At 69.0% G+C, this 55,509-nt stretch carries 59 protein-coding genes and 1 tRNA gene (2 of these 60 cut by a window edge); 30 read left to right on the forward strand and 30 right to left on the reverse strand.

Annotated features, from left to right (window positions below; translation table 11 throughout):
• Both FFS72_RS11195 and kstD read left to right on the forward strand, forming a co-directional pair.
• Positions 1–206: the final stretch of a TetR/AcrR family transcriptional regulator gene (locus FFS72_RS11195; protein WP_137874010.1), read on the forward strand. 388 nt of this gene lie to the left of the window's left edge; only the last 206 of its 594 coding nucleotides appear in the window; its start codon lies off the left edge, out of view; it ends in the stop codon at positions 204–206.
• A 64-nt stretch (positions 207–270) separates the two neighbouring features.
• On the forward strand, positions 271–1,959 hold the full coding sequence (kstD, locus tag FFS72_RS11200) for a 3-oxosteroid 1-dehydrogenase (RefSeq protein ID WP_137874011.1): 1,689 nt from the start codon (positions 271–273) through the stop codon (positions 1,957–1,959).
• Here kstD and FFS72_RS11205 read toward each other — a convergent pair.
• The 6 genes from FFS72_RS11205 to FFS72_RS27115 form a co-directional block, all read right to left on the reverse strand.
• Positions 1,956–2,705, reverse strand: a complete 750-nt coding sequence (locus tag FFS72_RS11205) for a sirohydrochlorin chelatase (protein ID WP_137874012.1) — start codon at positions 2,703–2,705, stop codon at positions 1,956–1,958. The genes kstD and FFS72_RS11205 overlap by 4 nt on opposite strands.
• Positions 2,706–2,709: 4 nt before the next feature.
• Positions 2,710–3,996, reverse strand: coding sequence for a sulfate adenylyltransferase subunit 1 (locus tag FFS72_RS11210; RefSeq protein WP_137874013.1), 1,287 nt, complete (start codon positions 3,994–3,996; stop codon positions 2,710–2,712).
• On the reverse strand, positions 3,996–4,931 hold the full coding sequence (gene cysD, locus FFS72_RS11215) for a sulfate adenylyltransferase subunit CysD (RefSeq protein ID WP_137874014.1): 936 nt from the start codon (positions 4,929–4,931) through the stop codon (positions 3,996–3,998). Before cysD ends, FFS72_RS11210 begins: the two co-directional genes overlap by 1 nt.
• Positions 4,928–5,647 carry a phosphoadenylyl-sulfate reductase gene (locus tag FFS72_RS11220; protein ID WP_137874015.1) on the reverse strand — a complete coding sequence of 240 codons (720 nt, stop codon included), beginning with the start codon at positions 5,645–5,647 and terminating at the stop codon, positions 4,928–4,930. The genes cysD and FFS72_RS11220 overlap by 4 nt, the downstream gene beginning before the upstream one ends.
• A complete protein-coding gene (locus FFS72_RS11225; protein WP_137874016.1) occupies positions 5,644–7,362 on the reverse strand; it encodes a nitrite/sulfite reductase in 1,719 nt (572 codons plus the stop codon). The genes FFS72_RS11220 and FFS72_RS11225 overlap by 4 nt, the downstream gene beginning before the upstream one ends.
• Positions 7,363–7,500: 138 nt before the next feature.
• Entirely contained in the window at positions 7,501–7,590 is a 90-nt protein-coding gene (locus tag FFS72_RS27115; RefSeq protein WP_502704100.1) for an Ms4527A family Cys-rich leader peptide, read from the reverse strand.
• Positions 7,591–7,722: 132 nt separating this feature from the next.
• Here FFS72_RS27115 and hemW point away from each other — a divergent pair, with 132 nt between their 5' ends.
• Positions 7,723–8,934, forward strand: a complete 1,212-nt coding sequence (hemW, locus tag FFS72_RS11230) for a radical SAM family heme chaperone HemW (protein WP_249353243.1) — start codon at positions 7,723–7,725, stop codon at positions 8,932–8,934.
• 70 nt (positions 8,935–9,004) lie between these two features.
• Here the strand turns inward: hemW and FFS72_RS11235 are convergent, their stop codons facing one another.
• Entirely contained in the window at positions 9,005–9,307 is a 303-nt protein-coding gene (locus FFS72_RS11235; protein WP_137874017.1) for a type II toxin-antitoxin system VapB family antitoxin, read from the reverse strand.
• A 175-nt stretch (positions 9,308–9,482) separates the two neighbouring features.
• Here FFS72_RS11235 and hrcA point away from each other — a divergent pair, with 175 nt between their 5' ends.
• The 3 genes from hrcA to FFS72_RS11250 all read left to right on the forward strand — a co-directional run bounded on the left by hrcA (position 9,483) and on the right by FFS72_RS11250 (position 12,536).
• Positions 9,483–10,508: a heat-inducible transcriptional repressor HrcA gene (gene hrcA, locus FFS72_RS11240; RefSeq protein WP_050065237.1), complete on the forward strand. Its 1,026-nt coding sequence runs from the start codon at positions 9,483–9,485 to the stop codon at positions 10,506–10,508.
• A gap of 99 nt (positions 10,509–10,607) precedes the next feature.
• Positions 10,608–11,762, forward strand: a complete 1,155-nt coding sequence (gene dnaJ / locus FFS72_RS11245) for a molecular chaperone DnaJ (RefSeq protein ID WP_137874018.1) — start codon at positions 10,608–10,610, stop codon at positions 11,760–11,762.
• Positions 11,763–11,774: 12 nt separating this feature from the next.
• Positions 11,775–12,536 carry a 16S rRNA (uracil(1498)-N(3))-methyltransferase gene (locus FFS72_RS11250; protein ID WP_050064862.1) on the forward strand — a complete coding sequence of 254 codons (762 nt, stop codon included), beginning with the start codon at positions 11,775–11,777 and terminating at the stop codon, positions 12,534–12,536.
• Here FFS72_RS11250 and puuE read toward each other — a convergent pair.
• The 9 genes from puuE to FFS72_RS11295 all read right to left on the reverse strand — a co-directional run bounded on the left by puuE (position 12,502) and on the right by FFS72_RS11295 (position 21,053).
• Positions 12,502–13,452 (reverse strand): allantoinase PuuE, encoded by a 951-nt coding sequence (puuE, locus tag FFS72_RS11255; RefSeq protein ID WP_171018634.1) that lies wholly within the window; start codon positions 13,450–13,452, stop codon positions 12,502–12,504. The genes FFS72_RS11250 and puuE overlap by 35 nt on opposite strands.
• Entirely contained in the window at positions 13,449–14,402 is a 954-nt protein-coding gene (gene alc, locus FFS72_RS11260) for an allantoicase (RefSeq protein ID WP_137874019.1), read from the reverse strand. Before alc ends, puuE begins: the two co-directional genes overlap by 4 nt.
• Before the next feature lie 7 nt (positions 14,403–14,409).
• Positions 14,410–15,639 (reverse strand): DUF6986 family protein, encoded by a 1,230-nt coding sequence (locus FFS72_RS11265; RefSeq protein ID WP_502704101.1) that lies wholly within the window; start codon positions 15,637–15,639, stop codon positions 14,410–14,412.
• 10 nt (positions 15,640–15,649) lie between these two features.
• Entirely contained in the window at positions 15,650–15,973 is a 324-nt protein-coding gene (uraH, locus tag FFS72_RS11270; protein ID WP_137874021.1) for a hydroxyisourate hydrolase, read from the reverse strand.
• Complete coding sequence (gene pucL / locus FFS72_RS11275) at positions 15,970–16,893, reverse strand: factor-independent urate hydroxylase (protein WP_137874022.1); 924 nt, start codon at positions 16,891–16,893, stop codon at positions 15,970–15,972. The genes uraH and pucL overlap by 4 nt, the downstream gene beginning before the upstream one ends.
• A complete protein-coding gene (gene uraD, locus FFS72_RS11280; RefSeq protein ID WP_137874023.1) occupies positions 16,890–17,408 on the reverse strand; it encodes a 2-oxo-4-hydroxy-4-carboxy-5-ureidoimidazoline decarboxylase in 519 nt (172 codons plus the stop codon). The genes pucL and uraD overlap by 4 nt, the downstream gene beginning before the upstream one ends.
• Positions 17,405–18,736, reverse strand: coding sequence for an amidohydrolase family protein (locus FFS72_RS11285; protein ID WP_137874024.1), 1,332 nt, complete (start codon positions 18,734–18,736; stop codon positions 17,405–17,407). Before FFS72_RS11285 ends, uraD begins: the two co-directional genes overlap by 4 nt.
• A 116-nt stretch (positions 18,737–18,852) precedes the next feature.
• The gene (locus tag FFS72_RS11290; RefSeq protein WP_137874025.1) at positions 18,853–19,872 is read right to left on the reverse strand and encodes an isopenicillin N synthase family dioxygenase; all 1,020 of its coding nucleotides are present in this window, start codon (positions 19,870–19,872) and stop codon (positions 18,853–18,855) included.
• Positions 19,873–19,904: 32 nt separating this feature from the next.
• Entirely contained in the window at positions 19,905–21,053 is a 1,149-nt protein-coding gene (locus FFS72_RS11295; RefSeq protein WP_137874080.1) for an ABC transporter substrate-binding protein, read from the reverse strand.
• 331 nt (positions 21,054–21,384) lie between these two features.
• Between FFS72_RS11295 and FFS72_RS11300 the strand changes: the two genes are divergently transcribed.
• The 8 genes from FFS72_RS11300 to FFS72_RS11335 all read left to right on the forward strand — a co-directional run bounded on the left by FFS72_RS11300 (position 21,385) and on the right by FFS72_RS11335 (position 28,016).
• Positions 21,385–22,167, forward strand: a complete 783-nt coding sequence (locus FFS72_RS11300) for an ABC transporter ATP-binding protein (protein ID WP_050064870.1) — start codon at positions 21,385–21,387, stop codon at positions 22,165–22,167.
• Positions 22,164–23,042, forward strand: a complete 879-nt coding sequence (locus FFS72_RS11305) for an ABC transporter permease (RefSeq protein ID WP_137874026.1) — start codon at positions 22,164–22,166, stop codon at positions 23,040–23,042. Before FFS72_RS11300 ends, FFS72_RS11305 begins: the two co-directional genes overlap by 4 nt.
• A 10-nt stretch (positions 23,043–23,052) precedes the next feature.
• The gene (locus FFS72_RS11310; RefSeq protein WP_137874027.1) at positions 23,053–24,099 is read left to right on the forward strand and encodes an isopenicillin N synthase family dioxygenase; all 1,047 of its coding nucleotides are present in this window, start codon (positions 23,053–23,055) and stop codon (positions 24,097–24,099) included.
• A 73-nt stretch (positions 24,100–24,172) separates the two neighbouring features.
• Entirely contained in the window at positions 24,173–24,817 is a 645-nt protein-coding gene (locus FFS72_RS11315; protein ID WP_137874028.1) for a GntR family transcriptional regulator, read from the forward strand.
• A gap of 34 nt (positions 24,818–24,851) precedes the next feature.
• Positions 24,852–25,628, forward strand: coding sequence for an alpha/beta hydrolase family protein (locus FFS72_RS11320; RefSeq protein WP_137874029.1), 777 nt, complete (start codon positions 24,852–24,854; stop codon positions 25,626–25,628).
• A 338-nt stretch (positions 25,629–25,966) separates the two neighbouring features.
• The gene (locus FFS72_RS11325) at positions 25,967–26,770 is read left to right on the forward strand and encodes a CPBP family intramembrane glutamic endopeptidase (RefSeq protein ID WP_137874030.1); all 804 of its coding nucleotides are present in this window, start codon (positions 25,967–25,969) and stop codon (positions 26,768–26,770) included.
• A gap of 369 nt (positions 26,771–27,139) precedes the next feature.
• Entirely contained in the window at positions 27,140–27,352 is a 213-nt protein-coding gene (locus tag FFS72_RS11330; RefSeq protein ID WP_137874031.1) for a hypothetical protein, read from the forward strand.
• A gap of 22 nt (positions 27,353–27,374) precedes the next feature.
• On the forward strand, positions 27,375–28,016 hold the full coding sequence (locus tag FFS72_RS11335; RefSeq protein WP_137874032.1) for an NAD(P)-dependent oxidoreductase: 642 nt from the start codon (positions 27,375–27,377) through the stop codon (positions 28,014–28,016).
• A 222-nt stretch (positions 28,017–28,238) separates the two neighbouring features.
• Here FFS72_RS11335 and FFS72_RS11340 read toward each other — a convergent pair whose 3' ends face one another.
• Positions 28,239–28,781 carry an AAA family ATPase gene (locus FFS72_RS11340; RefSeq protein WP_171018635.1) on the reverse strand — a complete coding sequence of 181 codons (543 nt, stop codon included), beginning with the start codon at positions 28,779–28,781 and terminating at the stop codon, positions 28,239–28,241.
• An 80-nt stretch (positions 28,782–28,861) separates the two neighbouring features.
• Between FFS72_RS11340 and FFS72_RS11345 the strand changes: the two genes are divergently transcribed.
• Complete coding sequence (locus tag FFS72_RS11345; RefSeq protein WP_050064892.1) at positions 28,862–29,230, forward strand: SpoIIAA family protein; 369 nt, start codon at positions 28,862–28,864, stop codon at positions 29,228–29,230.
• A gap of 10 nt (positions 29,231–29,240) precedes the next feature.
• Here FFS72_RS11345 and FFS72_RS11350 read toward each other — a convergent pair whose 3' ends face one another.
• On the reverse strand, positions 29,241–30,821 hold the full coding sequence (locus FFS72_RS11350) for an MFS transporter (RefSeq protein ID WP_050064893.1): 1,581 nt from the start codon (positions 30,819–30,821) through the stop codon (positions 29,241–29,243).
• Between the two features lie 167 nt (positions 30,822–30,988).
• On the opposite strand from FFS72_RS11350, the gene FFS72_RS11355 reads away from it, so the two are divergent.
• From FFS72_RS11355 to FFS72_RS11380, 6 genes are all read left to right on the forward strand, one after another.
• A complete protein-coding gene (locus FFS72_RS11355; protein WP_249353244.1) occupies positions 30,989–31,642 on the forward strand; it encodes a TetR/AcrR family transcriptional regulator in 654 nt (217 codons plus the stop codon).
• 148 nt (positions 31,643–31,790) lie between these two features.
• The gene (locus FFS72_RS11360; RefSeq protein WP_137874082.1) at positions 31,791–32,840 is read left to right on the forward strand and encodes a PhoH family protein; all 1,050 of its coding nucleotides are present in this window, start codon (positions 31,791–31,793) and stop codon (positions 32,838–32,840) included.
• Positions 32,841–32,943: 103 nt separating this feature from the next.
• Entirely contained in the window at positions 32,944–33,486 is a 543-nt protein-coding gene (gene ybeY / locus FFS72_RS11365) for an rRNA maturation RNase YbeY (protein ID WP_050064895.1), read from the forward strand.
• Positions 33,487–33,520: 34 nt separating this feature from the next.
• Complete coding sequence (locus tag FFS72_RS11370; protein WP_137874034.1) at positions 33,521–34,864, forward strand: hemolysin family protein; 1,344 nt, start codon at positions 33,521–33,523, stop codon at positions 34,862–34,864.
• Positions 34,861–35,778: a GTPase Era gene (gene era, locus FFS72_RS11375; protein ID WP_137874035.1), complete on the forward strand. Its 918-nt coding sequence runs from the start codon at positions 34,861–34,863 to the stop codon at positions 35,776–35,778. Before FFS72_RS11370 ends, era begins: the two co-directional genes overlap by 4 nt.
• Before the next feature lie 4 nt (positions 35,779–35,782).
• Positions 35,783–36,166 (forward strand): hypothetical protein, encoded by a 384-nt coding sequence (locus tag FFS72_RS11380; RefSeq protein ID WP_137874036.1) that lies wholly within the window; start codon positions 35,783–35,785, stop codon positions 36,164–36,166.
• A gap of 3 nt (positions 36,167–36,169) precedes the next feature.
• On the opposite strand, the gene FFS72_RS11385 is transcribed toward FFS72_RS11380, so the two are convergent.
• Together FFS72_RS11385 and FFS72_RS11390 are read right to left on the reverse strand one after the other, a co-directional pair.
• Entirely contained in the window at positions 36,170–36,730 is a 561-nt protein-coding gene (locus FFS72_RS11385) for a TetR/AcrR family transcriptional regulator (RefSeq protein WP_137874037.1), read from the reverse strand.
• 1 nt (position 36,731) lies between these two features.
• Entirely contained in the window at positions 36,732–38,207 is a 1,476-nt protein-coding gene (locus FFS72_RS11390; protein WP_137874038.1) for an amidase, read from the reverse strand.
• 152 nt (positions 38,208–38,359) lie between these two features.
• Between FFS72_RS11390 and recO the strand changes: the two genes are divergently transcribed.
• From recO to FFS72_RS11410, 4 genes are all read left to right on the forward strand, one after another.
• On the forward strand, positions 38,360–39,184 hold the full coding sequence (gene recO / locus FFS72_RS11395) for a DNA repair protein RecO (protein ID WP_137874039.1): 825 nt from the start codon (positions 38,360–38,362) through the stop codon (positions 39,182–39,184).
• Positions 39,141–39,947, forward strand: coding sequence for an isoprenyl transferase (locus FFS72_RS11400; RefSeq protein ID WP_050064902.1), 807 nt, complete (start codon positions 39,141–39,143; stop codon positions 39,945–39,947). Before recO ends, FFS72_RS11400 begins: the two co-directional genes overlap by 44 nt.
• Complete coding sequence (locus FFS72_RS11405; protein WP_137874040.1) at positions 39,944–40,345, forward strand: hypothetical protein; 402 nt, start codon at positions 39,944–39,946, stop codon at positions 40,343–40,345. Before FFS72_RS11400 ends, FFS72_RS11405 begins: the two co-directional genes overlap by 4 nt.
• Positions 40,346–40,561: 216 nt before the next feature.
• The gene (locus FFS72_RS11410) at positions 40,562–41,965 is read left to right on the forward strand and encodes an aldehyde dehydrogenase family protein (protein ID WP_137874041.1); all 1,404 of its coding nucleotides are present in this window, start codon (positions 40,562–40,564) and stop codon (positions 41,963–41,965) included.
• Here FFS72_RS11410 and FFS72_RS11415 read toward each other — a convergent pair.
• From FFS72_RS11415 to FFS72_RS11425, 3 genes are read right to left on the reverse strand one after another with little or no spacing between them, the layout of a single operon-like run.
• Positions 41,962–42,696, reverse strand: coding sequence for a Clp protease N-terminal domain-containing protein (locus FFS72_RS11415; RefSeq protein ID WP_137874042.1), 735 nt, complete (start codon positions 42,694–42,696; stop codon positions 41,962–41,964). The genes FFS72_RS11410 and FFS72_RS11415 overlap by 4 nt on opposite strands.
• A gap of 54 nt (positions 42,697–42,750) precedes the next feature.
• Positions 42,751–43,194 carry a Fur family transcriptional regulator gene (locus tag FFS72_RS11420; RefSeq protein WP_050064906.1) on the reverse strand — a complete coding sequence of 148 codons (444 nt, stop codon included), beginning with the start codon at positions 43,192–43,194 and terminating at the stop codon, positions 42,751–42,753.
• Positions 43,195–43,560, reverse strand: coding sequence for an ArsR/SmtB family transcription factor (locus FFS72_RS11425; protein WP_502704102.1), 366 nt, complete (start codon positions 43,558–43,560; stop codon positions 43,195–43,197).
• A 204-nt stretch (positions 43,561–43,764) separates the two neighbouring features.
• Between FFS72_RS11425 and FFS72_RS11430 the strand changes: the two genes are divergently transcribed.
• Positions 43,765–45,156, forward strand: a complete 1,392-nt coding sequence (locus FFS72_RS11430) for a glycine--tRNA ligase (protein WP_050064907.1) — start codon at positions 43,765–43,767, stop codon at positions 45,154–45,156.
• A gap of 53 nt (positions 45,157–45,209) precedes the next feature.
• Here FFS72_RS11430 and FFS72_RS11435 read toward each other — a convergent pair whose 3' ends face one another.
• The gene (locus FFS72_RS11435; protein WP_137874043.1) at positions 45,210–45,950 is read right to left on the reverse strand and encodes an ABC transporter permease; all 741 of its coding nucleotides are present in this window, start codon (positions 45,948–45,950) and stop codon (positions 45,210–45,212) included.
• Positions 45,951–45,953: 3 nt separating this feature from the next.
• A complete protein-coding gene (locus FFS72_RS11440; RefSeq protein WP_137874044.1) occupies positions 45,954–47,975 on the reverse strand; it encodes a TPM domain-containing protein in 2,022 nt (673 codons plus the stop codon).
• Between the two features lie 93 nt (positions 47,976–48,068).
• Here FFS72_RS11440 and FFS72_RS11445 point away from each other — a divergent pair, with 93 nt between their 5' ends.
• Together FFS72_RS11445 and FFS72_RS11450 are read left to right on the forward strand one after the other, a co-directional pair.
• On the forward strand, positions 48,069–48,746 hold the full coding sequence (locus tag FFS72_RS11445; RefSeq protein WP_137874045.1) for a YdcF family protein: 678 nt from the start codon (positions 48,069–48,071) through the stop codon (positions 48,744–48,746).
• Complete coding sequence (locus tag FFS72_RS11450; RefSeq protein WP_137874046.1) at positions 48,743–50,011, forward strand: deoxyguanosinetriphosphate triphosphohydrolase; 1,269 nt, start codon at positions 48,743–48,745, stop codon at positions 50,009–50,011. The genes FFS72_RS11445 and FFS72_RS11450 overlap by 4 nt, the downstream gene beginning before the upstream one ends.
• Positions 50,012–50,044: 33 nt before the next feature.
• Here FFS72_RS11450 and FFS72_RS11455 read toward each other — a convergent pair whose 3' ends face one another.
• On the reverse strand, positions 50,045–51,232 hold the full coding sequence (locus FFS72_RS11455; RefSeq protein ID WP_171018637.1) for a dipeptidase: 1,188 nt from the start codon (positions 51,230–51,232) through the stop codon (positions 50,045–50,047).
• Positions 51,233–51,292: 60 nt separating this feature from the next.
• On the opposite strand from FFS72_RS11455, the gene dnaG reads away from it, so the two are divergent.
• Positions 51,293–53,197 carry a DNA primase gene (dnaG, locus tag FFS72_RS11460; protein ID WP_137874047.1) on the forward strand — a complete coding sequence of 635 codons (1,905 nt, stop codon included), beginning with the start codon at positions 51,293–51,295 and terminating at the stop codon, positions 53,195–53,197.
• 15 nt (positions 53,198–53,212) lie between these two features.
• Here the strand turns inward: dnaG and FFS72_RS11465 are convergent, their stop codons facing one another.
• Positions 53,213–53,452: a hypothetical protein gene (locus tag FFS72_RS11465; protein WP_050064913.1), complete on the reverse strand. Its 240-nt coding sequence runs from the start codon at positions 53,450–53,452 to the stop codon at positions 53,213–53,215.
• 137 nt (positions 53,453–53,589) lie between these two features.
• Here FFS72_RS11465 and FFS72_RS11470 point away from each other — a divergent pair.
• Positions 53,590–53,662 (forward strand) — tRNA-Asn (locus tag FFS72_RS11470).
• A 597-nt stretch (positions 53,663–54,259) separates the two neighbouring features.
• On the opposite strand, the gene FFS72_RS26425 is transcribed toward FFS72_RS11470, so the two are convergent.
• From FFS72_RS26425 to FFS72_RS11485, 3 genes are all read right to left on the reverse strand, one after another.
• Positions 54,260–54,421 carry a hypothetical protein gene (locus tag FFS72_RS26425; RefSeq protein ID WP_171018638.1) on the reverse strand — a complete coding sequence of 54 codons (162 nt, stop codon included), beginning with the start codon at positions 54,419–54,421 and terminating at the stop codon, positions 54,260–54,262.
• Between the two features lie 66 nt (positions 54,422–54,487).
• Entirely contained in the window at positions 54,488–54,943 is a 456-nt protein-coding gene (locus FFS72_RS11480; protein WP_137874048.1) for a hypothetical protein, read from the reverse strand.
• 205 nt (positions 54,944–55,148) lie between these two features.
• Positions 55,149–55,509, reverse strand: partial view of a DUF4822 domain-containing protein gene (locus tag FFS72_RS11485; RefSeq protein WP_137874049.1) — the 3' portion only. Its footprint extends 233 nt past the window's final position; only the last 361 of its 594 coding nucleotides appear in the window; its start codon lies beyond the right edge, outside the window; the stop codon is at positions 55,149–55,151.

Genomic DNA, 55,509 nt, shown 5'->3' on the forward strand with positions numbered 1-55,509 from the left:
TGATCGAGCTCGTGGCGCAGCGCATGTCACGTGATCCCGAGACCGACAGCAATCCGGGACTGCTGGTGCACCTGATGCTGGCGGCCGCCGAGTTCGGCTACCTGCAATGGCTGCGCGCCGGCGACGACCACGGCGCCTCCCTGCCCGTGTGCGTCGAAGGCGCGGTCGGGGCGGTCCTGAGCGATCGGTGGAGCATCACCTCCTGACCGATCCACACATTCGAAATATCGCTTTCACCAATCTGATTCACCAACGACAGGAGTCAGTGCGATGACGCACGCCCATGAGCAGGTTCACGAGACGGTCGACCTCGTCGTCGTCGGTTCCGGTGCCGCCGGGATGGCCGCTGCCATCACGGCCGCCCGTAGCGGCCTCGACACCGTCATCGTGGAGAAGTCGGAGTACTGGGGTGGGTCGTCGGCCCGCTCCGGCGGCGGGGTGTGGATCCCCGGAAACTCCGTTCTCGCACGCCAGGCGCCGGCGGACGACCTCACGGATGCGCGAACCTACCTGACGAGCATCGTCGGGGAGGGCGCCGACAGCGCTCGGATCGACGCCTACATCGACCGGGGCGCGGAAGCGCTCGACTTCCTCATCGAGCATTCGGCGCTGGATCTCGAATGGGTGAAAGGCTATTCGGACTACTTCCCCGAGGCACCCGGTGGACGGGCGACCGGGCGGTCGTGTGAACCCGTGCCGTTCGACGCGCGCAGACTCGGTGACGACCTGCGTACGCTGCACCCGTCCTACACGAAGGCGCCGCTCGGTGTCGTGGTCAAACAGTCCGACTACCGGTGGCTCAGTACGGGTCTGCGTCACTGGCGCGGCCCGGTACGCATGGTCGGTGTCGGAGCCCGGACCTTCATGGGTCGCGTCCGGGGGAAGAAGCTGATCGGGCTCGGCTCCGCGCTCATGGGCCAGATGATGCTCGGTGTGCGCGCCGCGGGGGTTCCGGTTCGGCTGGGTACCGCGATGGCGGGGCTGGTCACCGAGGGCGGCCGCGTCGTCGGCATCGAGGTCGAGCGTGACGGCGTCCGGACCGTGCTGCGCGCCCGCCGCGGAGTCGTGTTGGCGTGCGGCGGTTTCGACAACAACGCCGAGATGCGGCAGCTCTACCAGCGGGCGCCGGTGAACACGTCGTGGTCGCTCGGCGCGCCGACCAACACCGGGGACGGCATCACCGCAGGCCTGGATGCCGGTGCGACGGTGTCGTACATGGACGACGCGTGGTGGGCGCCGTCCATCCCTCTGCCGAAGGGGCCGTGGTTCGCGCTCGCCGAGCGGTCCTTGCCGCGCAGCCTGATCGTCAACGACCGCGGGGTGCGGTTCATGAACGAGTCGTTGCCGTACGTGGAGGCGACGCACCGGATGTTCGGTGGCCCGTTCGGCCAGGGTGAGGGCCCGGCCGAGAACTTCCCGGCCTGGCTGGTGTTCGATCAGACGTACCGGGATCGGTACATGTTCGCCGGCCTGCCCGCGCGACAGCCGATGCCTCGCTCGTGGCAGCGGGACGGGGCGATCGTCGCCGCCGAGTCGATCTCGGAACTGGCCGACCGGATCGGGGTGCCCGCCGACGCGCTCACCGCCACGGTCGATCGGTTCAACGGCCATGCGCGGGCAGGTTCCGATCCCGACTTCGGTCGCGGCGAAAGCTCATACGACCACTACTACGGCGACATCACCAACAAACCCAACCCCAGCCTCGGTGAGCTCACCAAGGCGCCGTTCTATGCAGCGCAGATGGTGCCGGGGGACCTCGGCACGAAGGGGGGAATCGACACCGACGCGGTCGGCCGAGCCCTGCGCGGCGACGGAACGGTCATCGACGGTCTGTATGCCGCCGGAAACACGAGTGCGCCGGTGATGGGCCACACCTACGCCGGTCCCGGGGCGACGATCGGACCCGCGATCGTCTTCGGCTACCTCGCGGCACTCGACGCAGCGGCAGCAGCAGGCTAGGCGGCGCGCGCGATCGTGGCGCTACCGATGCCGGCGCGGTAGCGGTCCAGCACGACCTCGACGAGCAGGGCGTGGTCGCCGATCACGTCGGCGCGCAGGGCCCCGGGCGCGACCTCGTCGGCCGCGGCGTCGATGCGGTCGGTGAGCAGGCCGGGTGCGAGGAACCAGGGTGCGATGACGATCTGCCTCGCCCCATCGGCCCGCAATCGGGAGACGGCCTGCGACACAGTCGGTTCGGTGGTGGCGAAGCACACCTCGACACCGGACCACGCGGTGCCCGCGAGCAGGCGCGGAGCGATCGCGGTGGTGCGCGCGTTGGCATCGGCGCGGGACGACCCGACGGCGGCGAGAACGACTCCGACACCGGGATCGTCCATCGTCACGCCTGCCGCAGCGACCCGGTCCCGCACCGCCGAGATGAGTCGGTCGTCGTCGCCGAGGACATCGGTCTGCACCAGGTCGAGTCCCGGATGACGCGACCGGGCGGCGGCGAGCAGCCCGGGCAGGTCGACGCGGGCGTGGAACGCACTGCCCAGCAGCAGTGGCACCACGACCGCGGACGAGTGGCCCTCCGCGGCAACGGTGTCGATGACCTGATCCACCGATGGAGCGGACAGGTCGAGGAAGCACAGTCGGACGTCGAGGTCCGGACGTGCGCCCCTGATCGCCGCCGCGGCGGCCGCCATCGCCCGCGCGGAGCGGGGATCGCGGCTGCCGTGCGCGACGAGAATCAGGGGCGGCGTCATGGACCTAGACCGGCTGGCCGAGCTCGATCGCGGCGATCGCGTCACCGACGAGACCGGCGGCGAGGGTGTTGCCGCCGGCCGGGTCGATCAGCAGGAAGCTGCCGGTGTGCCGGTTGACGCGGTAGTCGTCCGCGACGATCGGGTCCGCGACACGCACCGAGATCTTGCCGATCTCGTTGAGCTGCAGCGCTGCCGGGCTCTGCTCGGTGGTCAGGCTCTGCTCGTCGAATCGCTCGACGAGTGCGCCGACGATGGCCTGCGTGGTGCGGGTGCCGTGCTTGAGCAGCAGTCGGGCGCCGGGGTGCAGGGGCTTCTCGGCCAGCCAGCACACGGTCGCCTCGAACTCGCCGAGCGGTTCCGGCGCGTCCTGCGGGGAGGCGATGGTGTCGCCGCGCGAGATGTCGACGTCGTCCTCGAGTACGAGGGTGACGCTGCGACCGGCATGCGCGAAGTCGAGTTCGCCGTCCGCCGTGTCGACCCGTGTGACCGTGGTGCGGATGCCGGACGGCAGCACCACGACCTCGTCGCCGGGCCGGACCTCGCCCGCCGCGACCTGGCCCGCGTATCCGCGGTAGTCGGGGAAGTCGGCGGTGCGCGGCCGGATCACGTACTGGACGGGGAAACGCAGGCCCACCCGGTGCGGCTCGGCGTCGACGGGCACCGACTCGAGGTGCTCGATCAGAGTCGGGCCGTTGTAGTACGGCGTGTTCTCCGACCGGACGGCCACGTTGTCGCCGTGCAGCGCGGACACCGGGATCTCCACGACGTCCTCGTCGGCCCAGCCGAGCGAGGAGGTGAGGGCGTTGAACTCGCGGGAGATGTCCGCGAACACCGTCTCGGGGTCCTCGACGAGGTCGATCTTGTTGACCGCGAGCACCAGTCGCGGCACACCGAGCAGCGCGAGAACAGCAGCGTGCTTGCGGGTCTGCGAGATGACACCCTTGCGGGCGTCGACCAGCAGGATCACCAGCTGTGCGGTGGATGCACCGGAGACGGTGTTGCGGGTGTACTGCACGTGCCCCGGGGTGTCCGCGAGGACGAAGGTGCGGTTCGGGGTCGCGAAGTAGCGGTACGCGACGTCGATCGTGATGCCCTGCTCGCGTTCGGCGCGCAGGCCGTCCACGAGGAGCGAGAGGTCCGGAGTGTCGAGCCCACGGTCCACCGATGCACGGGTGACGGCGTCGATCTGGTCGGCGAGAACGGATTTCGTGTCGTACAACAGCCGGCCCACGAGGGTGGACTTGCCGTCGTCGACGCTGCCGGCCGTGGCCAGGCGCAGCAGATCACTCATCAGAAGTAGCCCTCTCGCTTGCGGTCTTCCATGGCCGCTTCGGAAACTCGGTCGTCGCCACGCGTCGCGCCGCGCTCGGTGAGGCGGGACGCCGCGACCTCGGCCAGGATGGCCTCGTTGTCGGCGGCGTCGGACAGCACGGCGCCGGTGGTGGAGCCGTCGCCGACGGTGCGGTAGCGGACCGAGAGGTTCTGCACCTGCTCGCCGTCGCGGGGTCCGCCCCAGACACCGGACGTCATCCACATGCCGTCGCGCTGGTACACCTCACGCTCGTGGGCGTAGTAGATGCTCGCCAACTCGACGTTGTCGCGGGCGATGTAGCGCCAGATGTCGAGCTCGGTGAAGTTGCTGAGCGGGAACACCCGCACCTGCTCGCCCGGGGAGTGCTTGCCGTTGTACAGGTTCCACAGCTCCGGGCGCTGCCGCTTCGGATCCCAGCGACCGAACGCGTCACGCAGCGAGAAGATGCGCTCCTTCGCCCGGGCCCGTTCCTCGTCGCGGCGAGCACCGCCGAAGACCGCGTCGAAGCGGTTCTCGGCGATGGCGTCGAGCAGCGGAACGGTCTGCAGCGGGTTTCGGATCCCGTCGGGACGCTCGGTGAGCCGTCCGTCGGCGATGTACTCCTCGACGCTCGCGACATGCAGGCGCAGGTTGTACTTCTCGACGACGTGGTCGCGGAACGCGAGGACCTCGGGCAGGTTGTGCCCGGTGTCGACGTGCAGCAGTGCGAACGGCAGCGGCGCGGGCCAGAAGGCCTTGATCGCCAGGTGCAGCAGCACCGTGGAGTCCTTGCCCCCGGAGAACAGGATCACCGGACGCTCGAACTCGCCCGCGACCTCGCGGAAGATGTGGATCGCTTCGGACTCGAGCGCCGCGAGGGTGTCGAAGTCGGAGCCGGAGAGCGTCGGCCGGATGTCGGTCAGTTCAGCAGTCATGAGGCGTGCAACCCGCATTCTGTCTTGGAGTTGCCGGCCCACCGTCCGCTGCGCGGATCGGAGCCGGGAGCTGGCTTGGCGGTGCAGGGTGCGCACCCGATGGACGGATATCCCTCGTCGACAAGCGGATTGACGAGGATGCCGTGCTTGTCGATGTAGTTCTGCATGTCCTCGTCGGACCACGCGGCGATCGGGTTGATCTTCACCAGCCCGAACGCGTCGTCGAACGAGATCAGCGGCGCGTTGGCGCGGGTGGGGGCCTCGACGCGGCGGATGCCGGTCACCCATGCCTTGTAGCCGGCGAGCGACTTCTTCAGCGGGGCCACCTTGCGCAGTGCGCAGCAGCGTCCGGGGTCGCGGGCGAACAGGTCCTTGCCCTCGGCGGCGTCCTGCTCCGCGACGGTGGCCTCGGCCTGAACGTTGATGACGTTCACCCCGTACACGGCCTCGACGGCGTCTCGGGTGCCGATGGTCTCCGCGAAGTGGTAGCCGGTGTCGAGGAACAGCACGTCGACACCGGGATGCACCTGCGCCGCCAGGTGCACGAGCACCCCGTCCTGCATGTTCGACGCGACGATGTAGTCGGAGCCGAAGGTGTCCTCGGTCCAGCGCAGCAGTTCCTCGGCGGACGCACCTTCGAGACTCGCCGCCCCCTGCGCGGCAAGGTCGCGGAGGTCTGCCTCGGTTGCGTCGCTCAGATCCAATCCGGTGGTCATCGCAGATCCTCCTCGTCGGCGCGGACGGTCCATTCGGCGAACCGCTCGCCCTCGTTGCGGTGCTTGACGAACTGCCGCACCACGCGCTCGATGTAGTCGCCCAGCTCCTCGCTGGTGACCTTGTGCTGACGCAGCTTGCGACCGAATCCGGCGTCGAGGCCGAGGCTGCCGCCCAGGTGCACCTGGAAGCCCTCGATCTGGTTGCCTTCACCGTCGTCGACGAGCTGGCCCTTGAACCCGATGTCGGCGATCTGCGACCGGCCGCAGGAGTTGGGGCAGCCGTTGATGTTCACCGTGATCGGCACGTCCAGCGACGCGTTGATGTCGGCGAGCCGGTCCTCGAGCTCCGGTGCGAGCACCTGGGACCGCTTGCGGGTCTCGGTGAACGACAGCTTGCAGAACTCGATTCCGCTGCAGGCGAGGAGGTTTCGACGCCAGTGCGACGGCCGGCCGTGCAGGCCGAGCGGCTTGAGCTCGTCGATCAGCCATTCGACCTTGTCGTCGGGCACGTCGAGCACGATCAGCTTCTGGTACGGCGTGAAGCGGACGCGGTCGGAGCCGACGGCCGCGACCGCCTCGGCGACCTTGCTCAGGATGGTGCCCGACACGCGACCGGCGATGGGGGAGAAGCCGATCGCGTTGAGCCCGTTGCGCAGCTTCTGCACGCCGATGTGGTCGATCGGGCGCTCCGGCTTCTCCGGCGCGGGGCCGTCGATCAGCTTCCGCTTGAGGTACTCCGTCTCGAGCACCTCACGGAACTTCTCGATGCCCCAGTCCTTGATGAGGAACTTCAGGCGCGCCTTGGTGCGCAGGCGCCGGTAGCCGTAGTCGCGGAAGATCGACACGACCGCTTCCCAGACGTCGGGAACCTCGTCGAGCGGAACCCACACGCCGACTCGCTGCGCGAGCATCGGGTTGGTGGAGAGGCCGCCGCCGACCCACAGGTCGAGGCCCGGTCCGTGCTCGGGATGGTTGACGCCGACGAACGCGACGTCGTTGATCTCGTGGACCACGTCCTGCTGGCCGGAGATGGCGGTCTTGAACTTGCGGGGCAGGTTCGAGTACGCCGGGTCGCCGATGTAGCGGCGGACGATCTCGTCGATCGCAGGGGTGGGGTCGAGGACCTCGTCGAACGATTCGCCTGCGAGCGGCGAGCCGAGGACGACGCGGGGGCAGTCGCCGCACGCCTCGGTGGTCTTCAGGCCGACGGACTCGAGACGGCGCCAGATCTCGGGGACGTTCTCGATCTCGATCCAGTGGTACTGGACGTTCTCGCGGTCCGAGAGGTCGGCGGTGTCGCGGCCGAACTCGGTGGAGATCTCACCGAGGGTCCGAAGCTGCGCGACGTTGAGTGCGCCGGCGTCGCACCGCACCCGCATCATGAAGTAGCGGGCCTCGAGCAGGTCGATGTTCTCGTCACCGGTGAAGGTGCCGTCGTAGCCCTGCTCACGCTGGGTGTAGAGACCCCACCAGCGCATGCGGCCACGCAGGTCGGCCTTGTCGATGCTGTCGAAACCCTGCTTCGAGTAGATGTCCTCGATGCGGGCGCGAACGTTGAGCGGGTTGTCGTCCTTCTTGGACTGCTCGTTCGCGTTGAGCGGTTCGCGGTAGCCGAGGGCCCACTGGCCTTCGGAACGGCGCTTGACCGGGCGAGGTGTGCGCGCACGCGGCGCGGCGTCCGCCGCGGGAGGTGAAGAGTCGACTGTCTGCGACATCAGGAGGCGCTCCAAGATCTGCTTCAGGTGGATCTTTACGGGCGCCGGTCTACCGGGGGCATGGCTGTCGAGGGGAGGGCTGTCCCCGCGTGCCCACATTCGAGACCGGCCGGGACTGGCGGGTTGCTGAGAATGCGTCTACGCAGAATGGGAAAGACAGCAACAGCTACAGACACGCTTGAGATCCACATGGCGTCGAGCCACGAGCACAATCCCAAGTCCGGTCACGCCGACGATTGTGCCAGATCACACCGCCGATGCCGACACCTGATCCGGTATTTCCCCCGAATTGGGGGGAAATGCGCAGACCAGTGGCCGGTGTGGGATGGGTCACTCTCGGCCCGGTGGGACACTGGAGCGGTGAGTACCCGCCTGACCGAGCCGACCACGACCGCCTTCGCACTGCCCGAGACGGCGCTGGAAGGGCTCGGCTCACGGCCGTTCGGCATCTACGTCCATGTCCCGTTCTGCGCCACCCGCTGCGGCTACTGCGACTTCAACACCTACACCGCGGGTGAACTCGGCACCTCGGCGTCGCCGCAGTCGTGGCTCGAGGGGCTGCGCCGCGAACTCGACGCCGGTGCGGCGATGCTGGGGCGCGGGGACGCGGCCGTGCCCGCGGCGCAGACGGTCTTCGTCGGCGGCGGTACACCGTCCCTCCTCGGCGGCGACGGGCTGGCGGACGTGCTGGCGGCCGTCCGGTCGAGTTTCGGTCTCGCTCCCGGCGCCGAGGTGACCACCGAGTCGAACCCGGAGTCGACGTCGCCGGAGTTCTTCGACACCATCCGCGGCGCCGGCTACACCCGGGTCTCGCTCGGCATGCAGTCCGCAGCGCAGCACGTGCTGCGCGTCCTCGACCGCACCCACACTCCGGGCCGTGCTGTCGCCGCGGCGAAGGAGGCCCGGGCGGCCGGGTTCGCGCACGTGAACCTCGACATGATCTACGGGACGCCGGGCGAGCGCGACGAGGACCTCGACGCGACCCTCGACGCGGTGCTCTCCGCCGACGTCGATCACGTCTCCGCGTACTCGCTGATCGTCGAGGACGGCACGGCGCTGGCCCGCAAGGTCCGGCGAGGCGAACTGCCTGCTCCCGACGACGACGTCCTCGCCGCCCGCTACGAACGCATCGACGCCCGCCTCGCGGACGCGGGCCTGGGCTGGTACGAGGTGTCGAACTGGTCGAAGCCCGGCGCGGAGTGCAGGCACAACATCGGGTACTGGGACGGCGGCGACTGGTGGGGCGCCGGACCGGGCGCGCACAGCCACGTCGGCGGGGTGCGCTGGTGGAACGTCAAGCACCCCGCCCGCTACGCCGACGAGCTGGCGTCCGGGGTCCTGCCCGTCGCGGACAGTGAAACCCTCACCGCGGAGGACCAGCACCTGGAACGGGTGATGCTGGTCCTCCGACTGAGGTCCGGAATGCCGCTCTCGGATCTGCGGCGGGAAGAGGTCGCGGCCGCCGAACGTGCCGTCGACACGGGGCTGTTGCGACGAGCGGATGACCGGGTCGTCCTCACCGACCGCGGTCGCCTGCTCGCCGACGGTGTCATCCGCGACATCCTCAGCTGATCGCCGAACGGGTGGTTGTCGTCGGCGGCACTCGGCCGATGGCCCGGTAACCGCCCGCTCGGCGGAGCCGTCAGGTGAGGGCGTCGTAGTCGAACAGGCGCGCGTGCAGCACGACGCGGTTGCGCAGCGCCGACCGGACCGCGTGGTGCACGCCGTCCTCGAGGTAGATCACGCCGTGCCAGAGCACCGCGTGGGGGAACAGGTCCCCGTAGAACGTGGAGTCCTCGGACAGCAGTCGGTCCAATTCGAGGACCTTCGTCGTCGTGACGATCTCGTCGAGGCGGACCTGGCGAGGAGGAATCTTCGACCAGTCGCGCATCGACAGGCCGTGGTCCGGATAGGGCTTGCCGTCCCGGACACCCTTGAAAATCATGTTGCACCCCGTCGGATGGTTTCGGTCGGTGCGGTGGGCACCGACGCTCGGTCGAGCGCCACCACAGTAAGGGCTGCACGGGCGGTGGTCACGGGACGACTAGAATGCGGGGGCACCCGGCGGCACGGCGGGGGACCCGGCGGCGCGGGGCGAGACGAGCATGGAGGTGGCCGGCATGTCGAGTACCGACGAACGACGCTTCGAGGTGCTGCGCGCGATCGTCGCCGACTACGTCTCCACGCAGGAGCCGATCGGGTCGAAGGCGCTCGTCGAGCGGCACAATCTCGGGGTCTCCAGCGCCACGATCCGCAACGACATGGCGGTCCTCGAGGCCGAGGGTTACATCACCCAACCGCACACCAGTTCGGGACGTGTTCCGACCGACAAGGGTTACCGCGAGTTCGTCGACCGGATCTCCGAGGTCAAGCCGATGTCGGGGCCGGAGCGCCGCGCCATCCTCGAGTTCCTGGAAACCGGCGTCGACCTCGACGACGTCCTGCGTCGCGGAGTGCGGCTGCTGGCGCAGCTGACCAGGCAGGTGGCGGTCGTGCAGTACCCGACGCTGTCGGCGTCGTCGGTGCGGCACCTCGAGGTCGTGGCACTGACACCGGCACGGTTGCTGCTGGTCCTCATCACCGACTCCGGGCGAGTCGACCAGCGGATCGTCGAGCTCGGGGACGTCATCGACGACGAGGCGCTGTCGCAACTGCGGGCGCTGCTCGGCGGAGCGCTCGAGGGCAAGCGCCTCGCGGACGCGTCGGTGGCGGTGTCCGAACTGGCGATGGCGGCGCCGGAGTCGTTGCGGGACGCGGTGGTTCGCACGTCGACGGTGCTGATCGAGACGCTCGTCGAGCATCCGGAGGAACGCCTCGTCCTCGGCGGAACAGCGAACCTGACGCGCAACGCCGCGGACTTCCCGGGATCGTTGCGGTCGGTGCTCGAGGCGCTCGAGGAGCAGGTGGTGGTTCTCAAGCTGCTGGCAGCGACGGGGACGCCGGGGTCGGTGACGGTGCGGATCGGCGAGGAAACCCAGGTCGAGCAGATCCGCGGGACGTCGGTGATCACCACCGGCTACGGCGCGGGTGGCGCCGTGTTCGGCGGAATGGGTGTGCTGGGCCCCACCCGAATGGACTATCCGGGAACAATCGCGTCGGTCGCCGCCGTTGCCCGGTACATCGGCGAGGTGCTGGCCGAGCGGTGAGACGCGCCCACGTCGGGGCGCTGCAGGGGTCGAACGGCCCCGAATTTCGACGTAGTGACCTTTTTCGAGTGGACAGACAACGAGGACGAGAGACGTAACGTGGCACGGGACTATTACGGACTGCTGGGTGTTTCGCCCAAGGCGACCGATCAGGAGATCAAGCGGGCCTACCGCAAACTCGCCAGGGAACTGCACCCCGACGTGAACCCGGACGAGGCGGCGCAGGCGCGGTTCAAGGACATCTCGACCGCGTACGAGGTGCTGTCGGACCCCGAGAAGCGCCGCATCGTGGACCTGGGCGGCGATCCGCTGCAGCAGGGTGGCGGCGGAGCGGGCGGCTTCGGTGGCGCCGGGTTCGGCGGTGGCGGTCTCGGTGACGTGTTCGAGGCGTTCTTCGGCAGCGCAGGCGGAACCCGCCGCGGTCCGCGTGGTCGCGTGCAGGCCGGTGCGGACTCGCTGCTGCGCACGAAGCTGACGCTCGAGGAATGCGCGACCGGCGTCACCAAGCACATCACCGTCGACACGGCGATCCTCTGCGACCTGTGCACCGGTTCCGGAACCAACGGCGACTCGAAGCCCGTCACCTGTGAAACCTGTGGTGGCGCCGGCGAGGTGCAGTCCGTGCAGCGGTCCTTCCTCGGTCAGGTCATGACGTCGCGGCCCTGCCCCACCTGCCGCGGCGCGGGCGAGACCATCCCCGACCCCTGCCACAAGTGCAGCGGCGACGGCCGCGTGCGGGCCCGCCGCGACATCGCGGTGAAGGTGCCGGTCGGCGTCGGCAACGGCATGCGGATCCGGTTGTCCGCGCAGGGCGAGGTCGGCCCCGGTGGCGGCCCGGCCGGTGACCTGTACGTCGAGGTCATCGAGCAGCAGCACGACGTGTTCGTGCGCGACGGCGACGACCTGCACTGCACGATCCGCGTTCCCATGGTCGACGCAGCGCTCGGCACGACCGTCACGGTCGACACCATCATCGACGGACCCACCGAGATCACCGTCGATCCCGGCACCCAGCCGGGATCGGTCGCGACGCTGCGCGGGCACGGCATGCCGAAGCTCCGCTCGGGTGTCCGTGGCGACGTGCACGCGCATCTCGAGGTGGTCGTTCCGACGAAGCTCGACTCGAAGCAGGCCGCCGTCCTCCGCGATCTCAAGGCACTGCGCGACCGCGACCTCGCCGAGGTCGTCAGCAGCGGCTCGCAGCAGAGCGGTGGGTTGTTCTCCCGGCTGCGCGACGCGTTCAGCGGACGCTGACGAGCGACGCCGATGGCAGCGACGCTGTTCTACCTCGACCCGCTCCCCGACGTCGGAGCGGTCGCGGTCCTCGACGGCAAGGAAGGCAGGCACGCCGCGACGGTGCGCCGCATCCGCGTCGGTGAGCACCTGGTGCTCGCCGACGGCCGCGGCGGCATCGCCCGCGCCGAGGTCGTCGAGGTCGGGAAGGATCGCCTCGACCTGACGGTCACCGCCCGCGACGAGCTGCCCGCCGCGAGCCCGACCGTCACCGTGGTTCAGGCCCTGCCGAAGGCGGAACGATCCGAGCTCGCGGTCGAGCTGGCGACCGAGGCTGGGATCGACGAGATCGTGCCGTGGCAGTCGTCCCGCTGCGTCGCCAAGTGGGAAGGCCCGAAGGCCGTCAAGGGTGTCGCGCGCTGGCAGGCGGTGGCGGTCGCGGCGGCGAAACAGTCACGGCGACCGTACATTCCGCAGGTCGCCGATCTGCACAGGACCGGACAGGTCCTCGCGCGGGTGCGGGAGGTCGTCGCGGCTGGTGGCGTCGTACTGGTGCTGCACGAGGCCGCGACCGCCGAACTCGCCGCACTGGAACTGCGGACCGTGCCGGAGATCGTGCTCGTCGTCGGCCCCGAGGGTGGACTGGCCGACGACGAGGTCGCCGCGCTCACCGAGGCGGGCGCACACGCGGTCCGGCTCGGCCCGACCGTGCTGCGCACCTCGACGGCCGCGGCGGTTGCCCTCGGCGCGCTCGGGGTCCTCACCGACCGCTGGTCAGCAGCACCGCTCGCGTAGCACCCGCGGGCGCGGGATGTGTGGCGCGCCAGTGGTCGGCGATGTCGATGCGCCGGGTGATCCAGACGTCGTCGCGGCGCTGGATGTGGTCGAGGAACCGTTCGAGCGCCGCCGTTCGACCCGGTCGTCCCGCGAGGCGGCAGTGCAGTCCGACGGACATCATCTTCGCGCTGCCCTGCATTCCTTCCGCGTACAGGACGTCGAAGGTGTCGCGGAGATGTGTGAAGAACTGTTCGCCGCTGGGGAATCCGGCGGGGGACGCGAACCGCATGTCGTTGGTGTCGAGCGAGTACGGGACCACCAGGTGCTGCGTGTCGCCGACCGGAACCCAGTAGGGCAGGTCGTCGGCGTACGAGTCGGAGTCGTAGGCGAATCCGCCGTGCTCTGCGACGAGTTCGCGGGTGCTGGGGGAGTCGCGGCCGGTGTACCAGCCGCGCGGAGACTCGCCCGTCAGGTCGTGGAGGATGCGAACCGCTTCGGCGATGTGGGCGCGTTCGACGTCACGGTCGACACCCTGGTAGGAGATCCACCGCAGCCCGTGGCAGGCGATCTCGTGCCCCAGTTCACCGAACGCCGCCACCGCCTCCGGATTGCGCTGCAATGCCCGGGCGACGCCGAACACGGTGAGCGGCAACCCACGTCGCTCGAATACGCGCAGCAGGCGCCAGAGGCCGGCTCGGGAGCCGTACTCGTAGAGCGACTCCATGCTCATGTGCCGGTCGGGGAACGCCTGTGCGGGAACCATGTCGGACAGGAACGTCTCGGAGGCGGGATCGCCGTCCAGGACACAGTTTTCGGCGCCCTCCTCGTAGTTCAGGACGAACTGCACCGCGATCCGGGCGCCGCCGGGCCACTGCGGATCGGGCGGGTGCGGGCCGTACCCGACGAGGTCGCGGGGGTAGATGCCGGCGCTCACAGCAGTGCACCGTGCACGCGCAGTCGCGCCATGCCGCCGTCGGGGAAGATGTCGAGCCGGACGTCGGTGACGGGCTCCGGTGTGTCGACGAGGAACCGGTGCCGGGTGTCCGGCTGCAGGACGGTGCGGGGCAGCAGGTCGTGCCACTCGCCGTCGGGTCGGCGTCCGCGCAGGCTCGCGGCGCCGGGCGCGTTGCCGAGGAAGCAGGCCGTGTCGAGTTCGACCATCCGCACGACGCCGGTGCCGGCGAGCCGCACCTGCACCCAGTCGTTGCCGTCGTCGCGGCGTCTGCTGGTCTCCCAGCCCTCGCCCATCGTCCGGACCGGTCCGGGGAACAACAGGCCCTGGGGCGCGCCGTAGTAGCCGTTGGAGCAGGCCGTCACGAGCGCGCCGTTCTCCAGCGCGGCGAGGTCGAGTGACGTGCGGTCGAGGAGCTCCAGGTCGGGTCGGCCCTCGCCGTGCACCCGGAGTCGCGCGACGCCGCCGTCGGGGTGGATCGTGAGTTTGACGTGTGTCCAACGGGTTTCGGAGTCGACGGCGAACGGGGTGCGGGTGTCGCCGCCGACCGGGCTGCGGGCGACGAGCGTGTGCCACTCCGCCTTGCGCACGTCGTCGGGGGACGGGTGACCGTCGACGGCCGCGGCCTCGACGGTGACCTCGGTGGGGTGGTTGCCGGTGAACCAGGCGGTGTCGACGACGACGCCCCGCACGACACCGGGCACACCGAGGCGGACGATCGCCTCGTCGCAGCCGGGTTCGCGTCGGCGCCGGGTCTCCCAGCCGTCGTAGATCTGGCCGCGCGGCCCGAACGTCGCCGGGCGATGGCCGGGATCGGCCGGAAGGATCAGGTTCTCCTTCTCGGCGAAGGATTCGTCGTTCGCCCACACGACGGCGCCGCCGAGGCTGCGCAGCGCGAGATCGGGGAGGACACGGAAATCGGTTGTGGTCATGGGGGCCTCACTCGGGACTGGGAAGGGGCAGGGTGCGGTCGGCGAGGCCGTGCAGGACGTCGGCGGTGCAGTCCGGTGCGAGCGCGAGGAGCTCGGTCCCGTCGTAGGCGCCGCAGCCGAGGCCGCGCAGGACCACCGCCGCGAGTGCCTGCGCGGTGGCCGGTTCGTCGACGACGGAGCCGCCGCGCCGCTGCAGGTAGGCCTGGAGACGGGGCGCCGCGGCGGTGAGGGCGGCCCGATGGAAGTGCAGTACCGCGGCCCACCGGGTCACCAGGTGACCCGGATGGATGTCCCAGCCCTGGTGGTAGCCGCGTTCGAGGGCGCGAGTGACGAGCCGGAAATGCCGGGCCAGGGCGTCCCGAACCTCCAGGTCGGTGCCCTCGGGGACGACCTGGGTCGACCCGTCGGACACCCGGACCCCGGTCTGTGCGGCGGCGGCGAGCATCACCGCTTTCGCGTGGTCGGCAACCGGATGGTCCGCGGATTGCTGGCGCGGCGCGATGCCGCAGGCGGCGCTGTAGTCGTAGGTGCCGTAGTGCAGGCCGGTGCACCGCCCGTCGGCGAGATGCACCGCCCGGGCAAGGGGTATCGTCCCGTCCGCGCCGATCAGCGCCTGGGGGCTCTCGATCTGCAACTCGAACCGCAGAGCGCGCTCCGGAAGTCCGTGCACGCGTTCGATTTCCTCGCAGAGTGCGACCACGGCGGGAACCTGCTCGGCGGCTCGCAACTTCGGCACGGTGAACACGAATCCCGGTGGCACGCCGCCCGCGGCGTCGAGAACCAGTTCGAGGGTGCGGATCGAACGTCGTCGCTCGGTGGGGGCCAGGCCCTTGGGGCGGATCCCGCACCACCGGGGTGCCGCCTCGTTGCCGTCGGTCACCGCGCGCAGCGTTCGTCCGGCGCGCCGGGCGTGCTCGTCCTCCACCGTGTCGGCTCGCCATCCGTAGCCGTCCTCGAAGTCGATACGCAGGTCGGCGATCGGGCGCCGGGACAGGATTCCGTCGACGCGGGCGACCGTCGCCGCGTCCGTGAGTTCGGCGATCAGTTCGGAGCGTGCGGCGAGGAGGGTGCGGGCCGCATTTCCCCACTCGGTCGGCGTGGCGGAGTCCGCGTGGGCGGCACCGACGTACACGGTGTGCACCGGCTGGTCGTCTGTGCGGGTGTCCGGATACCGGGCGGCGAGTTGCGCGTCGACGGGAGCAAGGATCGCGTCGACGCGGTCCAGATCGACGGTCACGGCGTTCACCTCAGCTGCCCCGATAGGTCGAGTACGCGAACGGGGACAGCAGCAGCGGGACGTGAGTGTGCCCGCCCGAGGCGTCGAACGCGATCACCACCTCCGGGTAGAAGGTGTCCCGTCCCCGGCCGCGGAACCATTCGCCGGTGTCGAACGAGAGTCGGTAGCGTCCCGGCGGAATCGGCGCGGCGGTGATCGCGCCGATCCGGCCGTCCGCATCGGTTCTGCCCGAACCGATCTCGGACCCGCCGGAGTCCGTGAGGCGGACGACGACCGCGGCGGCGGGCGTCCCGGTGACGGCGTCGAGTACGTGCGTGCTGACGGTGACGCTCACGCCGCACCCCGGGTCCACGCCGGCCCGGCGTCGGGGGCGTCGGTGCGCTGGACTGTGGCCTGGATCAGCCCGTACGGGCGGTCGTCGGCGTGGAACACCTCGTTGGGGTTGTCCAGCCCGAACGGGCTCAGGTCGTAGTCGAAGTGGTGCTTGTTGGGGGCGGCGAGGCGGACCTCCGCGATCACCGGATACGTCTCCAGGACAGCCTTGCCCATCTCGAACAGCGTCTGCTGCAGCGCAAGTGAGTGGACCTCGGCGAAGCGCTCCACGAACAGGGCACGCACCCCGAGATAGGTGGCCTCCCAGTCCACGTCGGTGGTGGTGTACCGCCATTCGGCGATCAGGGTGGTCGCCAGGACGCGGTCCTCGGTCGGTGTGAGGGTGGTGTACTCGTCGACCAGGAACCCGGAGAACGCGGATCCGGTGGACTTGAGGAGTGTGAAGTCCTTGAGGCCCGCGGTCACCCACGTGCGCTGCTCGTCTCCGGTGCCCTCCACCGTGATCGCGGCGGTCCGCACCTCCTGGCCCTGACGCACCCAGGTGTGGTCGTGTCCGGCGCCCCGGACCTGGGCGCGGGCCCATGCGTACTCCTCGATGTCGATGCGGGCGCAGCGCACCGGTTCGACGTCGTCGACGAAGTGTCGCGCCAGGTCGAGCCCGTACGTTTCGATCGACTCCAGGCCGCGCTGCTTGGCGAAGGCGTACACCGTCTGCTTCTGGGTGTCGGTGGGCAGCACGGAGGACTGGTCGCCTGCGAGGTGGGCGGCGGCGAAGTCGCCGCGCAGCGACGTCGAGACGCTGACGTCGCGGATCTCGTGCCGGTCGGTGTCCCGCTGGATGCGGACCACGCGGTTCTCGGACTTGCCGTACTGGTGCGGTCCGAGGACGATCTCTCCGGTCAGTGTCGTCGGGGCGGTCATGGTGCGTCTCCCTCGTGTGTGGCGACTCGCCCGTCGGGCGCAAACATCTGCCGCAGTCGGTTTCGGTTGATCGTGGCGAGTTCTTCTCTGGCGGTGCGACGTTCGGTCGCGGTGTCGTTGTCGACGCGACCACGGAGCAGGTCGAGCAGGTCGGTGCCGGAGCGGCCGGACGCGTGGACGAGGTAGACCATCCCGTGCCTGCGTTCGTACTCGGCGCCGAGCGCGGCCAGCTCCGTGAGGGTGGCGGTGTCGGCCTCGTCGACCCCGGCCTGCTCCAGTCGGGACTGGGCGCGCTCGGTGCGTTCGCCGATCCGGGGGTGTCCGGCCAGTGCCGCGTCGAACTCGGAGTCGGGCAGCGCGTCCAGCGCCGCGTCGGCAGCATCGAGCAGGTCGGTCAACGTGCCGTACGGACGGCCGGCGACGACGCCGGCCGCCCACCCGCCGGACTCGCAGACGCGCAGCAGCACGGGCTCGGCGTCGGTCGCCCCGAGCGCGTCGAACTCCGCGACCCTCACAGCGCCGCCAGGGTTCGGATCAGCCCCGCCTCGTCGACGCGGGTGCTGCGGCCGTCCCGGATCACGACGTCGCCGCCGACGACGACGGTGTCCACGATCCGGCTGGTGCCGGTGGTGAGAATCGCGGCGCCCGGGTCGCGGACGGGCAGGGTCGCGAAGTCCCGGTCGAATCGGATCAGCGTCAGGTCCGCCACGTCCCCGACCGCGACGCCACCGGCGCGCGCGGGCAGGCCGAGCGCGGAATTGGCACCGCCCGAGGCGATGTCGAGCATCTCCTCGAACCCGAACAGGTCCGCCTTGCGGCGCGCCGCCCGCTGCACGTACGCGCCGGTGCGCAGCGACTCGAGCATGTCCTGGGTGTCGTTGCTGGCGGCGCCGTCCACGCCGAGCCCGACCGCGACCCCGTCGGCGATCATGTCGGGGACCGCGGCGATTCCACTGCCGAGGCGCATGTTCGACACCGGGTTGTACGACACCGCGACGCCGCGGTCGGCGAGGGTGCGGCGTCCGGCCGCGGAGAGTTCGACGCAGTGCACCGCGATCATCCGATCCCACAGGAAGTCGTGCGTGGCAAGGTACTCCACCGCACCCATGCCCGCATGCTCGCGGCACATCGCGTCGTCCGTGGTGGTTTCGAGTAGGTGGATCGAGACCGTCATGTCGCGTGCCGTCGCGAACTCCCGGATCGCGGCCATGCCGTCGGGGGTGACGGACCGCGGGTTGGGAACCGCGAGCCCGACCGTGACGGCGGAACCCGCCGCATCTTTCGCGAGCAGGTCAGTGTGGTCCAGGACGTCGCCGAGCGGTTGCATGAGGCGGGGCTCGAAACCCCATTTGCGGGTGGCGTCGCCCCGATCGGCGACGCCGCGGCCGAGCACCGCGCGAATCCCGGTGTCGCGCAGCCCCCTCAGCACAGCGTCGTGCACCTCGGTGGACGGGTGCGGCCACATGTGCTCGACGAGTGCGGTGGTGCCGCTGCGCAGCGCTTCGAGGGAGGCGGCGACCGTCGCGGTGTACGCCCGCTCCGGGGTGATCGCGACCGATTCCTCGCCCACCTGCAGCAGCCATTCGAGGAGCGGAACGCCTTCGGCGATGCCGCGCATCAGCGACTGCTGCAGGTGGGTGTGGGTGTTGACGAATCCCGGGATCAGGTGGGCACCGGAACCGTCGATCCGGCTCGAGCCGGTCAGATCGACCTCACCGCGGACTCCGATGGCGGTGACGTGGCCGTCGGAGATCAGGACGTCCCGTCCGGGGAGCCACCGACCCCCCGTGAACACCGACACGTCGGTGATCGCGGTCGTGGGCTGGGGGGTGGTGTCGGTCATGGTCGTTCCTCCGGGGTGGTGTCAGCAGCTGGGGTTGTAGGGCAGCACGGTGTGGACGGCTCGGGCGTCGGCAGCAAACGCGCCGATCTGGCGACGCGCCCACCGCAGCAGCGAGGTCATCGGGCGGCAGCGCTGTTCGGCTGTGACTCCGTCACAGCGGGTGCGTAGTTGGCCTCGACCCGCTGACGCAGGTAGTCCTCCGCGGTGATCGGCGGGTACTTGCCCTGCGGGCTCTCGATCAGCACGTCGCGATTGGCCTGAGCGAAGAACGCGAGGCTGTAGCGGGCGCCGCGATGGTCGTCCGGTCCGGGGGAGCGGACGCGGTGGAAGTTGGAGGGCAGCAGGTCGTCACTCCAGCGCATCAGCATGTCGCCGATGTTGCAGGTGATTGCGTCATCGGACGGTTCGATCGGCGTCCACGCCTCGCCGTCCATCTCGCGGCCGGGGCACACCTGAAGCCCGCCCTGCCCGTCGCGCTGGAACAGCAGTGTCAGGCAGTCGAAGTCGGTGTGGGCGCCTGCCCGCCACGCCGTCGGATCGACCGGGGCATCGTCCGCCAGTGCGAAGTAGTGCAGGAGGCGAAGGGTGCTCTGGTAGCTGACGGTCGCGGGATCGTGTGCGCGGGTGAAGAAGTCGCGGTCGAAGCCGAGCCGGTCCGCGAAGCAGGACAGCAGCCGCATCGCCAGCTCCCAGCACTGCCGTTCGAAACCCAGGACGGTGTCGCGGAACCCGGGAAGTTCCGACTCGCTCGGCCACAGCCCATCCATGTGCGGCCGGGTGAGCTGGAACGACTCCTTCTGGTCGGGGGTGCCGATGGACGGACGCACCTGGGTCATCGACTCCCAGCCCGAGTTCAGACCCTTCTTCAGCGGCGCCGCACCCTTCACGGAATCGGGCAGTGCGAAGTACGCCTCCGCGGCGGCGAAGGCGTCACGGACCTCGGCGAGGTCGATACCGTGGCCGACCACCTGGAAGAAGCCGATGTCGGTGGCTGCGGCCCACAGTTCGTCGGTGATCTGCGCGCGCCGGTTCTCGAAGTCGGAGAGGTCGATGCGGCGCACCTCGCGTTCGGTGGTGACGGTACCGAGCGCGCCCATGCGGGACTCGCGCTGCAGTTCGGTCATGGTGTGGTTCATCGAGAGTCCTTCTCGGTCGGATCGTGTCGCGGTCACTTGATGCCGATAGCGGCGTCGGTGAACCGGTTGGTGAAGAGCTGCTCGGCGGTCAGGCCGGCGGGCAGGTTCGCTCCGCCCGCGTTCAGCACGGGGACGAGTTCGTCGAGGTTGTGCTGGGTGCGCGCCATGTCGTACGTGCCCACCGATCCGTCGGCCTCGTTGGCGATCAGGCCGTCCGCGGCCAGCAGTTCGGCACCGGCCGCCGCCTCGCCTGCGCTGTAGGGCGTGTAGGCGACGTCCTGGGCGATCACGTCGACGATCGTCGCGTTGGCCGCGTCGGGCGCGGTGATGTAGTCGGCGCTCGCCTGCTGGATGATCGGGACCAGCTTGTCCAGGCAGGACGACATCGCGTCGACCTTGTCCGCGCGCACCACGATGTTCGAGGCGTAGATGTCGAAGCCGACGTCCTTGACGAGCTGGTACTCGATCGGCTTGTTCCAGGCGGGGGTGTCCTCCTCGTAGGAGTACGGCTCGGAGTTGGCGAAGCCCTGCTGCGCGATCGTCGGGTCGCCGACGAACCGGGACGGGGCGCCGTCGTACGTGGTGTCGAGCTGGGATGCCTTGAGCAGGTTCTTCGCGACGAGCCACTGCGGGAAGATCTGTTCCTTCGAGACCACGACCGTCGCGTCGGTCTTGCCGATGTCGCCGATGGACGTCCAGTCCGGGTGGCTCGCCGGATCCCACATCAGGATCGCCGGGCTGTACTTGAGCAGGGGCGTGACGCCGGTGACGGGCTGGCTGCCCGCGGCGGCGATCAGCTGGTCGCCGTGCACGATGCCGAGGTGGATCGCGTCGTCCACGTACAGCTGCGAGGACACGGACTGGAAGCCGATGGCCGGCCCGCCCGCCCGGAGGGTGAGGTCGACGCCGGTGTCCTTGCCGCCCGCGACGAGCGGACCGGTCACGGACCGGTTCTCGGTGTCGACCGCGTAGCCGGGGCCCAGCATCTCGAACAGTGCGCCCATGTCGGACTGCGGCTGCCACTGCAGCTGCACTGTCACGTTCTCGGGGCAGGCGCCGGCGAGTGTCTGCTCCTGCGCGGCGGGTTCGAGGGCGACGTCCTCGGCTGCCGCGGCGTCGCTGCCGCCGCACGCCGTGAGGGTCAGCGAGGCGAGGGCGAGAGCCGAGAGGCCCGCCCGCATGCGGATGGTGCGTGAAGTGGTCACTGTGCTCCTCGTGGATCTGCGCGTCACCGCGCCGGGAAGGTCATGGGGGAGAGGCGATGTGGGGACCCGGGGACGTCACCGGTCCGACGAGAACCACTATCCACGGCGCATGATTACATGCAATATCTCGGATGTTTCTTCTGGGTTACAAAGCGTCTCTGTGTCGATTGCTTCGGAAGTGTGCTGGTGAAGCACGGATTGGTGATCGGGTCGTAACATGCGGTCATTCCGTCGTCATACATGTAATCAATGATCTGACTCATCAATTCACGGGGTTCTGCATGTAAGAACTGATCCGGAGGTCGGTATGGCTCTAGCGAACACGATGCGCGACGCGGACGCGCGCACCCTGACCAAGTCGACGGAGATGACCTTCGACGGCGTGGTCAAGCGATTCTCCACGGGGACAACGGCACTCGACGGCATCGACCTGCAGGTCGGGCGGGGTGACTTCGTCGCGGTGGTGGGCCCGTCCGGCTGCGGAAAGTCGACGTTGCTGCGGATGGCCGCCGGCCTCGACGTCCCGACCGAGGGCAACGTCGCCGTCGGAACCGAGTCCGTCGGCTTCATCTTCCAGGAACCCACCCTGCTGCCGTGGCGGACGGTCCGCCGGAACGTCGAGCTCACCGCCGAACTCGGGCACCTGCCCAAGGCGGAACGACGCGAGCGGGCGGACGCCGCGATCGCCGCGGTCGGGCTCGGCGACTTCGCCGACCAGCTTCCCCGGGCACTGTCCGGTGGCATGAAGATGCGTGCCTCCCTTGCCCGTTCGCTCGCCCTCGCGCCCGACGTGCTGCTCCTCGACGAGCCGTTCGGTGCCCTTGACGAGATGACCAGATTGGACATGCAGGTCGAGCTCCAGAAGCTGTACGCGGAGAAGCGCTTCACGGCGATGTTCATCACCCACTCGGTGTCCGAGGCGGTCTTCCTCGCCAATCGCGTCGTCGTCATGACCGCCCGGCCCGGGCGGATCGCCGAGGTGATCGACGTGGATTTCCCCTACCCCCGCGGCCCCGAACTGCGCTACGACCCCCGCTTCACCGACCACGTCTCGCGGATCTCCGCCTCGCTGCACGGAGGTGCACGATGACCGTCCTCGCCCGTCCCGCCCCCGTGGCCCGCGCGTCCGAGGTCCGCGTCGCGGCCGGATCACGGCACCTGGGTCGATCCGCGCGAACCCTGTTCGGCGGCATCGTGGTTCCCCTCGCCTCGTTCGGCGCCGCGATCGCGGCCTGGTACGCCGTGACCTACCTCGTCCTCAGCCCCGAACGGCGGTTCCTGCTGCCGCCGCCGCATCAGGTGCTGACCAACTCGATGCTCGATTGGACGCACCTGAAGCCGATGCTGGAGGCGCTCGTCGTCACCACCCAGGTCGCCGCCGTCGGATTCGCCGTCGCGGCCGCGATCGGTGTCGGTGTCGGTGTCCTGATGAGCCGCGCACGCTGGCTCGAACGAGCGATCTATCCCTACGCCGTCGTCCTCCAGGTCATCCCGATCCTCGCGATCGTTCCGCTCATCGGACTGTGGTTCGGGTACGGCATGTTCGCCCGCGTACTCGTCTGCGTCATCATCGCCGCGTTCCCCATCATCACCAACACGCATTTCGGCCTCCAGTCCGTCGACCGCGGGCAGCATGAACTGTTCACCCTCGCCCGCGCATCCGCCTGGGATCGACTCCGCAAACTCGAACTCCCGTCCGCACTGCCGTCCATCCTCACCGGAATCCGCACTGCAGCGGGGCTCGTCGTGGTCGGCGCGATCATCGGTGACATGTTCTTCGCCAAGGGCGAGCCCGGCATCGGCACCCTTCTCGACGTGTACCGCAGCCGGCTGCAGTCCGAGGACCTGTTCGCCGCCATCGTCCTCGCGTCACTTCTCGGCGTCGCCGTGTTCATGCTCTTCGGCGCCCTGTCCAAAGTCCTGATCGGCAGCTGGCATTCCTCCGCCGACACCGCGAAGAAGTAGGAGAACTTCCATGCACGAGACCGACACCGAATTCCACGTTCCGACCGTCGACATCAGCGCCTACCTCGCCGACGTGCCCGACCCGTCCGCACGCGCCGACGTCGCAGCGCAACTCGACCGCGCCTGCCGCGAGGTCGGTTTCGTGCAGATCGTCGGGCACGGCATTCCCGACGACGTGCAGGCGGACCTCGCCGCCGCGCTCGACGAGTTCTTCGCGCTCCCACTCGAAACCAAGAAGTGCTACCGCAGGCCCGGGGAGAACCGCGGCTACGCGCCGCCGAAGTCCGAGTCGCTGAGCATGAGCCTCGGAGTGGCGTCGGCGTCCGCGATGAACGACTTCTACGAGGCGATCACCGTCGGCACCGAGGCCGCGGACTTCCCGGAACTGGACCTGCCCGAGGTGAGCTATCCGCACAACACCTGGCCCGAGGCGGCGCCGTCGTTCCGGGCGCCCGTCGAGGAGTACTTCCGTCGCGCGCAGGACCTCTCACGAATCCTGATGTCCGCCTTGACCGATGCCCTCGGGCTGGGTGTCGACTACTTCGACACGCTCGTCGACCATTCGATCGAGGTCCTGAAGATGAACAATTACGCCCTCCCCGAATCGGAGATCGCGGTCGCCGACGACCTCACCGGAATGGGGGCACATACCGATTTCGGGATCCTGACCGTGCTGTGGGCGGATCGCGTGCCCGGGCTCCAGGTGCTCGGCGGTGACGGCCTCTGGCACGACGTTCAGCCCGCGGAAGGCGCGTTGCTCGTGAACCTCGGTGACGCCCTGGCGAGGTGGACCAACGACCGCTGGCGATCCACCGTTCACCGCGTCGACCCGCCCGTCGTGGACGGCCGGATCCTGCGCAGACGATCGGCGGCGTTCTTCTTCGACGGCAACCACGACGCGGTGATCGAAACACTGCCCGGATGCCTCGGCGAGGGCGAGACCGGCTACCCGCCGATCACGATCGCCGACAACATCGCCGCCAAGCTCGCGGGCATGAAGGACGGTGTCGCGCCCGTCGGGCTCCGCGAAGCCGAACGGGTTCTCGCGGCCCGCTAGATCGCACGCGCACGAGTAGGACGCCGCATCCGCGTTACCGTGGGTCGTGGCCAACAGCAGCGGAGAATCAGAGATGACGACCACCGAACGCGAGCTGCTCGCCGAGTCGGTCCACGCCACACTCAGAGAACAGATCTTCGCCGGGGAGCTGCCGCCCGGAACCGCACTGTCGGTGCCCGCGCTGGCCGCCAAACTCAACGTCAGTCGCACCCCCGTCCGTGAGGCCGTGCAGCAGCTCATCAACGACGGCATCGCCGTGTACACGCGAAACGCGGGTGCCAAGGTGGACACCGTCGACGACCAGACGATCCGAGAAGTGTTCGCCGTCCGCGAGGTCCTCGACGGCCTCGCCGGCTACCAGGCGACACTGCGGGCCACCCACCGAAACGTCGACGATCTGGTGGCGATGCTCGACTCGCAGCGGAAGTTGCTGGACGAACCTGCCGACCAACGCAGGGACGCCCGCCTGGACCTCGAGTTCCACACCGCGATCCGCGACGTCGCCGCGAACAAACCCCTGCGCGAGGCGCTGTTCCGCCTCGACGCCCAGGCCCACCTGTACCGCTCGGACATGTGGGCGCTGGAGGCGAATCGGCGCATCGCCGTCGACGAACACGAACGGATCGTTGCGGCGATCCGCTCCGGTGACGCGGAGGGAGCCCGCGCTGCGTCGTGCGCGCACGTCGCGGGACTGGCGGTGCGCATCAGGAGGCGGTAGCCGTCACCCTGTGCCGGAGCGGGACAATGGCGACATGCCGCGTATCCGCATCGACTACGGCCAGCACCCCGCACAGTTCGGGCACCTGTACACCCCGATCGGGGTCGACGGTCCCGTGCCGGTGGTGATGCTGATCCACGGTGGCTACTGGAGCGCCGACTTCCACCTCAACCTCGCGACGACCCTGGCCTCCGAGCTGGCCAGGCGCGGGGTCGCGGCGTGGAACGTCGAGTACCGCCGTGTCGGAGCGGGTGGCGGCTGGGCGGAGACCAGTGCCGACATCGAGGCCGCGCTCGTGGCAACGTCGACGCTGCTGCCAGAGGCGTCGCCGGTGGCACTCGACACCAGCGACGTCCGCATCGTCGGACACTCGGCCGGGGCCCAGCTCGCGGTATGGGTTGCGGGACAGAAGGACTGCGCGGTGCGTCCCACCCGCGTGGTGTCACAGGCCGGTGCGCTCGACCTGGCGTCGCGGGCCGCGACCCGCAGCGGCGGCGCGGCGTTGAGGGCACTGTTCGGTGTGTCCTATGCCGATGATCCGCAACTGTACCGGGACGCTTCGCCGCTGCACCGCGTCCCCACCGGTGTCCCGACGGTGTGCATCCACGGCGTCGAGGACGTGCAGGTGCCGGTGGCCGCGAGCCGTGTCTACGTCGACGCGGCCCGGTGCGCGGGCGACCGGGCGGCGTTCTGGGAGGTGCCCGGCGAGGGGCACAACGCTTTCCTCGACCGCACCACCCGCAGTTGGGAACTCACCATGGATGCCGTCCTCGGCGACGAGCCGTGGGTGAGCAAGGTGGCAGGAAGATGATCGCGCTCGCGATGGTGGCGAGATCCGTCGGCGCGGCTAGTAGGGTCCCGGCGTACCGGAACGCCACTTCGGCGGGTTACCGCAGAGGCCAGGCGAAGGGCGGGTGTGCGAGGGACTGGACCTCGTCGTGTGGGAGGTGCGGATGCTGCGGAAATGACAGCGGGCAGAAGCTTCCGACTTGTATGTCGGCGCGGTGTCGTGTTCGAACCGACGGGTCGTAGCGTGCCGCAGGAGACGGTGGGGGTGGCCCGGAGCTGTTGAAGGGCGGAGGGCCCGGGTTCATGCAAGGATTTACCAAACCTGCAGCACGCCACGGGACCAAGCCCGAGGAGGTCGACATGAGCGACATACACGAAACCCGAGAACACCCTCGGCGCGAGTCCACGGCGTCGACCGAACGCTTCGGTCACCTGATCGAACGCGACGACAACGCCGACTTCCCCTTCTACAACGGCAAGCCGACAACACTGTCGGTCGGCCAATGGATCACCCTGTGGGCCTCAGTCGCGGTCGGCTTCGCGGCTCTCGTTCTGATCCCTGCGCAGAACGACGTCGTCGACCTGATTCCGCGAATCCTGTTCGTGGCGATCCCCCTGACCGTCCTCGCCCTGGTCACCAGGGAACACTGGACTTCGCTGTTTCGCCGGGTCACCGGCCGGGACGTGCTTCTCATGTTCGGGTTCGCCGCCCTCAACATCGCCGTGTCGCTGATCCTGGGTCTGATCGTCAAGGCGCTGTTCGGCGCATCGGTGAACGAGGCGACAGACGGTATCCAGGGTGCGCTCGACATCACCGCGTTCTACGTCGGCACCGCCATCCAACTGCTCGGCGAAGAAATCTTCACGATGCTGCCCTTCCTTGCGCTGCTGTACTTCCTCTACGCCAAGGCAAGACTGTCCCGCAAGACCGCGATCATCCTCGCCTGGCTGATCAGCGCGGTCTGGTTCGGGGCGGCGCACCTTCCGACCTACGACTGGAACTTCGCGCAGGCATTGATCGTCATCGGCGGCGCCCGCATCGTCCTGACGCTGGCTTATATCCGCACGAAGAACCTGTGGGTCTCCACCGGCGCCCACATCATCAATGACTGGGTGATGTTCACCCCATCCATCATCGGCGGCGCGGCCTTGATTGCCCTCTGATCGCCAACCGCGCCATTGAGGGCCCGTGGGCGTACCCCGGCTCTCGTTGCGTTCCTGAGCCACGATCCGTTGCGTGGACTAGCTGCTGTGCCGCGCACAGGGCGGAGCGCAGGCACTCTGGCGAATGGCAACTGACTACTCCGGGGTGGCAGTACGAAAATCCTTGGTCGGGTTAGCGTCCGGCGAATCCGTCCGTTCCGCCGGATCCGACGCCGGCCACCCCGAGACTGCACTGGCTGTCGGCGTCACCAGCCACACGTACGTCGGACAAACCACGTCCAGGCACTCGACGGAATCTTTCCCTACTACCAGCGCTACCTGTCCCCGAACACCAGCGGTGGCTGAGGATTCCACGTCGACCGCGGGACGATGGAGGCACTCGCGGCGCGACGCGGCGCCCTCATGGTGGGTGGACCGGCGCAGGTAGCCGAGAAGATCCTCGACCTGCACACCGAACTCGGCGTCGACCGGTTCCTCGGCCAAATCGACTTCGGTGGCATGCCCCGGCAGATGGTGCGGGACTCCATCAGCCGATTCGGCGACATCGTCGCACCCGCCGTCCGCCACGTCCTCACCCAATAGCACACCACCCAGGAAGAAGCTCATGAACGTCACCGTCTTCGGCGCCACCGGCGCCATCGGCTCCCTGACCGTCGACGAACTCCTCGACCGCGGTTACACCGTCACCGCCTACGCCCGCAACCGAGCGAAGGTCCCCACCAGATGGGGCGAGAAGGTTCGCGTGGTGATCGGGGAGATGTCCGACGCTGCAGCCATCGACAACGCCATCGCAGGCGCCGACGTTGTCGTCAGCGCCCTCGGTCCGAGCATGGACCGCAAAGCAACGGGCCTGCCGCTTGTCGAGGGCACCCGGCACATCCTCGACGCGATGAAGCGCCACGGCGTGGCCCGCTACATCGGCCACGGCACCCCCAGCATCCTTGACCCCCGCGAAAAGCCCACCTGGCAAACCCGGCTCATCGGGTTCATGGGACGCCACGGCCTGCCACGCGCCTACAAGGAACTACTCGGCATGAGCGAGTTGATCATGAACAGCGGCGCGAACTGGACCATCATTCGCTTCACCGCCCCGATGAACACCCCCAAGACCGGGAAGCTGCGCGTCGGCTTCTACGGAACCGACCGGATCGGATTCGCCGTCAGCCGCGCTGACATCGCCGCCTTCACCGCAGTGCAGGTCGACGACGACACCTACATCAATGCAGCTCCTGCCATCAGCCATTGACCGCTGCGGTCGGGCACAGATTCGATCACATCTGGGAAACGCTCTCGGGGAGAGCTCATCTCGTGCACGGAAGTCAGTAGTCCGCCTCGCGGAGCATCGGCGGGCCGAGTGCGGTGGTCCGATCGGGCAGACGATCTGCCTCGTCGCGCCTACTGCGAAGGAAAGCGAGAGTCAGGTCGGCGCCTTCGATCCCGCACTTCCCGGTGGTGCAATCACGGGACGTCAGCCGGCGATCTGGTCGAACCCGATCAGCGGCGCCGCCGGATGCTCACGCAGTGCGGCTTCGAGGCGCGCCGCGACGTTCGCCGGGTCCGTGCCCTCGGTGCTCAGTACCAGGTCCACGCCCGGGAGTCCGCGCATGGTGGTGGCGAGTCGGAACGCGGCGTCGGCCAGTTCCGCTCGTCCCGAACAGGTTTCGGGCTCCCGGTCGAGCACTCGGCGTCGCACGGTCTCGGGTTCGGCGTCCAGGCGCACGGTCAGGTGGTGGTCGGCGCCGAGCGCCGCCGACACCGCCCGGCCGTAGGCGTCGTCCTCGACCGTCGCGGTGACGAGCAGGAGAGTGTGGCCCGCCTCGCGGTAGGAGCCGGCCAGCATTGCCGCGTGCCGGAGCACGCGCCGGGTGTCGAGCGGCGGGTAGCAGCGCTCGAGTTCGTCGAGTTCGATCAGTGCGTTGGCGATGCCGGCGTCGCCGAGGCCGTCGTGCAGTTCGGTGAGGACCGAGGTCTTTCCCGCCCCGGGTGGTCCTGTCAGCAGCAGTGCGAACATGTCGGCCAGTGTGTCAGCTCGCGCAGCGGTCGTCGGCGTGCCTCCGGGCACGCTCGCCGGATGTGTACGAGAGTCGGGCCATGACCATCGAGAAGATCGACGGACTCCCGGCAGGCACCCTCGGCTACCGCGGTCTCGGGGTGGTGACCTCCGAGGACTACCGCACCGTGCTCGACCCCGCGATCGAGGAGGCCGTCTCCACGCACGATCGTGTCAACCTCGTCTACGTCCTCGGCGACGGATTCGACCGGTACTCACTCGGGGCGATGTGGCAGGACACCCAGCTGATCGGTGTCCCGCGCAACATCTGGGGGCGCCTTGCCCTGGTCACCGATCACACCGGGCTCGGTGAAGCCGTGCACCTTTTCGCGTTCCTGTTCCCCGGTGAACTGCGGGTGTTCTCGACCGCCCGCGAGGCCGATGCGATCGAGTGGGCCGCGGGCGGCTGACCTGCGCCCGTCAGGTCCGGGCCCGGCCGGGGAGGATCACCGCGACCACGAACGCCCCGACCACCAGTGCCAGTCCGCCGACGAGGCTGGCCTGCCCGATGGCGTCGGCGAACGCGCTGCCCGCTGCCTCGCGCAGGGGCTCCGCGTACGACGACGCGAACGGATTCGTAGCCATCTCCTGCGCGACGAGGGTTGCGCCGCCGACGGATTCGCGGGAGACCTCCATCGCGTAATCCGCCTGCGCCGCCATGTCGCCGGTCAGCTTCGGTAGCGGTGCGGCGTCGAGGAATCCGGCGATCGACTCCTGGTATCGCGAGGCGAGGACCGATCCGAGGATGGCGATGCCGAGGGAGCCACCGAGCTCGATGGCGGTGTCGTTCAGTCCGCCCGCGGCGCCGAGGTCGTCCTCGGGGAACCTGTCCATGATCGCGTCGGTGGCGGGCGGTTCGGCGAGACCGATACCCAGACCCAGCAGTGCGAGCGCGGCGGCGAAGATCGGGTATCCGGAGTCGGAATCGGCCGCCGTCATCAGGAGGATGCCTGTCGCGGCGAGGAGCATGCCGGCGACCACGGTGCCGCGCACGCCGAGACGGGGCGCGATCCGTCCACTGGTCAGGGCACCGAGGGAGACGGCGCCGGCCAGTGGTAGCAGTCGGACACCGGTTTCGAGCGGGCCGTAGCCGAGGACGAACTGGAACTGCTGGGCGATGAAGTAGATCGCGGCGAACGCGGCGAGGAACAGCAGCAGCACCGCCACCGCCGCGCCACCGATGGTCCGGTCGGAGAGACGCCGGATGTCGAGCAGGGGATGCGGGTGCCGCAGTTCCCACACGACGAACGCCGCGGTGGCGACGGTCGCGAGGGCAGCCGCGGCGATCGGACCCGTGCTCCACCCGAAGTGGAAGCCGTTGATGATCGAGTAGACCAGGGCGCCGATCGCGACCACGGACAGCAGGCCGCCGATCCAGTCGATGCGGCGGGACTCGGCGGCCCGCGACGGGGGTACCAGGATCAGGGCGCCGACGGCCGCGGCGGCGGCGATCGGGACGTTGATGAGGAAAGTGGCGTTCCACGAATGGGATTCGAGGATCCAGCCGGCGAGCAGAGGCCCGAACGCGATCGCGAGACCAGCGGTGGCCGCCCACGCCGCGATCGCGCGGGAACGCTCGGCGCGCGGGAATGTCGCGACCAGGAGCGACAGGGTCGCGGGCATGATGACCGCCGCGCCGACGCCCATGACCATCCGGGCGGCCACGACAGCGGTCGTGGTGTCCGCGAGGCTGCCGAACACCGCGCCCGCTCCGAACACGAACAGGCCTGCGAGGAGCGCGCCGCGGCGGCTGTAGCGGTCGCCGACGACGCCGAACAGCAACATCAATGCGGCGTAGGGGACGGTGTAGCCGTCGATCACCCACTGCAACTGCGAACTGGTGAGCGCGAGATCCCGGGTCATGTCGGGTGCCGCGACGATCAGCGCCGTGTTGGCCATGACGACGATAAGCAGGGCCAGGCACAGCACGCCGAGCGCCGCCCACCGCAGGCGGTACGGCGACCGGTCGTCGGTGACCGGTCTGGTGGAGAGAAGGGTCATGTCGGGCTCCGTTCCTCGGGTTCTCGACGCTGATTGCACACTGATGTGCAAGTTACTTTCCTTGCACACGAGTGTGCAATATGGCTGTGTTGCGAATCACGGGCGCGTGGAAGGTCGGTTCGGTTCGGCACGCGTGGAACACTGCGGAGGTGGAAGGCGGTGCAGGCGTGGACAACGAACCGGTCAGGCCGCGGCGCAGCCAGGCGCGCGCGAACCGGTCCCGGATCATCGAGGCCGCGATCACCGAGTTCGCAGGCAATCCCGACGCGAGCATGGACGACGTCGCGCGTGCCGCAGGAGTGGTCCGGCGCACCGTCTACGGGCACTTCCCCAGCCGGGACGCGCTGATCGAGGGCCTCGTCGACGAGGCGTCGTCCGCGCTGCTCTCGGTGCTCGAAGCGCTGCCGACCCTGCCCGACCGTCCCGACGTCTCGACCGCGATGCTCGCCCTGCTGAGCTGGCCCATCGGTGACCGGTTCCGGGTGCTGCTCACCTTCGCGCGTGCAGAACTGGGGGAGAAGCGCATCCGCGATCTCATCGAGCCGGCTCGTGCACCCAGCGTCGCCCTCGTCGAACGCGGGCAGGCCGACGGCGTGTTCTCCACCTACCTGCCCGCGCCGGTGCTCGTCGCGATGACCGAGGCGATCACCCTCGCGCTGTTCGAGGAGGCGAACAACGGAGCGATCGCCGACGACGGCGACTCGTTCGCGCTCGCATCGCTCGTCCTGCTCGGGGTTCCGCCCGACCGGGCCTCCGAGGTGGTCGCCGAGGCGCGGGACGTGCTGCGGACGAGGGCCGAGGCGCCGGCCGGGCAGCGCTGATTACTCGGTGGGAAGCCGTCGTCGTGCGAGATAGACTGCATTACGTCACCGTCGTCGGATCAGGAAAGCAGGCCATAGCTACCACGTGAGTGCAGACAACATGGGTGGGACGTCGTCCCCCGTCTCCCGGTCCGGTTCCTCGGCGCGGATGGTCGACGCGCAGCAGCGCCCCGCGCAGCGCTCCGTCCGATCGAGCATGGAGATCTCGCCCGAAGCGATGTTGCCTCTGCTCGGCTCCACCGACGAGAACCTCAAGGCACTCGAACGTGCCCTCGACGCCGACATCCACGTGCGTGGCAACACCGTCACCTTCACCGGCGTCGCCTCTGACGTCGCACTCGCGGAGCGAGTCGTGAGTGAACTCGTCGCGTTGGTCGGCAAGAGTCAGGCGCTCACACCCGACGCGGTGCGCCGCAGCATCTCGATGATGACCGACGGTGCAGGCGAATCGCCCGCCGAGGTGCTCAGCCTCGACATCCTGTCCAGGCGCGGCAAGACGATTCGCCCGAAGACCGTGAACCAGAAGCGGTATGTCGACGCGATCGACGCCAACACCATCGTGTTCGGCATCGGTCCCGCAGGTACCGGCAAGACGTATCTGGCGATGGCGAAGGCCGTGCAGGCGTTGCAGTCGAAGAATGTCAGCCGGATCATCCTCACGCGACCGGCCGTCGAGGCGGGCGAGCGGCTCGGCTTCCTGCCGGGCACCCTGCACGAGAAGATCGACCCGTACCTTCGGCCGTTGCACGACGCGCTGCACGACATGATGGATCCCGAGGCGATTCCGAAGCTCATGCAGGCGGGCGTCATCGAGGTCGCGCCCCTGGCGTACATGCGTGGCCGGACGTTGAACGATGCGTTCATCATCCTGGACGAGGCGCAGAACACCACGGCCGAGCAGATGAAGATGTTCCTCACCCGCCTCGGGTTCGGGTCGAAGATCGTCGTCACCGGCGACGTCACCCAGGTGGACCTGCCCGGCGGGCAGCGCTCCGGGTTGCGCGCCGCGGCCGAGATCCTCACCGACATCGACGACATCCACTTCGCGGAACTGACCAGCGCCGACGTCGTCCGGCACCGGCTCGTCTCCGACATCGTCGACGCCTACGACCGGTTCGAGACCGAGCGGGTCGAGGACGTGGCACTGGGCAACCGGGCGCAGCGCCGCGCTGCGGGCGGTCGCCCGGGGCGTCGGTGACCGGGATTCGGCACCGCCCCGCACTACAGTTGAATCCCCGCGCAGTCGCCGGTCACCCAGCGGACGCGACCCGCGCAGAACGGCCCCGAGGAGAACGGCACAGATGAGCATCGAGGTTTCCAACGAGTCCGGGATGGACGTCTCCGAGGCGGAGCTCGTCAGCGTCGCCCGGTTCGCGATCTCCCAGATGGACGTGCACCCGGCGGCCGAGCTGTCGATGGTGCTCGTCGACCTGGACACCATGGCGGACCTCCACATGCGGTGGATGGACCTCCCCGGACCCACCGACGTGATGTCGTTCCCGATGGACGAGCTGGAACCGGGCGGCAGGCCCGACGCACCCGAACCCGGCCCGGCGATGCTCGGCGACATCGTGCTCTGCCCGGCGTTCGCCGCCGACCAGGCCGCGAAGGCGGGCCATTCCACGGCCCACGAGCTCGCGTTGCTGACCGTCCACGGCGTCCTGCACCTGCTCGGCTACGACCACGCGGAGCCCGAGGAGGAGAAGGAGATGTTCGCCCTCCAGAACAGCCTCCTCGCCGAGTGGTACGACGACGTGGCGCGTCAGGAACGCGACGCCGAGCTTGCCGCCCGCGACAGCAGGCTGCTCGGCAAGACCGGGTTCGTCGACCGGCCCGAGCCGTGAACCCCGCCCCGGCCCGAGCGGTGAGCGGTCGCCAGTGAGCGGTGCCGTCCTGCTCATCCCGTCCGCTGTCCTGCTCGCGTTGCTCGGTGGCGTGTTCGCCGCACTCGACTCGGCGCTGAACACGGTCTCGCCCGCTCGTGTCGAGGAGATGGCGAAGGACGAACGTCCCGGTGCGCAGCGGTTGCTCGCCATCGTCGAGGACCGGCCGCGGTACGTGAATCTGACGGTCCTGCTTCGCATCGCGTCGGAGATCAGCGCGACTGTGCTCCTCGCCGCTGGGCTGCTGACGATGCTCTCGACCGGCTGGGCGCTCGGGATCACCGCCGTCGTGATGGTGCTGGTCAACTACGTCGCCATCGGCGTCGGACCGCGCACCATCGGCAGGCAGCACGCCTACTCGATCGCCCTCGCCGGGGCGCTGCCCGTCCAGGCGCTCGGTGTCCTGCTCAGCCCGATCAGCCGCCTGCTGATCCTGATCGGCAATGCGCTGACGCCCGGCAAGGGTTTCCGGAACGGTCCGTTCGCGTCCGAGATCGAGCTTCGGGAACTGGTCGACCTCGCGCAGGAACGTGGCGTCGTCGCGGACGAGGAGCGGCGAATGATCCAGTCCGTCTTCGAACTCGGCGACACCCCCGCGCGTGAGGTGATGGTCCCGCGGCCGGAGATGGTGTGGATCGAGGCCGACAAGTCCGCAGGCCAGGCCACGTCGCTCGCGGTGCGCAGCGGGCACTCCCGCATCCCGGTGATCGGGGAGAACGTCGACGACGTTCTCGGCGTCGTCTACCTCAAGGACCTGGTGGAGAAGACGTACCACGCGACGGACGGCGGCCACGGTGTCTCCGTCGCCGAGGTCATGCGTCCCGCTGTGTTCGTGCCCGACTCCAAGCCCCTCGACAGTCTGCTCGCGGAGATGCAGCGCGACCGGAACCACATGGCGCTGCTCGTCGACGAATACGGCGGCATCGCCGGGCTCGTCACCATCGAGGACGTGATCGAGGAGATCGTCGGCGAGATCGCCGACGAATACGACACCGACGAGATCCCGCCCGTCGAGGACCTCGAGGACGGGCGCTACCGGCTCTCCGCGCGGCTGCCGCTCGAGGACCTCGCCGAACTGTTCGACATCGAGATCGACAGCGACGAGGTCGACACCGTCGGCGGACTCGTCGGCTACGAACTCGGCCGCGTCCCACTGCCCGGGTCCGAGGTGGTGGTCGCCGTCCGCGACGCCTCCGCCTCCGGCCGCGACGCCGTGACCGACGGCATCGTGCTGCGCGCCGAGGGCGGCAGCGACATGCGCGGACGTGTCCGCATCACCACGGTGCTCGCCTGGCGCGCACCACAGACCGACGAGAACGAGACCCAGGAGTCCGCATGACCACCACCGAATTTCGTTCCGGCTTCGTCTGTTTCGTCGGCCGGCCGAACACCGGCAAGTCGACGCTGACCAACGCGCTCGTCGGCAGCAAGATCGCCATCACGTCGTCGCGGCCGCAGACGACGCGGCACACGATCCGCGGCATCGTCCACCGCGAACACACGCAGCTGATCCTCGTCGACACCCCCGGCCTGCACCGGCCGCGCACCCTTCTCGGTCAGCGCCTCAACGACCTGGTGCGTGACACGTACTCCGAGGTCGACGCGATCTGCCTGTGCATTCCCGCGGACGAGAAGGTCGGACCCGGCGACCGCTGGATCCTCGAGCAGGTACGGCAGGTCGCGCCGCGCACGAAGCTGATCGGCATCGTCACCAAGATCGACAAGGTCGGCAAGCAGCAGCTCGCCGCCCAACTCCTCGCCGTCTCGAAGCTCCTCGGCCCGGAGACCGACGTGGTCCCGGTGTCGGCGTCGTCGGGAGAGCAGGTCGAGGTCCTCGTCGACGTCCTCGCCTCGCACATGGAGGAGGGGCCCGCATTCTACCCGGACGGCGAGCTCACCGACGAGCCCGAGGAAACCCTCATGGCCGAGCTGATCCGCGAGGCCGCACTCGAGGGGCTCGGCGACGAGCTGCCGCACTCGCTGGCCGTCGTCATCGAGGAGATCGTCGAACGTGAGGGTCGCACCGAGAAGCAGGGCGAACTGCTCGACGTGCACGCCCTGCTCTACGTCGAGCGGCCCAGCCAGAAGGGCATCGTGATCGGCAAGGGTGGTGCCCGACTCCGCGAGGTCGGCACCAAGGCGCGCCTGCAGATCGAGAAGCTGCTCGGCACTCGAATCTTCCTGGAGCTGCACGTCAAGGTCGCCAAGGACTGGCAGCGGGATCCGAAGCAGCTGGGGCGGCTGGGGTTCTGACGCGATGGTCTCGCGTCGTCATCCCGGTGCCGCGCTCGCGGTGACCGTGGCTGCGGTGCTGGGTGCGGCAGGCTGCGCGTCCGACACCGCGCTGCGCCGCGTCCCGCCCCCGAGCGACCTTCACATGATGTCGAGCATCGATGACGCGCCCCTCGACTGGTCCCGCACCTTCCGCCCGGCATCCGAGATCTGTACCGGCATGGCGCGGTATCTCGACGTCCTCGAGGCGGGCCTGGCGCGGAGCGGACTCCCGGACCGCGGGCGCGAATACGAGGCGACGTGGATGCTCGACCTGCGCCGGTCGACCGCTGCGTGGGCGCTGGCGAGCGACGAAGAACGCAGCGAAGTCGAGCGCGGGTACCACGACGCCGTGCGCGGTGACTGCTGACGGTCAGGCGCTGAGCAGCCGCAGTATCGCGGCCGAGACGTCCTGCGGGACACCCGTTGCGACGCGACGCAGCTGCAGGCCCGCGATCGTGGCGACGAGCGTCGAGGCGACGTCGCGGGCGCCAGGGACGCCGAGCGCCTCGAGGATCGTCACCGTCAAGGTGTCGTACGCGGCGAAGCACTTGTTCGCCGCGTCCTGGAGCGACGGGTCGCGGCCGGCCTGGATGAACAACTCGAACGGAGCGAGGCGCTCGGCCGTCCACCCGAGGTCGCGGACCACCTGCTGCGTGAGCGACGCGGCGTCGACGATGCTCAGCCCGTGGTCGCGGTAGCTCTCGGCGAGCTCGGTCAGCCGGGTGGTCTCGTCCGTGACGAACCCGAGAAGCGCGTCGCGGAGCATGTCGTTGCGGGTGGGGAAGTGATACGTGATCGAGCCGAGGGACACCTCGGCTTGCGCGGCGATGCGACGATTCGTCACCGCCGCCACCCCGTCGCTTCCGATGACGTGCAGGACCGCCTGCAGGATGCGTTCCCGTGCGGGCGTGGCGACGGTGGGCTCGTTCACGTCACCACCACCGCTCGGGAGTTGCGGTGTCCCACCGTAGCTCGCGCTCCAACTGCGCTGCCAGGGAGACGAGGAGGGGTTCGCTCGACTCGTGGCCCATCAACTGGACGCCGCGCGGCAGCCCGTCGTCGGTGAACCCGGCGGGCACGCCGACACTTGGCCACCCGAGCACGTTCCAGGGCCAGGCGTACGGGCATGCCGCGGTGATGACCTTGTCGGTCTCGTAGTGGCCGGTCCGGTCGATCGCGTCGACCCTCGGCGGCGGCGTCGCGGTCGTCGGCGCGAGGATGACGTCGAATTCGTTGAAGATCGCCCCGATCCGGCGCCGGATCCGCGGTTCGGCGGCCCGGGCGACGCGCAGGGGCAGTCCGCCGAGCAGTCGTCCCGTGCGGGCGTTGGCGAGGGTGCGGGGGTCGAGTTGCGTGGGATCCGGCACTCGCTGCCGCCACTCCTCCAATCCGGCCATCGAGCGCGGAAGGAAATTGGCGCCCAACAGGATTCCGTACGCAGGATCGGCGACGACCACCTCGTGACCGAGTCGGCGCAGTGTGTGGGCGATACCGCCGACGGCATCGCGAATCTCCGGATGCAGCGCCGTCGGGGTCGCCGTGAACGGCAGTTTCAACGAGAGCGCGATCCGCAGTCGTCCGGGCTCGCGGTCCACGGCGTCGCGGACGGTGAGCGGACGGGGGGTGTGCAGGTCGCCTTCGTGGGGTCCGGCGACGAGGTCGAGCAGGAGCGCGGCGTCCTCGACGGTGCGGGCCAGGGGGCCGAAGACGGTGACGCCGTTGAACGCCTCGGGGTCTGGCCAGGTGGAGATCCGTCCGCGCTGCGGTTTGATGCCGACGAGGTTGGTCCACGACGCCGGGATACGAACCGATCCGGCGCCATCGGACCCGAGCGCGGCAGGCACGAGTCCGGCCGCGACCGCAGCGGCGCTGCCGCCCGAGGAGCCGCCGGGGGTGCGGTCCCGCGCCCACGGGTTGCGGGTGTGCCCGAAGGTGCCGCCGGTGAAGGGCCACTGTCCGAGTTCGGGGCTGTGCGTCTTGCCGACGATCACGGCGCCCGCCGCACGGAGTCGACGTACGGCTTCGGAGTCGGCGGTCTTCGTGGGGAAGTCGCCCGCGCACCCGAAGGCGGTCGGTTCACCCGTGACGTCGACATCGTCCTTGACGGCGATGGGCACGCCGAGGAGGGGGAGGCGTTCACCCGCGGCGAGACGACGATCCGCGTCGGCCGCCTCGGCGAGCGCGGCGGCGCGGCGCACGACCTTGAACGCGTTCAGTGTCGGCTGGGCGGCGTCGATCGCGTCGAGGCTGCGGGTGACCATCGCGACGGAGGTGGTGTCGCCGTCGGCGAGTGACCGCGCGCATTCCGCGAGCGTCGGCCACGTGAGTGTGGGTCGGGCGCGGCCGGACCCCTCGTGCGCGGCCGCACCCGACCGGTCCGTCCCCTGTTGACCGGTGTCAACGCTCATGTCGCCTCCCCTGTTCGTTCGAACGAACGGTAGCAGCGGTCGGTGTGACGCGGGCCGTTTTCGCCGGGAGTCCTTTCGGTCCTCCGGCGGGCCGAGAAGACTCACGGCGCGGGGGTGGCGGCGGTGTCGTTCCTGCATGGGACACTGAACCGGTGAGGTTGTACCGGGATCATGCAGTGGTGCTGCGCCAGCACAAGCTGGGCGAGGCCGACCGCATCGTCACCCTCCTCACCAGGCAGTACGGACTCGTTCGTGCCGTTGCCAAGGGAGTACGCCGCACCAAGTCGAAGTTCGGGGCCCGGCTCGAGCCGTTCGCCCACATCGACGTCCAGCTCTACCCCGGACGCTCGCTCGACGTGATCACCCAGGTGCAGACGCTCGACGCGTTCGCCACCGACATCGTCGACGACTACGGCCGCTACACCACCGCCTGCGCGATCCTCGAGACCGCCGAACGGTTGTCCGGGGAGGAGCGGGCGCCCGCGCCGCGCCTGCACAGGCTGACGGTCGGGGCGCTGCGCGCGGTCAGCGATCAGGTCCGCCCACCAGAGCTGGTCCTCGACGCCTTCCTGCTGCGGGCGATGGGTTTCGCCGGTTGGGCGCCGGCCCTCGACGAGTGTGCCCGCTGCGCCGCGCCCGGACCGCACCGCGCGTTCCACGTCGCCGCCGGGGGAGCGGTGTGCGTGCACTGCCGTCCGCCGGGCGCCGCCACACCGTCGCCCGGCGTGCTCGACCTGATGGCCGCACTGGACCGTGGTGACTGGGAGTTCGCGGAGACCGTTGCCGCAGGGGTGCGGTCGCAGGCGTCCGGTCTGGTCGCCGCGCACCTGCAGTGGCACCTGGAACGGCAGCTGCGGACACTGCCTCTGATCGAACGAGCGCGGCCGCATGCCGCTGCCCCGGAGCAGGTCGGGCAGGGGGCCGTCGGGCAGGATGAAGGGCGTGATCCGACGACGCGCACCGCAAGCCTCGCCTGACCGGGAGATCCGTCCCCCGAACCCGCACCCGTCCGGGGCGCGGGCGCCGATCATCCAGCCTGAACTCATTCCCCGGCACGTGGCGCTGGTGATGGACGGCAACGGCCGGTGGGCGCAGGAACGCGGACTGCCGCGTACCGCCGGACACGAGCGTGGTGAGGCCGTCCTCATGGACTCCGTCGAGGGGTGCATCGAGGTAGGCGTGAAGTGGTTGTCGGCCTACGCGTTCTCCACCGAGAACTGGAAGCGCAGCCCCGAAGAGGTCAAGTTCCTGATGGGCTTCAACCGGGACGTGATCCGGCGCCGCCGCGACGAGATGCACGAGATGGGCGTCCGGGTGCGCTGGGCGGGACGCAGGCCGCGCCTGTGGGCGTCGGTGATCAAGGAACTCGAGATCGCCGAGGAGCTCACCAAGGACAACGACGTCATGACGCTGACCATGTGCGTCAACTACGGCGGCCGGGCCGAAATCGCCGACGCCGCACGGGAGATCGCACGCCGGGTCGCGGCAGGCGAGATCAACCCGGAGAAGGTCACCGAGGCGACCGTCGCCAAGTACCTCGACGAACCAGACATGCCCGACGTCGACCTGTTCCTGCGCCCTTCCGGCGAGCTGCGCACGTCGAACTTCCTCATCTGGCAGTCCGCCTACGCGGAGATGGTGTTCCAGGAGAAGCTGTTTCCCGACTTCGACCGCCGTGACCTGTGGGCCGCCTGCGTCGAGTATGCGTCGCGTGACCGCCGCTTTGGCGGAGTCAAATGAGCGAGGACACCGCCGCTGCGCTCCAGGCGCGGGTGCACGGCGCGCTCGCGCTGTTCGTTGACATCGCCGAAACGACCGACGGTTCATTGGGATTCGAGTACGCGGGTGCACTGTGCTCGATGCGTGCCGTGAATCTCTCTCCCGGGTTGGATGTGCTGTCGCTGACTGCGGTCCTGGCGTGGGATCGGCCCGTCAGCACCACGCTGCATCGCAAGGTCGCGGCGAAGAACGATTCGCTGCAGTTCGGGTTGGTCTCGGTGATCACCCGCGGGCGCCTCGCCGACGTCATCCTCCGCTACACCTTCCCCGCTGCCGGGCTCACGGACGAGGCGCTGACCACGATGCTCCTTCTCGTACTCGCCGGTGTGGAGGACAGCAGGCAGGGTCTGCTCGGGTAGGCGCGCCCGGTCCGTGTACAGGTCGCCGGTGTGTTCGCGCGCCTGCTCGACGTCACCTCGGCGATCACCGACGACACCTACAACGGAGCACCGGTGTTGCTGCCCTGACGAACGATCCTGTCGGCCCGGACCGAACAGTCGTATCGTGACTCGGAGACCCGGCGCTCGGGTGGGCCCCGCGTCGGGCGAATCCCCATCAGAGCCGAGGTGGCAGTCATGGGAGTCGACCAGGGGACCGACCTCACCGAATCACGGTCAGATGTCGCGCCGATCGTCGCCGACCTGCGCAGAGTGTTCGCAACCGGACGCACCAGACCCGCGGCATGGCGGATCGCGCAACTCGAAGGCATCGAACGGCTTCTCGTCGAGCGGGAAGACGACATCGTGCAGGCGCTGGCCGAGGATCTCGGGCGCAGTTCTCTCGAGAATTGGTTCATCGATGTCGCGCCGGCCGGGGCCGAAGCCTCGTACGTCCGGAAGCGGTTGCGGCGGTGGATGCGGCGCAGCCTGCGCGGTCTGCCCGTGAACCAGCAGCCTGCGCTGGGCTGGGTGCAGTACGAGCCGCTCGGTGTGGTGTTGATCGTCGGAGCGTGGAACGCGCCTGTGACACTGGCCCTGAAGCCGCTGGTTGCTGCCGTTGCGGCGGGCAACTGTGTCGTGCTCAAACCTTCCGAGTTGACGCCCGCCACGTCACGACTGCTCGCGCGGATTGTTCCCGAGTATCTCGACCCCGAGGCGGTCGCCGTGGTCGAGGGTGACGGGACGGTCACCCAGGACCTCCTCGCTCAGGGAATGGATCACTGCCTCTTCACCGGTGGCACCGAGATCGGGCGGAAGGTGATGGCTGCTGCGGCGCCGCACCTCACCCCCGTCACCCTCGAACTGGGAGGGAAGTCGCCGGTGATCGTCACCGCCGACGCCGACCTCGAGGTGACGGCACGCCGGATCGCGTGGGCGAAGTTGCTGAACTCGGGTCAGGTGTGCCTGGCGCCGGACTACCTGCTCGTCGAGCGTTCGGTGCGGGACGAACTGGTCGCGCGGATCGTCGAGGCTGTCGGGCGGTTCCGGGCGGAGGAATCGAGTCCGGGGGTTCGGATCATCAATGAGCGCCAATTCGACCGATTGGCAGGGTATCTCGCGACAACACGCGCGACGGTGGTGCTCGGCGGTGGGTTCGACCGTGAGGGTCTCACGGTCGAACCCACCGTGCTGCTGGATCCGGAAGTCGACGAACCGATGATGACCGAGGAGATATTCGGTCCGATTCTGCCGGTCCTCGCTGTGGATTCGCTCGACGCGGCATTCGCGTTCGTGACATCCCGGCCGAAGCCGCTGGCCGCGTACCTGTTCACCCGCTCCGCTGATGCGCGGCGCCGGTTCGTGGCCGAGATCAGCGCCGGCGGAATGGTGGTGAATCACCTCGTCTATCACTACAGTGCGCAGGTTCTTCCGTTCGGTGGGGTCGGTGCCAGCGGAACGGGCCGGTACAACGGGAAGTGGGGGTTCGAGACCTTCAGCAACCGGAAGGCCGTGCTGGTCAAGCCCTTCAAGCCGGACCCGCGGTTCGTCTATCCGCCGTATACCGACCGTGCCGTCGCGATCCTGCGCAGGCTGTTCTAGTCCTCCGCCGGCTTCGGGGTCAGGGCATCGAGGGCACTGGTGAGGTCGGCCTCGAAGCGGTCGCGGTCGATTCCTGCCGAAGTGAGGGGGCCGTCGCCGTTCTCGACCTCCAGTAGCGCCAGGAGGATGTGCTCGGTTCCGATGTAGTTGTGGCCCAAGCGGAGTGCGTGGCGGAATGTCAGCTCCAGTGCCTTGCGCGCGGCGGCGTCGTAGGGCACCAGCTCGGGAGTCTCGTCGGCAGGAGCGGGCAGGGTGACGGCCTCGCGGATGGCAGCGGCGTCCACCTGTTGCGAAGTGAGCAGGGTGATCGCGAGCGATTCGGGCTCGGAGAGCAGTCCGAGGGCCAGGTGTGCGGGCGTCACCTCCGCGGAGCCGGCGGCCTTCGCCTCGTTGTGTGCGGCGGCGATGACGTTGCGGGCGCGCGGGGTGAACTGGTTGAAGCCCTGGTTCGGATCGAGGTCGGTGGCGGTTCCGGGGTCCTTCGGCGTGAAGCGCTTCTGGGCGGCCTGCTTGCTGACACCCATGCTGCGGCCGATGTCCGTCCACGACAATCCGGTGCGACGCGCCTGGTCGACGAAGTGACCGATCAGGTGGTCGGCGACGTCGCCGAGGTGGTCGGCCGCGAGAACCGCGTCGGAGAGTTGGTCGAGCGGGTCGTTGTGGACCTTCTTGATGGCGTCGATGAGGTCGTCGAGTCGGACCTTGGGCGTGAGTTGCGTCGGTTCGGGCATGCGTCAACTCTAGGTTGACGCCTGACCCATCGTCAACCCTTGGTTGACGATGGGTCAGGCGGAGCAGTTCCGGCAGGTTCCGAAGACCTCGACCGTGTGGCTGACGTTGGTGAACCCGTTCTCCTCCGCGATCGAGTGTGACCACTTCTCGACCTCGGGTCCGTCGACCTCGACCGTGAACCCGCACGACCGACACACCAGGTGGTGGTGATGCCCGGAGGAGCAGCGGCGGTAGACCGACTCGCCGGAGTCGGTGCGCAACATGTCCACGGTGCCCGCGTCGGCGAGGGTCTGGAGCGTTCGGTAGACGGTCGTCAGGCCGATGCCCTCGCCGCGCCTGCGCAGGACGTCGTGCAGTTCCTGTGCGGATCGGAACTCGTCGATCTCGTCGAGCAGTGCCGAGATCGCGCTGCGCTGCTTGGTGGCGCGCACGCCAACGGCGACGGGGGTGCGGGGCTTGTCGGTCACTCGGGTTCCCTTCTCGGCGCCTGCGTCCATTTAGTGCCCTTCCTCGGCGTGGGCGACGGCGTCGACCACGATGTGGGCGAGGTGATCGTCGACGAGTCGGTACACGACCTCGCGTCCGGAGCGATCGCCCCGGACCACACCCGCCGACTTCAGCACGCGCAGATGCTGGCTGATCAGCGGTTGGGTGACCTCGAGCGCGTCGACGAGTTCGTGGACGCACCGCGGAGCGGCGCGCAGTTGCAGAACGATGGCGATGCGAACCGGTGCGGCGAGCGCGCGCAGGATGTCGCCCGCGGCGGTGAGCGTGTCGCGATCCGGCATCGCGGCCGGGGGTGGGGAGTCGGCGTCGTGCGGCGCGGTGTGGTCGCGCAGGTCGTCCGCGTCGGCGATGCTCACGAGTGCGCGCTCCTTGTCGATGCCAGGGTGTGTCGAGGCCGTGCGTGGGGTGTCGGGACTCAGCTTATTGCAAACAATATCCATTTTGATATGCACGAGTATGCATGTCAAACGACGAATTGGGTGCGGTGTCCGACCCCGATAGGCTGGATCCGTACATCCCTATCCACACGGCATCTATTACCCAGATGGAGAGCTATTCCAGTGGCACCCAAGTCCAAGGTCGAAACCGTCGCCAACCTCGCCAAGCGTCGAGGACTCGTCTTCCCCTGTGGTGAGATCTACGGCGGCACCAGGTCCGCCTGGGACTACGGGCCGCTCGGCGTCGAGCTCAAGGAGAACATCAAGAAGCAATGGTGGCGGTCGATGGTCACCGGCCGCGACGACGTCGTCGGCCTCGACTCCTCGGTCATCCTGCCCCGCCAGGTGTGGGTCGCGTCCGGTCACGTCGGCGTCTTCAACGATCCGCTGGTCGAGTGCCTGAACTGCCACAAGCGGCATCGGCAGGACCACCTGCAGGAGGCATACGCGGAGAAGAAGGGCCTCGACAACCCGGACGACGTCGCGATGGACCTCATCGTCTGTCCCGATTGCGGCACCGTCGGCCAGTGGACAGAGCCCCGCGACTTCAACATGATGCTCAAGACCTACCTCGGTCCGGTCGAGTCGGAGGAGGGCCTGCACTACCTGCGTCCCGAGACCGCGCAGGGCATCTTCGTCAACTTCGCGAACGTGCTCACCACGTCGCGCAAGAAGCCGCCGTTCGGCATCGGCCAGATCGGCAAGAGCTTCCGCAACGAGATCACGCCCGGCAACTTCATCTTCCGCACCCGCGAGTTCGAACAGATGGAGATGGAGTTCTTCGTCAAGCCCGGTGAGGACGAGGAGTGGCACCAGTACTGGATCGACACCCGCCTCGCCTGGTACACGGACCTCGGCATCGACCCGGAGAACCTGCGCCTGTTCGAGCACCCCGAGGACAAGCTCTCGCACTACTCCAAGCGGACCGTCGACATCGAGTACCGCTTCGGCTTCCAGGGCAGCGAGTGGGGCGAGCTCGAGGGCGTCGCGAACCGCACCGACTACGACCTCCGCGTCCACGAGGAGTCGTCGGGCCAGGACCTCAAGTACTTCGACCAGACGACCGGTGAGCGCTACACGCCGTACGTCATCGAGCCGGCAGCAGGCCTGACCCGCTCGCTGATGGCGTTCCTCGTCGACGCGTACCAGGAGGACGAGGCGCCGAACGCCAAGGGCGGCGTCGACAAGCGCACCGTGCTGCGCCTCGACCGCAGGCTCGCCCCCGTCAAGGCCGCGGTGCTGCCGCTCAGCCGCAACGAGGCACTCAGCCCCAAGGCGCGCGACCTCGCGGCGCAGCTGCGCAAGAACTGGAACGTCGAGTTCGACGACGCCGGTGCGATCGGTCGCCGCTACCGTCGTCAGGACGAGATCGGCACCCCGTTCTGCATCACCGTCGACTTCGACACCCTCGAGGATCAGGCCGTCACGATCCGTGAGCGCGACACCATGGAGCAGGAGCGGGTCTCCCTCGACAAGGTCGAGGGCTACCTCGCCCAGCGTCTGATCGGCGCGTAGCACTTTGTGCGCGCTTTTGGTGGTGCGAGCCACCAGAAGCGTGCACATGCGCGTCAGCGCCTGACGAGGCCTCGGGCGACGAGTTCCATCGTCACCGCGACGCTGCACGTCTGGGCCAGGAGGAGCCCGACGAGTACGAGGATCTGCACGGCGCCCGCCTGCACCGCCGACCCGCTGGCGAGCAGGACACCGACGAAGGCGCCCGGAAGGGTGACCAGGCCGACGGTCCGGGTCTGGTCGAGGCCGGGCAGCAGCGCGTCCGCGGCGACGTCGTGGACGACGAGCATGCGCGAATCCCGTTCGTCCAGACCGAGACTCAGCGCAGCCTCCACCTCGCCGCGGCGCTGGTCGATGGAGTCGAGTGCGCGTTTGGCGGCCAGTGACGTGGACGTCATGGCGTTGCCGAGGACGATGCCGCCGATCGGGATCAGCGCGACCCCTTCGAGCGGCACCACGCCACTGGCCAGCATCGGGGTGAGCACCGCCGTGATCCCGACCGCCAGTGCCACCGTCAGCCACAACCCGGAGCTGCCTGCCTTGGATCGCCGCGCCGCGGTGACCGATGCCGCCGCGAACATCACCAGCAGGACGGCAACAGCCGACCACAGGTGACGCAACGCCGCCGCCAGCACCAGGGACACCACCGCGAGCTGCGCGGCGCCGCGCAGCGCGGCGGCAGGGACCGACAGCGCGCGGTCCAACCCGGAGATCCGATACACCAGCGCGGCCGCGACCGCCATCGCCGCGCACAGTGCGGCGAGCGCGAACCCGGCGTCGGCCAGGTCCGCACTCACGGCTCAGAACCTTCCGCTGCGGCTGATCCGGCCCGAACTGCCCGAGCCGCCGAACGATCCCGGACTCCGGCCGCCGCCGCCCCTGTGTCCGCCACCGCCCCGGTATCCACCGCCGCCCATGCTGCCTCGGATCATCGAATCGATGAGAATGCCGCCGAGGATGGCACCGGTGTTCCCGCCCGACGACTGCTGCGGGCGCCTGCTCGCCTCCCACTGCTGGACGTCCGCCTGCGCGACATACAGCGCGCGGCCGCTGAGCTCGCCCGCCGCCTTCGAGTGCTGCAGAGCGCGCGCCGGATCGGACTGGCCGAGCTGTCGCGCCGCGTCCAGGTGCCGCTGCGCCTCCGAGAGTCGGGTGCGGGCCTCGGCGCCGACCGCGCCGCGCCGCGTAGCGATGAAATCGGTTGCCGCGGTGATCTGGGCCTGCGCGGCGGTGATGTCCTGGGTCAGACGCTGCGCGGTCCGCTCCGCCTGAGCCTTCGCCTCGGTGGCCGTCGCCAGCATCTCGTCGAGGGCCGCATCCGCCTTCGCGACCTCGGTGAATGCGCCGAGGGGATCGCTCTCGCGAAGCGTCTCCGCCCGCGCGACGGCCTCCGCGGCGGCCGTGCGCGCCGCCGCGAGATCCGCACCCCCGTGAGCGGTCAGCGCGTCGGCCGCAGCGATGTCCGTGCGGGCGTCCTCGATCGCGGCGGGCAGGGTCGCGGTGGCCGCACGGATGTTGTCGGCGGCGTGGTCGATGCCGTCGAGCAGCTCCCGGACCTGGTCCAGCGCGCCCTCGGCGGCGCGGATCGCGACCACCGCCGGACCCTGCTTGCCCGCGGGCAGCGCGACGGCCGCACGGCCCGCGGCGACGTTCTCGTCCGCGAACGCCAGCTGCTCGCGGGCCAGCGCGATGTTGCCGTCGATCGACGCCAGCGCGGACGCCGGGAACTCGGACTTCAGTTGCGTCAGAACAGAATCCGATGCGGGCACCCGGACCGTCATCTCGATGACCCGCTGGGTGAGGGTGTCGAGGCGGGCGGGCGCGTCGATCAGCAGGTCGCGCATCCCGTCGAACTCCGCAACCCGGGCGTCGAGTTCACGGTCGGCGCGGGAGCAGGTGGCGATGAGTTCGACGAGCATGTCGCGCTGCTGCTCCGGGGTTTCCGGGACGTCGTCGTCGAGGCGCTGCCGGATGGTGAACGCCGACGCGAGCGCCGCCTTCGCCGCTTCGAACGCGGCTGTGAACGGCGCGGTCGCGGCGTCCCCGAACTCGCCGCGCGCCAGGTTCAGTTCCTCCTCGCTCGTGCGGATCGCGTTGTCGGTGTCGACGAGCACCTCCTTCGCGCGGGCGTCGAGCGTTGCGACCGGGAGCATCGCGACCGCGGCGGGGTCCGTCCAGTCGATGTCGGCGGGTACGTGCCCGCCTGCCGCGGACTTCTTGCGGCGCCTCGTGTAGACGACCGCGCCACCGACGAGAACGATCGCGGCGCCGCCGACCACCAGATAGGTGACGCCGGACCCGGACCCGCTCGGGGCGATCGCGTCCGACAGGCCACCGGCGGCGGCGACGGCAGCGCCCGCCCAGTCGTCGTCCCGCAACGCGGGCACGACGGCGTCACGTTCGATGTCGGCGATGTCGGCGTCGGTGACGTTCGTGATTCCCGTCGGCACCGTGAACGTGTACGCGCGGTCGCCGGTGGCGACCGACAGCAGCGCCGTCTCCGCGCCGAGGCCGCTGAGTTGTTCGGTCCGCGCCGCCCAGGTGTCGGCGTCCATGCCGTCGAACGAGTCGACGTACACGACCCACAGCTGCACGTGATGCTCGTCGAACAGGGTGTCGACGGCGGCCTGGACCTCGCCTCGCCCGTCGTCGTCGAGCACGCCCGCGGTGTCGGTGATCTGCTGCGGCAGTCGGGCCGGCGCCTCCGCGGCGGCGGTCGCCGGGAGGCAGAGCAGCATGATCGCCGCGACCACCGAGGCGAACGCGGCGGCGGCGCGGTGGACGACGAGCGGGTGTGCGGATGACGGGACACCGAATGGCATGGCGACGAATCTATCGGGTGTCGCGGCGTTGGTGCTGACCTCGACGGTGCGCCGCTGGCCGGTGCCCGCGATCGCGGCTGGCAGACTTGGGGAGTGAGTTACGCAGCAGCGCCCCCGGAGCGCGACGACAGGCTCGGCTTCGCGGGCACCCTTGCTCGCTGGACGCGTCGTGTCGTCGTCGGTTCGCTCCTGATCGGACTGCTGCTCGTCGGCGGTACCGCGGTACGGGTGTGGCAGGTCGCGCGGATCGACGACACGCGTCCCGCCGACGCGATCGTCGTCCTCGGTGCGGCGCAGTACTCGGGTACCCCGTCGTCGGTGTTCGAGGCACGCCTCGAGCAGGCGGTGAAGCTGTACGAGAAGGGTGTCGCTCCGACGGTGGTGACCGTCGGCGGCAAGCAGGTCGGCGACCTGTACACCGAGGCGGCCTCCGGGAAGAACTACCTGATCTCTCGGGGAGTCCCGGAAGAGCAGATCGTCGCGGTCGAGGAAGGCTCCGACACCCTGCGCAGCATCGAGGGCGTCGACCGGGTGATGGGGGAGTTGGGGATGGGGTCGGCCGTGCTCGTCAGCGATCCCTGGCACTCGCTGCGCACCCGGACGATGGCACGCGACGCCGGACTCGAGGCGTGGACGGCACCGACCCGGCAGGGCCCCGCCGTCTTCACCCGGGAATCGCAGTTCCACGGAATCGCAAGGGAGACAGGCGCATTGATCTGGTACCAACTCACCCACTTCTCGGCGGACTTCCCGTACGACGCGGGCCAGTGACCGTGGCGCCCTACACCGAGCACGACCTCGAACGGCGCGTCCCCGAGGGGGCGAAGAGCGCCGGCCTGCCCGGAGCGAGCGCCCCGCGCAGCGACTTCTCCCGCGACCGGGCCCGGGTCCAGCACAGCGCCGCGTTGCGTCGCCTCGCCGACAAGACCCAGGTCGTCGGACCACGCGACGGCGACACCCCACGAACCCGCCTCACTCATTCGATCGAGGTCGCGCAGATCGGCCGCGGCATCGCCGACGGGCTCGGGTGCGACCCCGACCTCGTCGACCTCGCCGGCCTCGCCCACGACATCGGGCACCCCCCGTACGGGCACAACGGTGAGAAGGCGCTCGACGAGGTCGCCGTCGACTGTGGCGGATTCGAGGGCAACGCCCAGAACCTGCGCATTCTCACCAGCCTCGAACCGAAGGTGCTCGCACCCGACGGCAGCAGTGCGGGCCTCAACCTCACCCGGGCCGCGCTCGACGCCGCGATCAAGTACCCGTGGACGCGGCCGTCGCCCGGCGCCAAGTTCGGCGCCTACGACGACGACGCCGACATTCTCGCCTGGGTCCGCGACGGCGCCCCGGACCGGCGCAAGAGCCTGGAAGCACAGGTCATGGACTGGGCCGACGACGTCGCGTACTCCGTGCACGACGTCGAGGACGGCGTCATCGCCGGACGCATCGACCTGCGCGCACTCGCCGACCCCAGCGAGCGCGCAGCGCTCGCGGAGATGGGTGCCGCCGAGTTCCGCGGTCTGGTCGTCGACGACCTGGTCGAGGCGGCGAGCAGGCTGTCGCGGCTGCCGGTGGTCGTCGCGGTCGGCAGCTACGACGGCACGCTGGCGTCGGCCGTCGCGCTGAAGAATCTGACCAGCGAACTCGTGGGCCGGTTCGCGACGGCCGCGGTGTCCGCCACCCGGTCCGTCGCGGGCGACCGGCCGCTCACCCGCTACGCCGCGGATCTGGAGATCCCGCCGGTCGTCGCCGCGGAGGTGGCGCTGCTCAAGACGGTGGCCCTGCGCTACGTGATGTCCGACGCCGGGCACCGCACCAAACAGGACCGTCAGCGCGACCGGATCCACCGCGTCGCACAGTGGCTGCTGCACACGGCCCCGAGCTGCCTCGACCCGATCCTGCTGCCGTCATGGGAACGCGCGCAGGACGACGCCGCGCGGACCCGGGTGATCGTCGACCAGATCGCGTCCTACACCGAGAGCCGACTCGAACGCGTCGACAAGCAGAGCCTCGGCGCTCAGGCCTCCTGGGGGTAGGCGCCTTCGGCCCCGCACGTGCCGCGGAGTCGCCTACTCGGGCAGTACCTGACCCATTACCCGGAAGGTGTTGCCGCCCATGATGGCCCGGATCTCGTCGTCACTGCGACCCCGGTCGCGCAGTTCCTGGGTGATCACCGCGATCTCACTGGTGTCCCACGCGACTGTGGTGGCGCCGTCGTAGTCGGACCCGAGCGCCGCCGTCTGCAGGCCGCCGACGGCGATCACGTGCTCGATCGCGTCGACGACCGCGGCCGGGGTCAGCTCGCACACCGCCGCGTCCCAGTACCCGATCCCCACGACGCCGCCGGTCGCCGCGACGCCGCGGATCTCGTCGTCGGTGAGGTTGCGGTTGACGTTGCAGGTCGCCTGCACGCCGCCGTGGCTGGCGACGACGGGCTTCGTCGCCAACGCGAGCATCTCCGCGATCGCCGTGTGGCTCGAATGCGCGATGTCGACGATGATGCCGCGCCGCTCCATCTCCGCGAACGCCGCCCTGCCGAGGTCGGTCAGCCCGCCCTGTTCGACGCCGTGCATCGAGCCGACGGCCTCGTTGTCGAAGAAGTGCGCGAACCCGGCCATCCGCATGCCCGCGTCGTACAGCGCGTCGAAGTTCTCGATGTTGCCCTCGAGGTTCTGCAACCCCTCGACGGAGAACAGCGCGCCCGTCACGTCCTGCCCGGCCTCGCGGTCCGCGAGCAGGGTGTCGAGGTCGCCTCGGGTGCGAATGACCCGCAGCGTGCCGTCGGAGTCCGCGGCCGCCTTCTCCAGCTTCTCCGCGTGGTACAGCGACCGCTGCAGCAGCGACCCCCACGTGCGCGGCGGCTGCAGCTGCGCGACCGTGAGAAGGGTGATGTTGTCGGTGTCGGCGGTGTTCGCGTCGTAGTTCTGGCCCTTCGGCGACTTCGAGACCGACGAGAACACCTGCAGCGCGACGTTGCCGTCCTGCAGGCGCGGCAGGTCCATGTGGCCGCGGGACGACCGCTCCAGCAGGTCGCGGTCCCACATCAGGGTGTCCGAGTGCATGTCGGCGATCTGCAGGCTGTCGTGCAGCGCCTGCGTCTGCGGGGTCACCGCGGGCAGGTCGGCGTCGACGACCTGGTTCTGGGCGCGTTCGACGATGCCGGGGGCGAGCGCGAAGAACGCGACGGCGGCGACGGGGACCAGGATGGCGACACCGACGAGGGCGCGGCGCAGCCATCGGCGTGAGGTGGGCGACATGGCCGAATCCTAGGGCGTCCACCCTGCGGGGTTCCGGGAACGTGCACCTACACTGTCCTCGTGGCCGGCCGAATCTCTGAACGTGACATCGCGGCCATTCGAGAGCGCACCCGCATCGAGGACATCGTGGGCGAGTACGTCGCCCTCAAGAACAGCGGCGGCGACTCCATGAAGGGCCTGTGCCCCTTCCACGACGAGAAGTCGCCCTCCTTCCACGCCCGACCCAGCCACGGCACCTTCCACTGCTTCGGCTGCGGTGAGGGCGGGGACGTGTACTCGTTCCTGCAGAAGATCGAGCACGTCTCGTTCGTCGAAGCGGTCGAGCAGCTCGCGGACCGGATCAACTACACCATCTCCTACGAGGGCGGCGGGCCGTCCGTCCAGCGCGACCGCGGCACCCGGGCACGCCTGGTCGCGGCGAACGCGGCGGCGCAGCAGTTCTACGCGGCACGGTTGTCGCAGCCGGATGCGCAGACCGCCCGCGACTACCTCACCGAACGCAACTTCGACGGCCAGGCCGCGCTGACGTTCGGCTGCGGTTACGCCCCCGACGGCTGGGACACCCTCACCAAGCACCTCATGACCAAGGGGTTCGAGGCGAAGGAGATCATCGACGCCGGCCTCGCGACGCCGGGCAAGCGCGGAACCCCGATCGACCGGTTCCGGCGGCGCCTGGTGTGGCCGATTCGCAACCTCGGCGGCGACGTCATCGGGTTCGGGGCTCGCAAGCTGTTCGACGACGACACGATGCCGGGGAAGTACATCAACACCCCGGAAACCATGCTGTACAAGAAGTCCCAGGTGCTGTTCGGGCTCGACCTGGCCAAGCGGGACATCGCGAAGGGTCACCAGGCGGTCGTCGTCGAGGGATACACCGACGTGATGGCGATGCACCTCGCCGGCGTCACGACCGCCGTCGCGTCGTGCGGCACTGCGTTCGGCGACGATCACCTGGCAATGCTGCGGCGGCTACTCATGGACGACAGCTACTTCCGCGGCGAGATCATCTACACCTTCGACGGGGACGCGGCCGGGCAGGCCGCGGCGATGAAGGCGTTCGAAGGCGACCAGAAGATGGCGGGCCAGACGTACGTCGCCGTCGCGCCGGACGGCATGGACCCGTGCGAGTTGCGGCAGGAATCCGGTGACGCCGCCGTGCGCGACCTCGTCGCCCGACGGGTTCCGCTCTTCCGGTTCGTCCTGAAATCGGTTCTCGCCGAACATGATCTGGAGAACGCGGAGGGTCGGGTCGAGGCTCTGCGCCGCACCGTCCCGGTGGTGGCCCGGATCAAGGACACCGCCCTGCGTGAGGACTATGCGCGCCAGCTCGCCGGCTGGGTCGGCTGGGACGACATCAACTCCGTCGTGCGCCGGGTGCGGGACGAATCGCGTCGCGGTGGATCACGCACGGGTAAGCCGCAGCAGGCGAACCGGTTCCGGGAGGAACCGCAGGCCCCGGCCGCTCCGTCGGGTCGGGCGCGCCCGAATCCGCGCGATCCGGCCCTGTGGCCGCAACGGGACGCCCTCAAGGCGGGCTTGCAGTACCCGGAGATCGCCGGGTCGGTGTTCGACTCCCTGCCGCCCGAGACCTTCACCCATCCCGCGTACGCACTGGTGCGGCAGGCGATGGCGGACGCGGGCGGCACCGCGGCCGGGCTCGGCGGCGCCGAATGGATGGACGCCGTCGCGAAGCTGTCCGACCCGCTGCAGTCACTGGTGACGGAGCTGGCCGTCGAACCGATCCGCGCCTCCGACGTCCCCGACTACATTCCCCGCGTCCTCGCGCGCCTGCAGGAGGTGTGGGTCGGGCAGCAGGTCGCCGACCTCAAATCCCGACTGCAGCGGATGTCGCAGGCCGACCACCCCGACGAGTACATGTCGCTCTTCGGCGACCTCGTCGCCCTCGAGCAGTACCGGCGAAGCCTGCTCGAACAGGCGGTCGGGGACAACGCCGAGGACTTCTGACCTCCAGACGAGGGGTCAGAGGCTGTCGCGGGGCACGTAGATCTGCGTCTTCTCGTCGATCGGCTTGAGCGGTTCCAGCTTCGGCTGCGGATCGAGGCTGTCCGCGAGCTTCTTGCGTCCCACCTCGATGGCCTTCTTCGTCGCCGGGCTCTCCACGATCGCCTTCGTGGTCCGGGTGATCTGTTCGTAGCGGCCACGGCCGGCCTTCGTGCCGAGTACGTACCCCGCCGCCACCGCCATCAACAAGCGCAACATCTACTGCTTTCCCTCCTGTCGAACGGCCTGACACAGTGTGCCTGACGGGCCCCGGCGCAGGCGATTTGGTACCAGGGTGGGTCTATGGGTTAAAGTCTGTTCCGCAGCCAAGCGCAAGCGAGAGCTGCCGAAGATAATCCCCTGTAGCTCAATTGGCAGAGCTTCCGACTGTTAATCGGACGGTTGCTGGTTCGAGTCCAGCCGGGGGAGCTTCGAAAGGCCCTTCACCTGTAGCAATGCAGGTGAAGGGCCTTCTTCGTTTCAGGGACGACTACGCACTGTTGTCACGGATTGTCACAACTGATCCCAAACTCGTCGCAGCGGCAGCGAGCGCGTCGGCCTGCGAATGCGCGTAGGTCCGCATCGTGAACGAGGAATCTGCGTGCCCGAGCCAAGCTGAGATCACCGCGATGGGGACGCCCGGCAGCCTCAGGCGTGAGGATCACCATCCGCACTTCCCGAGGTGACCTTGATCGGAGTGTGCGGGCCGAGGCTTCCGACTTGTATGTCGGACGGCGGCGTCGCAGCGTGACCGGTGGAACTACGCGTAGCGAGGTCGGTCGGCATGAGCATGCACGCGCCGCGATGAGGGCAGGACTAGCCTGGCCCGTGACCAAACACCCTGGAGGTGATTGACGATGGATGCCTGGTCTGCGTGGCTCGGCCCCATAGGTTCCTTCATCGACTACACGCTGTACTGGGTGCGCAATGGGCACCTGCCCGGATGAGCAAGCGACGGCGGGCCAGTGATCTGTGGGACCGCTGACCCGCCGTCGCTCAACTCAGTTGTTTATCGGGTTGAAGTTCTTACCGATCCACGACGAGAACGGGTTGCCCGAGTAGTTCATAGTCGCGGCCGATTCGGGCGTCCGGGTCGGGCATGTAGCCGCGTCGGACGTAGCCGTCGATCGTGTTGATCGACAGTCCCTCTCGCTCGGCGACTTTGGCGCGACTCAGGTACTCGATCACTGTGCCACCTTGGTTCGACGCTCCCGGGGATCGGCCCAGTGTGGTTGTTCGGTGTTCTCCACCGACCTACTTACCGAGTGCCTGGGAGACCTGGTCGTAGGCTTCGAGCATCGCGGTGTACTCGGAGCACTTGAATTGTGCGCTCAGTAGATACCGAGTCCGGATTTGCTGTTCGGTTCGCCCGGATTCCTGAGCCTGCTTGGCTACAAGCGGGTCGAGGGTGTCCGCGGCTGTCGCGGCGCCGCCTGACGATGTCACTGACGGGCTGCGGGTCGACTTTGCGAATCCTTGAACCACACCGCAGTCCGCGGCAGCCACCGCGACAGTCGCTTCGACTGTCTCTGGTTGATCTGCTGCCGCGTCGGCCGCGGCCATGCTCTTGCCGTAGACCTCGTATGCGACCGCGTGCGTGTACTCGCGATCTGTCATGGTTGGCGCGGCGTCACTTGAGTCGCTGTTGCTGCAGGCGGTCGCCGCCAGCAGCGCGATAGCTATGGCGCTGGTCACGATTGTCCGTTTCATGCGCGGATTGAACCAGACTGCCGGCGGCCGGATGTGGCTGTCGTGCGAGTGACTGACACCGCTTCTCGTTGGGAGCGCCAGTCTCGGCTACTCGTTGATGCCCCCACTCCTATGTCGGAGTGGGGGCGATTCGTCGTAGCTCACGAGTCCTTGCGTGCCCGGCCCGGCACGCCGGGACGGTCTCGCTCGTACACGGCTGTTCGGGTCAGTGGCTGTTGCCGTTGTTGAAGTGGTAGTCCGCACTGCCGTTGCCGTTCGCGCCGGGGCCGCGGCCGTCGCTGCCGGGCTCGACGTGGTTCGTCTTGGTGTGCACGATGTCGAAGTAGACGCTCGTGTCGGCCGCGTTCGGGAAGATGCGGTAGGTGAAGACCTTCTTGTCGAGCTGGGTGATCGGGACGACACGCTCGAAGAGAACCTGGCCGGCGTCGTTCTTCGCGTTGATCCAGCGCTCGGAGCCGTCGGGGGTGACGGTCCAGTCGCCGTGCAGCTTGGGGCTGTCGTCGAGGTTGTACATCGTGTACGTGCCGTCTGCCTTGAAGTAGGCCCAGCCCACGAAGTTCGAGACG

Origin of the sequence: Rhodococcus sp. Q (genome assembly GCF_005503035.1) — a bacterium.
GTDB lineage: Bacteria > Actinomycetota > Actinomycetes > Mycobacteriales > Mycobacteriaceae > Rhodococcus_G.

Bases quoted from the DNA above. Each gene is read 5' to 3' on its own strand.
- kstD (WP_137874011.1), top strand. From the start codon at position 271: ATGACGCACGCCCATGAGCAGGTTCACGAGACGGTCGACCTCGTCGTC.
- FFS72_RS11205 (WP_137874012.1), bottom strand. From the start codon at position 2,705: ATGACGCCGCCCCTGATTCTCGTCGCGCACGGCAGCCGCGATCCCCGC.
- FFS72_RS11210 (WP_137874013.1), bottom strand. From the start codon at position 3,996: ATGAGTGATCTGCTGCGCCTGGCCACGGCCGGCAGCGTCGACGACGGC.
- cysD (WP_137874014.1), bottom strand. From the start codon at position 4,931: ATGACTGCTGAACTGACCGACATCCGGCCGACGCTCTCCGGCTCCGAC.
- FFS72_RS11220 (WP_137874015.1), bottom strand. From the start codon at position 5,647: ATGACCACCGGATTGGATCTGAGCGACGCAACCGAGGCAGACCTCCGC.
- FFS72_RS11225 (WP_137874016.1), bottom strand. From the start codon at position 7,362: ATGTCGCAGACAGTCGACTCTTCACCTCCCGCGGCGGACGCCGCGCCG.
- FFS72_RS11235 (WP_137874017.1), bottom strand. From the start codon at position 9,307: ATGATTTTCAAGGGTGTCCGGGACGGCAAGCCCTATCCGGACCACGGC.
- hrcA (WP_050065237.1), top strand. From the start codon at position 9,483: ATGTCGAGTACCGACGAACGACGCTTCGAGGTGCTGCGCGCGATCGTC.
- FFS72_RS11250 (WP_050064862.1), top strand. From the start codon at position 11,775: ATGGCAGCGACGCTGTTCTACCTCGACCCGCTCCCCGACGTCGGAGCG.
- alc (WP_137874019.1), bottom strand. From the start codon at position 14,402: ATGACCACAACCGATTTCCGTGTCCTCCCCGATCTCGCGCTGCGCAGC.
- pucL (WP_137874022.1), bottom strand. From the start codon at position 16,893: ATGACCGCCCCGACGACACTGACCGGAGAGATCGTCCTCGGACCGCAC.
- FFS72_RS11285 (WP_137874024.1), bottom strand. From the start codon at position 18,736: ATGACCGACACCACCCCCCAGCCCACGACCGCGATCACCGACGTGTCG.
- FFS72_RS11290 (WP_137874025.1), bottom strand. From the start codon at position 19,872: ATGAACCACACCATGACCGAACTGCAGCGCGAGTCCCGCATGGGCGCG.
- FFS72_RS11295 (WP_137874080.1), bottom strand. From the start codon at position 21,053: ATGCGGGCGGGCCTCTCGGCTCTCGCCCTCGCCTCGCTGACCCTCACG.
- FFS72_RS11300 (WP_050064870.1), top strand. From the start codon at position 21,385: ATGGCTCTAGCGAACACGATGCGCGACGCGGACGCGCGCACCCTGACC.
- FFS72_RS11305 (WP_137874026.1), top strand. From the start codon at position 22,164: ATGACCGTCCTCGCCCGTCCCGCCCCCGTGGCCCGCGCGTCCGAGGTC.
- FFS72_RS11310 (WP_137874027.1), top strand. From the start codon at position 23,053: ATGCACGAGACCGACACCGAATTCCACGTTCCGACCGTCGACATCAGC.
- FFS72_RS11315 (WP_137874028.1), top strand. From the start codon at position 24,173: ATGACGACCACCGAACGCGAGCTGCTCGCCGAGTCGGTCCACGCCACA.
- FFS72_RS11320 (WP_137874029.1), top strand. From the start codon at position 24,852: ATGCCGCGTATCCGCATCGACTACGGCCAGCACCCCGCACAGTTCGGG.
- FFS72_RS11325 (WP_137874030.1), top strand. From the start codon at position 25,967: ATGAGCGACATACACGAAACCCGAGAACACCCTCGGCGCGAGTCCACG.
- FFS72_RS11330 (WP_137874031.1), top strand. From the start codon at position 27,140: ATGGAGGCACTCGCGGCGCGACGCGGCGCCCTCATGGTGGGTGGACCG.
- FFS72_RS11335 (WP_137874032.1), top strand. From the start codon at position 27,375: ATGAACGTCACCGTCTTCGGCGCCACCGGCGCCATCGGCTCCCTGACC.
- FFS72_RS11340 (WP_171018635.1), bottom strand. From the start codon at position 28,781: ATGTTCGCACTGCTGCTGACAGGACCACCCGGGGCGGGAAAGACCTCG.
- FFS72_RS11345 (WP_050064892.1), top strand. From the start codon at position 28,862: ATGACCATCGAGAAGATCGACGGACTCCCGGCAGGCACCCTCGGCTAC.
- FFS72_RS11350 (WP_050064893.1), bottom strand. From the start codon at position 30,821: ATGACCCTTCTCTCCACCAGACCGGTCACCGACGACCGGTCGCCGTAC.
- FFS72_RS11360 (WP_137874082.1), top strand. From the start codon at position 31,791: ATGGTCGACGCGCAGCAGCGCCCCGCGCAGCGCTCCGTCCGATCGAGC.
- ybeY (WP_050064895.1), top strand. From the start codon at position 32,944: ATGAGCATCGAGGTTTCCAACGAGTCCGGGATGGACGTCTCCGAGGCG.
- era (WP_137874035.1), top strand. From the start codon at position 34,861: ATGACCACCACCGAATTTCGTTCCGGCTTCGTCTGTTTCGTCGGCCGG.
- FFS72_RS11380 (WP_137874036.1), top strand. From the start codon at position 35,783: ATGGTCTCGCGTCGTCATCCCGGTGCCGCGCTCGCGGTGACCGTGGCT.
- FFS72_RS11390 (WP_137874038.1), bottom strand. From the start codon at position 38,207: ATGAGCGTTGACACCGGTCAACAGGGGACGGACCGGTCGGGTGCGGCC.
- FFS72_RS11400 (WP_050064902.1), top strand. From the start codon at position 39,141: ATGAAGGGCGTGATCCGACGACGCGCACCGCAAGCCTCGCCTGACCGG.
- FFS72_RS11405 (WP_137874040.1), top strand. From the start codon at position 39,944: ATGAGCGAGGACACCGCCGCTGCGCTCCAGGCGCGGGTGCACGGCGCG.
- FFS72_RS11410 (WP_137874041.1), top strand. From the start codon at position 40,562: ATGGGAGTCGACCAGGGGACCGACCTCACCGAATCACGGTCAGATGTC.
- FFS72_RS11415 (WP_137874042.1), bottom strand. From the start codon at position 42,696: ATGCCCGAACCGACGCAACTCACGCCCAAGGTCCGACTCGACGACCTC.
- FFS72_RS11420 (WP_050064906.1), bottom strand. From the start codon at position 43,194: ATGGACGCAGGCGCCGAGAAGGGAACCCGAGTGACCGACAAGCCCCGC.
- FFS72_RS11440 (WP_137874044.1), bottom strand. From the start codon at position 47,975: ATGCCATTCGGTGTCCCGTCATCCGCACACCCGCTCGTCGTCCACCGC.
- FFS72_RS11455 (WP_171018637.1), bottom strand. From the start codon at position 51,232: ATGTCGCCCACCTCACGCCGATGGCTGCGCCGCGCCCTCGTCGGTGTC.
- FFS72_RS11465 (WP_050064913.1), bottom strand. From the start codon at position 53,452: ATGTTGCGCTTGTTGATGGCGGTGGCGGCGGGGTACGTACTCGGCACG.
- FFS72_RS11480 (WP_137874048.1), bottom strand. From the start codon at position 54,943: ATGAAACGGACAATCGTGACCAGCGCCATAGCTATCGCGCTGCTGGCG.